The sequence below is a fragment of the Neobacillus paridis genome (assembly GCF_016765675.1).
GTDB classification, from domain to species: domain Bacteria; phylum Bacillota; class Bacilli; order Bacillales; family Cytobacillaceae; genus Neobacillus; species Neobacillus paridis.
On sequence record NZ_JAESWB010000319.1, the window covers coordinates 1 to 50,161 of the forward strand.

The 50,161-nt window shown below is 39.5% G+C and carries 44 protein-coding genes and 1 pseudogene; 13 read left to right on the plus strand and 32 right to left on the minus strand.

Going from position 1 to position 50,161, the window contains the following annotated elements; translation table 11 throughout:
- Positions 1 to 256 precede the first annotated feature (256 nt).
- Positions 257 to 1,984, minus strand: a complete 1,728-nt coding sequence (locus tag JK635_RS19160; RefSeq protein ID WP_202655544.1) for an IS1634 family transposase — start codon at positions 1,982 to 1,984, stop codon at positions 257 to 259.
- A 619-nt stretch (positions 1,985 to 2,603) separates the two neighbouring features.
- Here JK635_RS19160 and JK635_RS19165 point away from each other — a divergent pair.
- The 5 genes from JK635_RS19165 (at position 2,604) to JK635_RS19185 (ending at position 8,672) form a co-directional block, all read left to right on the plus strand.
- On the plus strand, positions 2,604 to 3,911 hold the full coding sequence (locus JK635_RS19165) for a hemolysin family protein (protein ID WP_202655545.1): 1,308 nt from the start codon (positions 2,604 to 2,606) through the stop codon (positions 3,909 to 3,911).
- A 487-nt stretch (positions 3,912 to 4,398) separates the two neighbouring features.
- A complete protein-coding gene (locus JK635_RS19170; RefSeq protein ID WP_202655546.1) occupies positions 4,399 to 5,751 on the plus strand; it encodes a hemolysin family protein in 1,353 nt (450 codons plus the stop codon).
- Between the two features lie 304 nt (positions 5,752 to 6,055).
- Positions 6,056 to 6,751, plus strand: coding sequence for an AtpZ/AtpI family protein (locus tag JK635_RS19175; protein ID WP_202655547.1), 696 nt, complete (start codon positions 6,056 to 6,058; stop codon positions 6,749 to 6,751).
- A gap of 130 nt (positions 6,752 to 6,881) precedes the next feature.
- Positions 6,882 to 8,138 carry a DUF445 domain-containing protein gene (locus JK635_RS19180; protein WP_202655548.1) on the plus strand — a complete coding sequence of 419 codons (1,257 nt, stop codon included), beginning with the start codon at positions 6,882 to 6,884 and terminating at the stop codon, positions 8,136 to 8,138.
- A 168-nt stretch (positions 8,139 to 8,306) separates the two neighbouring features.
- On the plus strand, positions 8,307 to 8,672 hold the full coding sequence (locus JK635_RS19185) for a cytochrome-c oxidase (protein WP_202655549.1): 366 nt from the start codon (positions 8,307 to 8,309) through the stop codon (positions 8,670 to 8,672).
- A gap of 95 nt (positions 8,673 to 8,767) precedes the next feature.
- On the opposite strand, the gene JK635_RS19190 is transcribed toward JK635_RS19185, so the two are convergent.
- Together JK635_RS19190 and JK635_RS19195 are read right to left on the minus strand one after the other, a co-directional pair.
- Positions 8,768 to 9,586 (minus strand): 5'-nucleotidase, lipoprotein e(P4) family, encoded by an 819-nt coding sequence (locus JK635_RS19190; RefSeq protein WP_202655550.1) that lies wholly within the window; start codon positions 9,584 to 9,586, stop codon positions 8,768 to 8,770.
- Positions 9,587 to 9,679: 93 nt separating this feature from the next.
- Entirely contained in the window at positions 9,680 to 11,080 is a 1,401-nt protein-coding gene (locus tag JK635_RS19195) for an amino acid permease (protein WP_202655551.1), read from the minus strand.
- A gap of 199 nt (positions 11,081 to 11,279) precedes the next feature.
- Here JK635_RS19195 and JK635_RS19200 point away from each other — a divergent pair, with 199 nt between their 5' ends.
- Both JK635_RS19200 and ald read left to right on the plus strand, forming a co-directional pair.
- Positions 11,280 to 12,527, plus strand: coding sequence for a PucR family transcriptional regulator (locus JK635_RS19200; RefSeq protein WP_202655552.1), 1,248 nt, complete (start codon positions 11,280 to 11,282; stop codon positions 12,525 to 12,527).
- Between the two features lie 113 nt (positions 12,528 to 12,640).
- Positions 12,641 to 13,777: an alanine dehydrogenase gene (ald, locus tag JK635_RS19205; protein ID WP_202655553.1), complete on the plus strand. Its 1,137-nt coding sequence runs from the start codon at positions 12,641 to 12,643 to the stop codon at positions 13,775 to 13,777.
- Positions 13,778 to 13,822: 45 nt separating this feature from the next.
- Here the strand turns inward: ald and JK635_RS19210 are convergent, their stop codons facing one another.
- Together JK635_RS19210 and JK635_RS19215 are read right to left on the minus strand one after the other, a co-directional pair.
- Positions 13,823 to 15,241: a SpoVR family protein gene (locus tag JK635_RS19210; RefSeq protein WP_202655554.1), complete on the minus strand. Its 1,419-nt coding sequence runs from the start codon at positions 15,239 to 15,241 to the stop codon at positions 13,823 to 13,825.
- Between the two features lie 133 nt (positions 15,242 to 15,374).
- Complete coding sequence (locus JK635_RS19215; RefSeq protein WP_202655555.1) at positions 15,375 to 16,385, minus strand: M14 family zinc carboxypeptidase; 1,011 nt, start codon at positions 16,383 to 16,385, stop codon at positions 15,375 to 15,377.
- Between the two features lie 137 nt (positions 16,386 to 16,522).
- Between JK635_RS19215 and JK635_RS19220 the strand changes: the two genes are divergently transcribed.
- On the plus strand, positions 16,523 to 16,777 hold the full coding sequence (locus tag JK635_RS19220) for a YhdB family protein (RefSeq protein WP_202655556.1): 255 nt from the start codon (positions 16,523 to 16,525) through the stop codon (positions 16,775 to 16,777).
- Positions 16,778 to 16,927: 150 nt separating this feature from the next.
- Here the strand turns inward: JK635_RS19220 and JK635_RS19225 are convergent.
- Positions 16,928 to 18,568 (minus strand): annotated as a pseudogene (locus tag JK635_RS19225) (phospho-sugar mutase); the annotation flags it as partial.
- Positions 18,569 to 18,749: 181 nt separating this feature from the next.
- Positions 18,750 to 19,148 (minus strand): YhcU family protein, encoded by a 399-nt coding sequence (locus JK635_RS19230; protein WP_202655558.1) that lies wholly within the window; start codon positions 19,146 to 19,148, stop codon positions 18,750 to 18,752.
- 111 nt (positions 19,149 to 19,259) lie between these two features.
- On the opposite strand from JK635_RS19230, the gene JK635_RS19235 reads away from it, so the two are divergent.
- Entirely contained in the window at positions 19,260 to 20,180 is a 921-nt protein-coding gene (locus tag JK635_RS19235; RefSeq protein WP_202655559.1) for an RluA family pseudouridine synthase, read from the plus strand.
- A gap of 38 nt (positions 20,181 to 20,218) precedes the next feature.
- Here the strand turns inward: JK635_RS19235 and JK635_RS19240 are convergent, their stop codons facing one another.
- Positions 20,219 to 20,473 carry a GlsB/YeaQ/YmgE family stress response membrane protein gene (locus tag JK635_RS19240; protein ID WP_202655560.1) on the minus strand — a complete coding sequence of 85 codons (255 nt, stop codon included), beginning with the start codon at positions 20,471 to 20,473 and terminating at the stop codon, positions 20,219 to 20,221.
- 313 nt (positions 20,474 to 20,786) lie between these two features.
- On the opposite strand from JK635_RS19240, the gene JK635_RS19245 reads away from it, so the two are divergent.
- Entirely contained in the window at positions 20,787 to 21,404 is a 618-nt protein-coding gene (locus JK635_RS19245) for a DUF47 domain-containing protein (RefSeq protein WP_202655561.1), read from the plus strand.
- An 11-nt stretch (positions 21,405 to 21,415) separates the two neighbouring features.
- A complete protein-coding gene (locus JK635_RS19250; protein ID WP_202655562.1) occupies positions 21,416 to 22,417 on the plus strand; it encodes an inorganic phosphate transporter in 1,002 nt (333 codons plus the stop codon).
- A 51-nt stretch (positions 22,418 to 22,468) separates the two neighbouring features.
- On the opposite strand, the gene deoC is transcribed toward JK635_RS19250, so the two are convergent.
- The 3 genes from deoC to JK635_RS19265 all read right to left on the minus strand — a co-directional run bounded on the left by deoC (position 22,469) and on the right by JK635_RS19265 (position 24,831).
- Positions 22,469 to 23,143 (minus strand): deoxyribose-phosphate aldolase, encoded by a 675-nt coding sequence (deoC, locus tag JK635_RS19255; RefSeq protein ID WP_202655563.1) that lies wholly within the window; start codon positions 23,141 to 23,143, stop codon positions 22,469 to 22,471.
- A gap of 179 nt (positions 23,144 to 23,322) precedes the next feature.
- Complete coding sequence (locus JK635_RS19260; RefSeq protein ID WP_202655564.1) at positions 23,323 to 23,643, minus strand: hypothetical protein; 321 nt, start codon at positions 23,641 to 23,643, stop codon at positions 23,323 to 23,325.
- Positions 23,644 to 23,820: 177 nt separating this feature from the next.
- Complete coding sequence (locus tag JK635_RS19265; protein WP_368857107.1) at positions 23,821 to 24,831, minus strand: DUF1646 family protein; 1,011 nt, start codon at positions 24,829 to 24,831, stop codon at positions 23,821 to 23,823.
- A 204-nt stretch (positions 24,832 to 25,035) separates the two neighbouring features.
- Here JK635_RS19265 and JK635_RS19270 point away from each other — a divergent pair, with 204 nt between their 5' ends.
- The gene (locus JK635_RS19270; protein ID WP_202655565.1) at positions 25,036 to 26,295 is read left to right on the plus strand and encodes an ATP-binding protein; all 1,260 of its coding nucleotides are present in this window, start codon (positions 25,036 to 25,038) and stop codon (positions 26,293 to 26,295) included.
- A 32-nt stretch (positions 26,296 to 26,327) separates the two neighbouring features.
- On the opposite strand, the gene JK635_RS19275 is transcribed toward JK635_RS19270, so the two are convergent.
- From JK635_RS19275 to queG, 7 genes are all read right to left on the minus strand, one after another.
- Positions 26,328 to 27,326 (minus strand): CAP domain-containing protein, encoded by a 999-nt coding sequence (locus tag JK635_RS19275; protein WP_308079008.1) that lies wholly within the window; start codon positions 27,324 to 27,326, stop codon positions 26,328 to 26,330.
- A 132-nt stretch (positions 27,327 to 27,458) separates the two neighbouring features.
- Positions 27,459 to 28,625, minus strand: a complete 1,167-nt coding sequence (yhbH, locus tag JK635_RS19280; protein WP_202655566.1) for a sporulation protein YhbH — start codon at positions 28,623 to 28,625, stop codon at positions 27,459 to 27,461.
- Between the two features lie 243 nt (positions 28,626 to 28,868).
- Positions 28,869 to 30,764: a PrkA family serine protein kinase gene (locus JK635_RS19285; RefSeq protein WP_202655567.1), complete on the minus strand. Its 1,896-nt coding sequence runs from the start codon at positions 30,762 to 30,764 to the stop codon at positions 28,869 to 28,871.
- Between the two features lie 418 nt (positions 30,765 to 31,182).
- On the minus strand, positions 31,183 to 31,932 hold the full coding sequence (gene nfsA / locus JK635_RS19290) for an oxygen-insensitive NADPH nitroreductase (protein WP_202655568.1): 750 nt from the start codon (positions 31,930 to 31,932) through the stop codon (positions 31,183 to 31,185).
- 166 nt (positions 31,933 to 32,098) lie between these two features.
- A complete protein-coding gene (gene trmL / locus JK635_RS19295) occupies positions 32,099 to 32,590 on the minus strand; it encodes a tRNA (uridine(34)/cytosine(34)/5-carboxymethylaminomethyluridine(34)-2'-O)-methyltransferase TrmL (RefSeq protein WP_202655588.1) in 492 nt (163 codons plus the stop codon).
- Between the two features lie 65 nt (positions 32,591 to 32,655).
- On the minus strand, positions 32,656 to 33,537 hold the full coding sequence (locus JK635_RS19300) for an amidase domain-containing protein (protein WP_202655569.1): 882 nt from the start codon (positions 33,535 to 33,537) through the stop codon (positions 32,656 to 32,658).
- Between the two features lie 51 nt (positions 33,538 to 33,588).
- A complete protein-coding gene (gene queG, locus JK635_RS19305) occupies positions 33,589 to 34,725 on the minus strand; it encodes a tRNA epoxyqueuosine(34) reductase QueG (RefSeq protein ID WP_202655570.1) in 1,137 nt (378 codons plus the stop codon).
- A gap of 110 nt (positions 34,726 to 34,835) precedes the next feature.
- Here queG and JK635_RS19310 point away from each other — a divergent pair, with 110 nt between their 5' ends.
- Positions 34,836 to 35,507 carry a B3/B4 domain-containing protein gene (locus tag JK635_RS19310; protein ID WP_202655571.1) on the plus strand — a complete coding sequence of 224 codons (672 nt, stop codon included), beginning with the start codon at positions 34,836 to 34,838 and terminating at the stop codon, positions 35,505 to 35,507.
- 347 nt (positions 35,508 to 35,854) lie between these two features.
- On the opposite strand, the gene JK635_RS19315 is transcribed toward JK635_RS19310, so the two are convergent.
- The 14 genes from JK635_RS19315 to JK635_RS19380 form a co-directional block, all read right to left on the minus strand.
- Positions 35,855 to 36,805: an alpha/beta hydrolase gene (locus JK635_RS19315; protein WP_202655572.1), complete on the minus strand. Its 951-nt coding sequence runs from the start codon at positions 36,803 to 36,805 to the stop codon at positions 35,855 to 35,857.
- A 253-nt stretch (positions 36,806 to 37,058) separates the two neighbouring features.
- On the minus strand, positions 37,059 to 37,808 hold the full coding sequence (locus JK635_RS19320) for a GntR family transcriptional regulator (protein ID WP_202655573.1): 750 nt from the start codon (positions 37,806 to 37,808) through the stop codon (positions 37,059 to 37,061).
- 39 nt (positions 37,809 to 37,847) lie between these two features.
- Positions 37,848 to 38,633 carry a fructoselysine 6-kinase gene (gene frlD, locus JK635_RS19325; protein WP_202655574.1) on the minus strand — a complete coding sequence of 262 codons (786 nt, stop codon included), beginning with the start codon at positions 38,631 to 38,633 and terminating at the stop codon, positions 37,848 to 37,850.
- Positions 38,633 to 39,370, minus strand: coding sequence for a GntR family transcriptional regulator (locus JK635_RS19330; RefSeq protein WP_202655575.1), 738 nt, complete (start codon positions 39,368 to 39,370; stop codon positions 38,633 to 38,635). The genes frlD (JK635_RS19325) and JK635_RS19330 overlap by 1 nt, the downstream gene beginning before the upstream one ends.
- Before the next feature lie 129 nt (positions 39,371 to 39,499).
- A complete protein-coding gene (locus JK635_RS19335; protein ID WP_202655576.1) occupies positions 39,500 to 40,858 on the minus strand; it encodes an amino acid permease in 1,359 nt (452 codons plus the stop codon).
- A 57-nt stretch (positions 40,859 to 40,915) separates the two neighbouring features.
- Positions 40,916 to 41,362 (minus strand): secondary thiamine-phosphate synthase enzyme YjbQ, encoded by a 447-nt coding sequence (locus JK635_RS19340; protein WP_202655577.1) that lies wholly within the window; start codon positions 41,360 to 41,362, stop codon positions 40,916 to 40,918.
- Positions 41,355 to 42,209: an amidohydrolase family protein gene (locus tag JK635_RS19345; RefSeq protein WP_202655578.1), complete on the minus strand. Its 855-nt coding sequence runs from the start codon at positions 42,207 to 42,209 to the stop codon at positions 41,355 to 41,357. Before JK635_RS19345 ends, JK635_RS19340 begins: the two co-directional genes overlap by 8 nt.
- A gap of 10 nt (positions 42,210 to 42,219) precedes the next feature.
- Positions 42,220 to 43,038 carry a fructoselysine 3-epimerase gene (gene frlC, locus JK635_RS19350; RefSeq protein ID WP_202655579.1) on the minus strand — a complete coding sequence of 273 codons (819 nt, stop codon included), beginning with the start codon at positions 43,036 to 43,038 and terminating at the stop codon, positions 42,220 to 42,222.
- A gap of 67 nt (positions 43,039 to 43,105) precedes the next feature.
- Positions 43,106 to 44,134 carry an SIS domain-containing protein gene (locus JK635_RS19355; protein WP_202655580.1) on the minus strand — a complete coding sequence of 343 codons (1,029 nt, stop codon included), beginning with the start codon at positions 44,132 to 44,134 and terminating at the stop codon, positions 43,106 to 43,108.
- A gap of 25 nt (positions 44,135 to 44,159) precedes the next feature.
- Positions 44,160 to 44,972, minus strand: coding sequence for a fructoselysine 6-kinase (gene frlD / locus JK635_RS19360; protein WP_202655581.1), 813 nt, complete (start codon positions 44,970 to 44,972; stop codon positions 44,160 to 44,162).
- Positions 44,969 to 45,823 carry a sugar phosphate isomerase/epimerase family protein gene (locus JK635_RS19365; protein WP_202655582.1) on the minus strand — a complete coding sequence of 285 codons (855 nt, stop codon included), beginning with the start codon at positions 45,821 to 45,823 and terminating at the stop codon, positions 44,969 to 44,971. The genes frlD (JK635_RS19360) and JK635_RS19365 overlap by 4 nt, the downstream gene beginning before the upstream one ends.
- A gap of 458 nt (positions 45,824 to 46,281) precedes the next feature.
- Positions 46,282 to 46,443 carry a hypothetical protein gene (locus JK635_RS19370; protein ID WP_202655583.1) on the minus strand — a complete coding sequence of 54 codons (162 nt, stop codon included), beginning with the start codon at positions 46,441 to 46,443 and terminating at the stop codon, positions 46,282 to 46,284.
- A 435-nt stretch (positions 46,444 to 46,878) separates the two neighbouring features.
- A complete protein-coding gene (gnd, locus tag JK635_RS19375) occupies positions 46,879 to 48,285 on the minus strand; it encodes an NADP-dependent phosphogluconate dehydrogenase (protein ID WP_202655584.1) in 1,407 nt (468 codons plus the stop codon).
- Positions 48,286 to 48,560: 275 nt separating this feature from the next.
- Positions 48,561 to 49,724 carry a nitrate/nitrite transporter gene (locus JK635_RS19380; protein WP_202655585.1) on the minus strand — a complete coding sequence of 388 codons (1,164 nt, stop codon included), beginning with the start codon at positions 49,722 to 49,724 and terminating at the stop codon, positions 48,561 to 48,563.
- Between the last annotated feature and the right edge of the window lie 437 nt (positions 49,725 to 50,161).

The window sequence follows — 50,161 nt, forward strand, 5'->3', positions numbered from 1 at the left end:
AAGCATTAAAAGAGTTGGCCGGTTTTTAAAAAAGACAAATTTTCTATCAAGAGAGCACTCTAAATAAGTGAATCCGCTTTCACTTCTGTGGGGATAAAAAAACTGCCCACAAATACTTGACTCAAACGAGAAAACCAGCGGATTTGCTAAACAGATCATTTTTTGAAATAATCTCAAGTTTGACAGTTAAAACCACAAGAATGCTGTAATGACAGGCTTTCTTGTGGTTTTTTGGTGTCAAAAAATGCGTACTTTTTTAGGCTTTGGTTTGTTTTAAAATTTTTTTTATTCTTTTTTGCTCGATGATCTCCGTATCTGTTCGAAACCCAAACACATCATGCAGTTTATCGGTCAATTCCGTTCGTGTGTAGGTGGGAATATAGCCTTCCCCGGTGTATTCCAGTACGTTCATGTTCCGCAAGGTTTGAATGATCTCTGGACAGGTAAAGGATTCATCCAGTTTTTTCTCTAAAATGCGATAGACCAATAGAGAGAGGAAGCACGTTAGAAAGTGCGCTTTGATTCGTTCACCCTTTCGAACAAAGACAGGCCTGGAGCGCATTTCACTTTTTAAAATCCGGAAGGTTTCTTCGATTTCCCAACGTCGCTGGTTGATCTGGATAATCTCCTCCACCGTGCTTTCCAGATTGGTACACACGCCATAAAACCCATCATACATGGATTCTTTCTTAATTTGATCCTCATTTAGCGTATGGCTTGCTTTTTCCGCGATTTCTCCATCCGGGGTGACATGTGTGGTTTGAATCAATCGCGCGGGGTCATTCGCTCTTTTTTTCTCTAAGTGGGTTGGTTTTTCCATTTTCTTGATGGCCCGCTCAATCTGTTTTTCCCGAATGCTTTGGTGGTATCGTTTATATTTCGGGGAAAACGTGACGACCAAGCGTTGTTCCAACCCGTTTTCATGGATCCAACGTTCTTTATAATACGTTTGGTTGTCCTTCTCCAGATCCAGCTGCTGCAAATGGATCTTTTTCTTTGTCCCTTTTCCTTCCTTGGAACGGTCTGCAAGGATCCACCCTTGTGGATCCAGGGCCCATTCTTTCAAATGTTTCTTTAACTGCTTGATGGATTGAGTAGTCACGAACGCCCGGTTTCCCATGGAATTATACAAGCGATTTTCATGAGAAGATAGGCCGGCGTCGGTACAGACCACAAATCTGGAGAGTTCAAAATCTTTCATGATTCTTTTTTCCAATGGTTTCAGGGTTGGCTGTTCGTTTTGGTTTCCCGGGTTTATCGCGAACGCGAGAGGCAGCCCGGCACCGTCCATAAACAGTCCCATCTGCACAATCGGGTTGGGCCGGTGTTCTTTCGATACGCCATACTGCTTGAGGCCATCAGCCTCTTCGATTTCAAAGTAAAAATTCGTGCAATCATAATACAGAATGGATGTGTTTCGATCGGCAATATTCAAACTATTCTTATAGACGGCTTCTTCGATCCTATCCGATTCTTCCGCGAGAACGTCCAGGGCGCGATAAATGTGTTGAGCTTCCACCGAATGAGGTTCCAGTAACTCATTCGCCCGTTCAAAGGTTCCTTTTTTTGAAGCCGGGTGTAAGACTCTCATGTAGATTAAACGGGAAAGAATCGTATTCAAATCAAACGAAAAAGCCCGTTTTCTCGAAATCTGCTGGCAAATGGCATCGAGTTTCAACTGATGGTAGATGGATTGCAAGAAGAGGTAGCCCACATTAAACGAACGCTGTGCCTCTTTTGGGATTACTTTATTTGGATCATAGGCCACCATGATTTTTGCCTTTTTCTGTTTCTCTTCTTCCGTTAATTTCCTGGCATAGCTCTTGGCCCATTCCAGGGGATCCACGCCGGGATGTTTTCGTTGAATATCCTCCCGGTTCCCCAATGCTTCCACCACTTTGGTGGTTCGTTTCTTGTTTTTATAAACATCTTTAATCACAAAATACGATTCTGAATTCTTGGAACGGCTGACTTTTATCCGCATACTCTAGAACCCCCGAAAATGGCTATTATTATAACTATTATAACATATTACGAAATGTTACGAAATAATAAACTGAAAAATTTGACAAAAAAATAAAGCCCTATCAAGGCTTTTGCGTGTTTTTTTGGATTTTAAGTGTCAAACTCCCGAATCCGCTTTCACTTCTGTGGGGATAAAAAAACTGCCCACAAATACTTGACTCAAACAAGAAAACCAGCGGATTTGCTAAACAGATCATTTTTTGAAATAATAAATAAAGAAAAGCGCAAGTGCCTTGGTCATCGCCGTACAAACTCCTCGAAAAAGCTAACGCTTTTCCTTCGTGCGATGTTGATTCTGACGAAGCGTCCCTTGTGGTGGGGCTTCGACTGAGATAAAGGAAACACGATGCTCCTGCGCCAAGGGAGATTCGAGGAAGCAATGTTCAGCTCGTCGCAAAGCTACATGATGTTTTTTCATTGAAGCTGCTTTGTTGACTTATCGTAGGGAGGAGACCTGAAGTTTGCTAGGCGATAGGCGCTGGAGCTGGACAGTATAAAGAAAAAATAACGGTACACTACTGATTCAATCAGTAATCTTGTAAGTGAGGTGGCATGTCTTACCGATTGTAAGGCGACCGATGGTTTGGATGAATGTTTTAGTTATAGCGATTTTGATTGCCTTTACAGCATTTTTTGTTGCTTCGGAATTTGCGATTGTAAGGGTACGAACAACCAGAATTGATCAATTAATCTCCGAAGGAAATAAAAATGCGGAGGCCGCTAAGAGAGTGATTTCCAATATGGACGGCTACCTGTCAGCTACACAGGTGGGGATTACCGTCACATCATTAATTTTGGGATGGCGGGGTGAATCTACTGTCCGCGAGCTTTTAAATCCAATTTTTGATTGGATTCAGATGCCTTTTTCGATTAAGCAGATCATCTCCACTTTCTTAGCATTTGCAATCATTACCTTTTTCAATGTTGTCATTGGGGAATTGGCTCCAAAAACTTTTGCGATTCAAAAGGCGGAAGAAATTATCTTACGAATTGCCAAGCCGCTTACTTGGTTTTATCGCATTATGTATCCTTTTATTTGGATTCTAAATCACTCTGCCCGATTTGTGACGGGACTATTCGGTATTAGACCAGCATCGGAAAATGACATCGTGATGTCTGAGGAAGAACTGCGGATGATCCTCTCACAAAGTTATGAGAGCGGAGAAATTAATCAATCCGAATATAGCTATATGAATAACATTTTTGAATTTGATGACCGAGTTGCCAAAGAAATTATGGTTCCAAGAACTGAGGTGGTTACCCTTTCCATCGATGCCACTTTAGATGAAATTCTTGACACGATAAAAGAAGAAAAATATACCCGATACCCGGTTATTGATGGTGACAAGGATAATATTTTAGGAATTGCCAATATGAAGGAAGTATTAACAGATTGTATTAAACAAAAAAACTTAGAGAAAGAACCGCTAAAAAATTACATTAAGCCTGTCATTCATGTGATTGAAACAATTCCAATCAAAGAATTATTAATCAAGCTGCAAAAGAACCGCTCTCACATGGCGATTCTTTCTGATGAATATGGCGGTACCGCCGGAATCGTGACGGTTGAAGATATTTTGGAAGAAATTGTTGGTGAAATTCGCGATGAATTTGATGTTGATGAACTTCCGCTGATTCAAAAGGTGGGCGAGAATCACTTTATTTTAGATGGCAAAGTCCTAATCAGTGAAGTAAATGATCTCTTGGGGACTACGCTTGAAGAGGAGGATGTCGACACTATTGGAGGCTGGTTTTTAACACAAAAGTTTGATGTTCATCAGGGAGATTCCCTTGAAAGAGAGGGGTTTATTTTTCAAATCACGGAAATCGAAGGGCATCATATCCTATATATAGATGTAACGAAAACAAATGCGTCTCCTCAATAAGGAGACGTATTTGTTTGTATTTATTTTGCAAAGAGTTAGAGCCATGTATATGTCACTGTTAGATTACCATTCGATTCCTTCTCACCCCAGCAATCATGTGATGATCCTGATCTGCACAGATCGTCTTTCTTTTTCGAATTATTTTCATATCTACAACAAATACTCCATAAAATGTAGAAAATGGCACTTACACACTAACTAGTTTGACTGTAGCGTTTATTTCTTTTATAATAAAAGTTAATTTATATTTTTATATTTTTGTTGAGGTGGTCAGATAGACCAATTAGATTGAAATCAATAAATCACTGGGCAGCTGAACTGTTTTGTGACTGGTAAGACATGTTTAGCTACCTCTGAAACGCAAGGGTTTGTCGCTTTTTGCAATTCTAGTTTTCTTACAATCTCTGACAAAGTATTAAATTAATTTTTTAAATTACCGGGAGGTGAACCCTTCCCCGTCTTTAACAACCGGGCTAAGGGAACTTATTTGGACATATTTAACTTGGTTTTAATAGCCATTTTAATCGCATTAACAGCATTTTTTGTGACTTCTGAATTTGCAATTGTCAAAATTAGAAGTTCAAGAATTGACCAGTTAATCGAGGAAGGAAATTCGAAGGCAATTTCCGTAAAAAAGGTCATTTCAAACCTGGATGAATACTTGTCGGCTTGTCAACTTGGTATTACAATTACCGCTTTAGGTTTAGGGTGGATCGGAGAATCAACCATTGAGCATCTTCTTGATCCTGTTTTTCGTCAATTGAACATTCCCGACAATGCTGTAATTTTATTATCTGTCTCCATTGCTTTTGCGACGATTACCTTTTTACATGTTGTTGTTGGCGAACTTGCACCGAAAACACTAGCCATTCAAAAGGCCGAATGGATCACTCTAAATGTATCAAAACCGCTGATTCTGTTTTACAAAATGATGTATCCATTTATTTGGGTATTGAATGGATCGGCCAGGATTGTATCTCGTCTTTTTGGATTAAAGCCAGTATCGGAAAATGAAATTGCCCATACGGAAGAAGAGCTTCGAATTATCCTGTCGGAAAGTTATAAAAGTGGCGAAATAAACCAATCAGAGTTTAAGTATGTAAATAAAATCTTTGATTTTGATGATCGAATCGCCAAAGAAATTATGGTTCCGCGGACAGAAATCGTCTCATTGTCCAAGGACGACACACTCGAATCTTTTCTTAAGGTGATTCGTGAAGAAAAATTTACACGCTACCCGATTATCGATGGAGATAAAGATCATATTATTGGGGTTATCAATATTAAAGAAATCATGACCGACTTAATTGGCAATGAAAAGTTGACAGCGAAAACTCTGGAAACCTATATTCGACCAATTATTAGAGTGATCGAAACGATCCCGATTCATGATTTACTCGTTAAAATGCAAAAAGAAAGAATGCACATGGCCGTGTTAATGGATGAATATGGCGGTACTTCCGGACTTGTTACCGTTGAAGATATTTTAGAGGAAATTGTCGGTGAAATCCGTGATGAGTTTGATATGGATGAAATTCCTGAAGTCCGCAAAATTAAAGATAATCATTATATTATTGACTCCAAAGTATTAGTCAGTGAAGTTAATGAGTTATTAGGCGTCGAAATTAATGATGAAGATGTTGATACGATTGGCGGTTGGATCTTAACAGAAAATTACGAGGCCAAAGAAGGCGACATCATTTATCATGACTCCTATGCATTTAAAATTATTGAAATGGATGAACATCATTTAAAATATATTGAAGTAACAAAAATAGCCAGCGATGATGACTCAGCAGTACAACAAATAACGCTGCAAAAATCAGAGGCACTCTCGTAAATTGAATTCGTATCTGAATATATAATATATCGAGACCCGGTTCAAGATTGACCTGGTCTCTTTTCATTTCTTGCTTTTGGAGTGCTTACAGAAAGATTTACGATAACTAGGAAACTCTTTTGCCAAAATTAATATCGAGTTCACCCACACTAATAATTAAAATTCATTATTCCCTTAAACATGGTTCAGAAAATTAAAATTAATCGACTGTTTATATTACAATAATGGAAATTTATGTGTATAATATAGTTGAGAGGGAAGATTGGTATTCCTAAGGGAGATGGTGTAAAGGAGGCTGGTTTTTATGAAAGCCCTTTCCTTTAGCGTAGCTTTTGCAATCACTTTTGTTATATGTGTTTATGGCGGCTTTAAACTTGGCAGCAGCTTGGATGATAGGTTTGTTTCCTCCCCCATTTTCACTGTTATCGGAGCGCTTCTGGGAATTGGCACAGCTTCCGTCATTAGCTATTTCGTGATTTACAAACATCTGAAAGCCACAAAGGTTAAAGAGATTGACAATAAACAACTTGCAGTTAGTAAGGAAACGACAGCGAAACAACATTACCCCATTATTGATGTCAGCATTGACGAGGTTCGTCAAGCGATTCGAAAATTTTCCGACCAATTGCCTAATGGCGTTTATCGAACCATCCTGGTTAAAGAGGACCATAGTATCGACTTCAATCAATTAGCGCCCATTCTCGGGGGAATCCCAGCAAAAAAATTCTACATGTCAAAAGAAACCTATGATATTTTTGAAGAAAATGAAAAACATATTCCTCCCGCAATGGACATGGTTCAGAAAGCTGTCGATCAATATGTAAAAGAACATAAAGAATATCCGATATTAGATTTTGATCCAGAGCGCAGGGTAAATTATTATCAGCTTACCCAAGAGAAATTTCTCAAAAAGGCACCGGATATTCAATTTTATATTACTGATATGGATGGACTCATCACCCATATCAAACCGAAGCGGAAAAACACTTCTCGTTATTGAGGAGTGTTTTTTTTACATATACAGCCATTTCTATTTGTGAAATTACGTGTTTTTCGATATATTAGTTCTTGAATTATCTTTTTTCTCAAGAAGAATATCAGTATTATTATAGCAAACGAGGAGTTTTAAGATGGATAAACCGAAAAAAAATTTGCGTCATTTGGCAACGATCTCCCTTGCAATCATGGCAGCCGGTTTTCTAATAACCATTTTTTTAGAGCCATCCATATGGAAAACGATCCTACAGGGGGGTTTTGAAGCAGGACTTGTTGGGGGACTTGCCGACTGGTTTGCGGTAACCGCGCTATTTCGACATCCGCTGGGTGTACCTATCCCGCATACAGCGCTTTTACCAAAGAACCGGGAGAAGATTACTGCAAAAATAATTTCAATGATTGAAAATGACTGGCTGACAAAGGAAAGTATTCGTGAAAAAATAAACACGTTCCGGATTACTGACAAACTTTTTGGCTTATTGGAAAGGGAAATTCCCTCCGATCCTGTGAAAAAAAACATAATGAACGTGATTCAACATTTTATTAAAACCATGAATGTTAAAAAATTCGCACCTGTGATTGAAAAAGAACTTAAGTTGCGGCTAACCAAAATCGAGATTAAACACTATTTACCGATATTAATTGAGCAAATTAAGTTACGCAAATATGATGAAAAAGCACTTGATTTTATCCTCGAAGAAATTGATGAATGGGCAAAAAAAGATAGTACAAAGCTCCGCCTTGGTGGAATGGCCGTTGAAATGATTGAAAATATTAAAGCAGACGGTTTCATGCAATTTGCCTTACGGTCATTTAGCAGCCTGGTCAATGAAGAAAAATTGGGCAGTATCATTCAAAATCTCATTGTCAAAGGGGTCGACAGCTTCCGTGACCCCTATAATCAAAACCGGCTGACATTGCTGATGCATATCAATCAAAAGCTGCAGGACTTAAAGAACGATGAAAAAGTGTATGATGAGCTTGAGCGTTTCAGAACACACATCATCAATAGCTGGCAAGCAGAGGAGAAAATTACCAAGTTGTTGACAGAAATACAGGAAAAGGCGTTGGTTTTAACCTCAGCACCTGATTTTTACGAAAAATATATCCTGCCATTTATCACTAATAATCTGGAGCAGCTTAAAGCAGACGAAGACAAGGTCAATCAAATGGAAGCATGGCTGAAGAAACAAATTGCCAGCTTTGTTGATCAAAACCATTCAAAAATTGGAACCCTTGTAAGGGAAAATTTAGATAAGTTAGATACAAAGACACTCACTGAAATGATTGAAACCAATGTTGGTAATGACCTGCAATGGATCCGAGTAAACGGGGCTGTATGCGGCTTTTTAATCGGCCTCGTTCTGGTAGGAATAAAGGCGCTATTCTAATAACTCGACCGGAAGACCTTCAGAAAAGAAGGTCTTCTTACATTTATTATTCCACAATATTCTTCATAAAAAATCCTTTCTCGTCCTTATAAATCAAAGTTCTACTTTATAAAGAGCCCTCATAATTAGTACTGTAGGCATAATTTTGATCTATAAGGAGGCTGGCAAATGGGCGTTAGGTTCATTAAAATTTCCGTTTGTTACTTTGTCATTGGGGTGTGTTTTGGAATGTACATGTCAATGACAGAAAAATTTACCTTTACCCCTGTACACGTCCACGTAAATTTATTAGGATGGACGGCGATGACCCTTGCCGGATTGATCTATGTGGCATTCCCAAGGGCAGCTGAAACAGCCCTGGCAAAAATTCATTTTTGGATTCACAATATTGCCCTGCCTGTTATGATGATTGGTCTTGCTTTATTAGTTTCCGGTGTGTCAGCTGCCGGCCCTGCCGTAGCCATCGGAGGAACGGCCATGGTCTTGGGTGTGATTATTTTCGCAATTAATATTCTTGTTAATGTAAGAAACTAAAACCACTGTCCTATTAATGATTATTTTTTATCATCCGCTTCTTGCTTCTCGCCAAAAATGCTGCCGTCATACTGCCGCAGCATTTTTGGTATTTTTTACGGCTCATAGGTTTGCAGATGATCTCTCCTGATCTTTTCTATTTCTTGCCAAGGCTTCTTCAAGTTAAAATCATAAATGGCTCCCTCCCAATCCCCATACATTGGGTTCGGAAATACAATCAATTTTTTTCCAAATTCCTCTTTCAATTTATTGACTGTTTCTAATCTTCCCCTATCTGTCAGACCATCAAAACCGCTGAAATCCCCTAAATTATCGCCAAATAATAACAAAATATCATGAGTTTTCGCCACCTGTTGGCGCCGGTTTTCCTTCCCATTTTCGCTTTCCTGCTGCAGCAGCACATGGTTTGCATCCGCTTGCGGTACTCCAACTTTTTGCAGATTTTTAATTGTCGATTCCTTCGCGGCCTCCTGACGGTTTGAAATATAAAAAATTTCAACTCCTTTTGAGTCGGCATAGCGTAAGAAATCAAGTGCGCCTGGCAGCAGTTTGGCATCAGCCCGTTTAATCCATTTGCTCCAATCACGCGGGTCCCCCTTTCCATTGACAACATAAGAAGCCTGATGGGGACTGTTATCAAGGATCGTTTCATCAATATCGAGAACGATCGCTGGCTTTAAAGCACGATTATACTGCTTTTTACGAAGTATTTCATCCAGCCTCATTTTTCCGATGTTATAGCCTTGAAAATACAATGCTTTTGCTTCTCCGGAATTTTGGAACCAAAGAATCGACATTGTATTTTGTTCATAAAGACGTGTCGGCGGTTTCGTAATGGTTTCCGCGTAACCACTACTGGCGGAAAAGAGCAGTATTAATCCGGCAGCAGAAACCGAAATTATTAATTTTTTCATCACTTTTACCTCCTGTTCATTTTTATATTGTTAGTATGTGAAAAACGCATAAAAAAATGAGACCCTTAATGGGTCCCATACTTCAGTCTGTATTTAACTGGCCTTTTGTTTAACTGACGTTTGCCGGTGTTCTTTTTTATGAAATCCCTTGCCGTAATAAAAAGCAACCAGAAGACATAACCATAGCGGTCCAACCAAAAGGGCAACTCTTGTATCAGGGCTGTAAGCCATAACCCCAATTACAAACACAAGAAAGGCTAACGAAAAATACGAGGTATATGGAAAAAACGGCATTTTATAGTTTAAACGTTTTACATCTTCAGGGTTTAATCCCTTTCGATAACGGATCTGCGACAGTAAAATGATCCCCCATGTCCAGATAGCACCAAAGGTCGCGATACTTGTCACCCAAGTAAAAACCTTGGCCGGCACAACGTAATTCAACAGCACACCTAACAATAAAGCGGCAGCAGATGCCAATACGGCAAAGCCGGGAACTCCGGATTTGGTTACTTTAGCAAATCTTTTGGGAGCCTCGCCATGTTCCGCAAGGTCAAATAACATTCGGGCTGTACTGAAGATTCCACTGTTACAGGAAGACAATGCAGCAGTCAGCACAACAAAGTTGATGATGCCGGCAGCACGTTTGATTCCGATTTTTTCAAAGGTCAGAACAAAAGGACTTCCTTTTGTTCCAATTTCCGCCCATGGGTAAATGGACAAAATGACAAATAATGCACCTACATAAAAAATCAAAATCCGCCAAAACACCGTATCAATCGCCCGTGATAATGATTTTTCCGGATTTTTAACCTCTCCAGCCGTTACCCCGATCATTTCGATTCCCAGATAAGCAAACATTACCATTTGTAAGGACAATAAAATACCTTTGGCCCCATTAGGAAACAATCCTCGATGATTCCATAAGTTACTGATACCAGTTGCGGTACCGCCGTTCCCAAAGCCGAAGAAAATCATCGCAGCACCAACAATGATCATGGCCACAATGGTTACAATTTTAATCAGTGCAAACCAAAATTCTAATTCACCATAAGCCTTAACGGCAATTATATTCACCGTTGTCATAATGATTAAAGCGGCTAATGCCCAAATCCATCGTGGCGTGGATGGGAACCAATACTCCATATAAATGCCCACTGCGGTAATTTCCGCCATACAAGTTACAACCCATAAAAACCAATAATTCCAGCCGGTAATATAGCCCGCCAACGGTCCTAAATATTCCCTTGCATAGGTGCTGAACGACCCGGCAACTGGTTTTTGAATGGCCATTTCGCCCAGTGCTCTCATGATAAAAAACATAATCATTCCGCAAAAGGCATAACCTAACAGTATCCCCGGCCCCGCCATTTTAATAGCAGTTGCTGACCCGAGAAATAAGCCCACACCGATTGCTGCCCCCAATGACATTAACGTGATATGCCTTTCTTCCAATCCGCGCTGAAGTTCGTCTTCCTGACTCTGTTGATTCATGTTTACACTCTCCAATGGTCCTGTATTTACTGAAAATTGATAATTAAAAGACCTAAAATTATTTTAACATTGTTTTATGTTATTTTTGAATAATATTTTGTAAAAAAACATGAAATACAACTATTTTTTTTGTAAAATTAAACAAAGAAGGTTTTACCTTTATATTTGTCTTCCTTTTCTTTAGATGGGGGTAATTCATATGAATTATAGTTTAAATGATCCTTTTAAAATGGATTTTGAAAGTTTGGAAGAATTGGCTGAGATGATTAGCCAAGTGTTGGAATGCCCAGTCACCATTGAGGACGCCAATCATCGCCTGCTTGCCTATAGCACCCATGATGAGCGAACGGATCCGGCGCGAATTGCCACAATAATAGGACGCAGGGTCCCCGAAAAGGTAATTAATCAGTTATGGAAGGAAGGGACCATTCCTGCCCTGCTGTCAACGAAAGAACCGATTCGTGTCAAAAATATGGACGAAATCGGTCTTGGTCATCGGGTAGCCGTATCAATTTGGAAGCAAGAGGAAGTATTGGGGTTTATTTGGGTAATTGAAATTGATAAAACCCTAACGGAAGAAGAGTATTCGCTGTTAAAGAAGGCGGCTGAATCTGCCAAAAATAAATTGCTGCAGCTTCAGACACGGAAAAATAAGAAAGAGGAGCGGTCTCAAGAATTCTTTTGGAAGCTGTTAACAGGGCATTTAGCTAATCATGAAGAAATCACAGGTAATTTTCACTCCCTGCAAATAACACCTGCCTCTTCCTATTCCTTGCTTGTTTTTCAATTTAAGCATAATATTTCGGGTAAGATAGAGCAAAATATTTCCTATTTGCTCACGACCAATCAGCGTTTTAAAATTATGCTTTATACCATTGACAGCAATCAATTGATATTACTTGTTTCGGCAGACAATATACGCCATACATTTGAAGAACTAAACTATTTTGTCCGCCAATTTGTCTTTAATATGAGTGAACGCTACGGGGTAAATGAGATCACTCCGGTTTATAGCAGTATTTATTATGACTATGGAAAAATAAAGCATGCCTATCATGAATCATTAGAGGTATTATCGATTAAGGAAAAGTTTCCAGAAGAAACCAAAGACATTCATACATATCAAAAGTTGGGAATTTACCAATTCTTTGATATCCTTCTGCAGAAACGAAAAAGTAACGATTTTGAAAATTATTCATTGAAATTACTTTATCAATACGACCAAAAACATAACAGCAATCTGATTGAGACGCTCGACGTATTTTTAACTAAAGATGCGAACATCAACGATGCCGCAAAAGAACTAAATGTACATGCCAATACTTTAAATTATCGGTTAAAAAGAATTGCGGAAATTGGCGAAGTCGATTTTAAAGATCCGAATCAAAAAATATCCCTTTATATTGACTTGAAGTTAAGGAAGTATCAGAATATGCAGCATTTGTGAAAATTTCCAAAAACACCGAAAATATTTCTTCAATCTTAACAAAGAAATTCCTTGACAAACGTTTTATACTTGACCTATGGGAGAAAAAACTTTATATAAGGGGCGAATTAAAAATGTTGATTGGCGTACCAAAAGAAATTAAAAACAATGAAAACCGTGTTGCTTTAACACCTGCCGGCGTACTTTCATTTGTAAATGCCGGACATACTGTATTAGTGGAAAAAGGGGCAGGTGGTGGAAGCGGTTTTGCCGATGAAGACTATGTTAAGGCTGGGGCCGAAATGATTGATACTGCTGATACCGTGTGGAAAAAAGCAGAAATGATTATGAAGGTTAAAGAACCTCTCGACAGCGAGTATCAATACTTCCGTCCAGGATTAATTCTGTTTACCTATTTACATCTGGCTGCTGAGCCTGAACTTGCCAAAGCACTTAAAGATAAAGGTGTTATTGCTATTGCCTACGAAACTGTTTCAGTAAACAGAACCCTTCCTTTATTAACACCGATGAGTGAGGTAGCCGGACGGATGGCGGCGCAAATTGGTGCGCAATTTTTACAAAAGAATAACGGGGGACAAGGAATTCTGCTTGCCGGCGTTCCTGGTGTTAACCGCGGTAAAGTAACCATTATTGGCGGTGGAATCGTTGGTACAAATGCTGCAAAAATGGCTGTTGGCTTAGGTGCTGATGTTACGATCATCGATTTAAGTGCGGACCGTCTGCGCCAGCTTGATGACATTTTCGGACATCAGGTAAAAACGTTAATGTCTAACCCTTATAACATTGCCGAAGCAGTAAAAGAAGCGGATCTTTTAATTGGTGCCGTTCTTATTCCAGGGGCCAAAGCTCCTAAGCTTGTTACGGAAGAAATGGTTAAAACCATGAAACCTGGTTCCGTAATTGTCGATGTTGCGATAGATCAAGGTGGCATTGTTGAAACAAGCGATCACGTTACAACACATGATAATCCAACTTTTGTAAAGCATGGTGTGATTCACTACTCTGTCGCTAATATGCCTGGGGCTGTTCCACGGACATCGACGATCGCTCTTACGAATGTGACTGTCCCATATGCATTGCAAATTGCCAACAAAGGTGTTTACAAAGCGGTCATCGAAAATCCTTCCTTACAGCTAGGGGTTAACGTTGCCGCCGGAGAAATCACCTATGAAGCGGTTGCACGTGATCTTGGCTATACCTATGTACCTGTAGAGGATGCATTAAGAAAAGTAACTTCTGAAGTAAAATAATGTTATTGAATCAAAGGCAGCTATCCATCTAGCTGCCTTTTCTTATTACAAATATTTCCGATGAACTCCCTTGCCATCGTATGAAAATAGCATCGTTCTATCCTCAATCATTGTTTCCAAATGCACGGGCCTGCCCCACAGCTGATAAATATAGGGCATGACCTTTTCAAGATATTTTACGTCCAATTCTACCCCTTCATACCAATGCTTCAAATATAATTCGCCATTTCTCAGATAGTCGCCGTCATTGACCGTAATGTAGGGAAACCCGCCGTTCACCCGCATGTTTACTAATTGATCACGGACATGCTCCCAATCTTTATCAACAATTTTATAATCCCTTCCCTGCTTTTGGAAAAGATACATATCCTCCCTAAAAACAAGCTCCTTTGTTAAATAATTTCTCAAGAAAGAAATGTCGGATTCAATTTCTCGTACTTCGAAGATTTTTTCCCTGCCGGAATTGGGTTCAACTCCCCGTTTTTTCATTTCTTCTGTTGGATTGTTATACCGTTCCTCAATATCTTCAAAAATCTTCAATCCAAGATAATAAGGATTGATTCCGGTTTTCGAAGGCTGCACGACTCCGGCATTTAATTTTGCAAATTCAATCGCCTCACCACTCGTCAAATTCATTTCTCGTAAAATACGTTGATGCCAGTATGATGCCCAGCCTTCATTCATGATTTTCGTTTCCAGCTGCGGCCAAAAATAAAGCATTTCTTCCCGCATCATCGTGAGAATATCGCGTTGCCAATCCTCCAATTCTCTGCTGTATGTTTCAATAAACAGCAATAAATCCTTTTCCGGTTTTGGCGGAAATTTCTTTTTCTTTACTGGTTTTGTTCTGCTCTTATTCTTTTTGTTTTCATCCAAATTCCATAAATCATCATATGGTGTTGGTAAACGCTTTTCTTCCTCTTCCTCCTCATCATCCTCGATTGACCATGCTAGTTTAGGACGCATAAGCGACGGATCAATATGTTCGTCAATCGCCAGCACGGCATCAAGGAAGGACTCAACTTCTCTTTTTCCATATTGAATTTCATATTGATGAATCCGGTCAGCTGTGGCAGCCATGCTTTCAACCATATCCCGTTTTGTATTCTGAAAGCGGACATTATTTTTGAAGAAATCACAATGAGCCAAGACGTGTGCAACGATCAGTTTGTTCTGGATTAACGAGTTGGAATCCAATAAAAAGGCATAGCATGGATTAGAGTTAATGACCAGTTCATAAATTTTACTTAAGCCGAGATCATAATGAAGCTTCATTTTATGGAATTGTTTACCAAAACTCCAATGCGAAAACCGGGTAGGCATACCATAGGCACCAAATGTGTAAATAATTTCGGCAGGACAAATTTCATAACGCATTGGATAGAAATCCAGGCCAAAACCACTGGCAATTTCCGTTATTTCGCTAATGGCAAATTCAAGTGCCCTGCGTTCTTCCTCATTCATCAGCCAATCCCCCCTTTTCCTCTTACCACAATGTATGAAGAAAAAGCAGGAATGATGAAACAAGATAAAGTGAAACTTCCATCAGTGGGGATTTTCTTCCCCCACTGATGGTTTGTTAAGGCGGAAAAAACAATTAGCGATAATGGATCTTTGTAAAAGAGTCAGTCGGAATCTTCCTTGCCTCTTTGGCAAGCTTTAGGCCAACCAATTTATTTCTGTTCCATTCATTTTTAAAAATGCTTAGCGGCGGGCTTGTTTCCCCGACAAGATAACTAATTTCGATGGTCAGTGCCGGACGGCGATAAGTAGTAATAAACCAGTCGGTAAAACCGCCGCCGGTTGCCTCCTTCTCCGGCTTTGCCAATTTGTAGCCAGTCAGTTTTGCGATTTTTCTGGCGATCCAATAGTCGCGAAATAGATAACGCCCATTTTTGTAGTTCCAAAAGAGCTCCCGGCCAGCTGAATGGTAGGAGACAGCAACCGCTGGATTTATTTCTCCGATAAAGTTTGTTAATGCCTGAACTTCCACCGCTTCCAGCGGCTTTTTTCCTTTATAGGATTTATAATATGGTGTTAATGGGTCCTTCGGAAGCTGATCCCAATCTGCGGGATATTGTCGATTTAAATCAATTCCGTTGCCATTGGCTTTCCAGCGTTTAAAATTTTGACATCCATCATTCATTTCTTGCAGATGGATTTGATGCTTGAGGGGAAATGTTGCCAATTGATGTTGCTGAATGATAACACCATCCGGATTTAACATCGGTACAAACCAAATAGCCGTCTCGTTTAGAATCGCGGTTGACTGTGAGCTGACACTTTCTTTTTTTTCATAGGCGTCTGCATATGTTTCCAGCATTTTCATCAGCAGCATACTTGTCAGCCATTCACGGCCATGATGGGCGCCAACCAGCAAGATTGTTTTTTTTCCTTGTCCAAGCTTGATTCCCCATATTTCCCGGCCAAACTCGGACTTGCCAATCGATGTTACCGTTAAAACGTTGCTATATTTATTTTCTAGTTCAAGTACATCATTGGTTAAATTGTTATATGAATACGGCTTAGTTGTTTCGACTATCGCCGCAGCAGCGTGTTTGTTACATAAGAAACAGCATACCAGTAAAAGAGCAAGATACTTTCCCATAAACCCCTCTTTGTTTTTAAAAATAAACAGGTAAATGTTGATAAGCGCTGTATGATCGGGCGTCCAACATTTTCTGCGTGTGTTCTCGTTAAAACGTCATACAATAATCACAACTCCTAATAAGGAGGAGAATATAAATGAACAAAATGGATTATGACCGGGCGTTATTTTATACGCACCGTTCCGAATGGGACAATTTATTGATTTTAATGGTGCGGACCACTGACCATTTTCTTTCGAAAAAAATAGAACATTTCCTGCATGCCTATAATTTTGAACGTGACTACGCTGTTATTGAGCAAAAATTATATAATCTGCTTCGTTACATCGACCATGCAAACGAGACGCTTGATGAGGAAATAAATGAGATGCCGATGTATAGTCTTTCCTGAAATCACAAGTGGATACATTTTAAGTGAAAAGATTTTTTCCAACCGGACAAAAGAATTCCACCAAAAAAGCACGGGATTTCAATTTTTTGAAATGCCGTGCTTGCTCAGTTTAAACTTATTTCATTTTTTCATCAACCAAGGCCATAAANTCACACCAAAATAAAATTTGACTTTCGGTTCAGTGCCGGAAGGTCTTAGACAAACCCATGAACCGTCCTCAAAAATGTATTTCAACACATTTGAATGTGGCAAATTAATTTTCTCTTGGCGATTCAAGGTTGTTCTAACTCCTGATAAATAATCTTCCGTCGCCACCGTTTTCAGCGAACCTAATTGACTTAACGGTTCAGAACGGAAAGAAGCTAAAATACGTTGGATTTTTTCTGCCCCTTCCTTGCCTTTCAGAGTCAAGGAGCGAAGGCCTTCCAAATAATATCCATACTTTTCAAATAGCTGCATTAAGCCGTCATAAAGGGACATCCCTTGATTTTTATAATAGGCACATACTTCTGCAGCTAAAAGAGCGGCTTGAAGGGCATCTTTATCACGGACAAAATCGCCAATTAGATAACCGTATGATTCCTCATAACCAAATAAGAATTGGTGGTCACCGCTGGCATGATATTCTTTAATTTTTTCCCCAATAAACTTAAAGCCGGTCAGAACATCAACCGTTTCTAACTGGTATGCAGAAGCAATGGTTCTTCCCAGTTCAGAGGTGACAATCGTTTTTAAAACGACCCCATTCTGCGGGAGTGTTCCTTTCTCCTTTTTCTGGGAAAGAAGATAATCGAGCAATAACGCCCCTGTCTGATTCCCGGTTAGAACTACGTATTCACCTTCATGATTTGGTACCGCTATCCCCAAGCGGTCAGCATCAGGATCGGTTGCGATTAAAATATCAGCCTCTGTCTTTTGGCCGTCACGAATGGCTAATTCAAAAGCGGCATGTTCCTCGGGATTAGGGCTTTTTACAGTTGAAAAATTCGGATCCGGAAGTTCCTGTTCTTTGACAACTGTGACATTTTTAAACCCGAAAGCGGTCAGCGCAGCACGCAAAGGCTTATTAGAAGTACCATGTAAGGGAGTAAACACAATGTTAATATTTGTTTCTTTTGCCAAACTTGGGTTTACTGAAATGGTTTTTAATTTTTCTATATAGGCTTGATCAATCTCCTGGCCAATCGTCTTAATTAGGCCATGCGAACGGAGCTTTTCTTCATTTTCAACGTTAATTAATAATTCATTTTCAATTTCGTTGACTTTTTGTATTAATTCATCAGCAGCCCTGGGAGTTAGTTGACCGCCATCTGAACCGTATACCTTATATCCGTTATATTCAGGTGGATTATGGCTGGCAGTAACGACAATTCCAGCAAATGCCTGCAAATACCTTAAAGCAAAAGACAATTCTGGGGTTGGCCTGAGTTCATCAAATAGATAAGTTTGAATTCCAGAAGTCGCCAATGTTTTGGCTGCTTCCAAGGCAAACTCCGGTGATTTATGGCGTGAATCATAGGCGATCACAACCCCCCGCTGTTTTGCCTCTGCCCCAAATTTTTCTATATAGGCAGCCAGGCCAGCAGATGCTTTACGAACTGTATAAATGTTCATTCGGTTTGTCCCTGCACCAATTTCACCGCGCATGCCCCCGGTACCAAATTCTAAATTCTTATAAAAGGCCTCCTCAAGATATTTTTCATCATCCTTAAACGCTTCGAGCTGGTGCCGTAATTCTGGCTCTAATCCCGCGAATTCCATCCAGCTTTTTGCAGCTGTTCTCCAGTCCATGATTAAAATTCCCTCCAATGTTTATGTACTGTGTTATTCATTTTAACTTCTATTCTTATTCTATTACCCCTGCTAGAATTTCGTAAAATTAACCGACAATTTTTGCAGAATAAGAATACTTTCAATCCTATATAATTTTATCAAAATCCATGAATAAAAAAAGAAGCCAAAATCGGCTTTTTTAAATAAGCAGTTCATTATCTGCCTTTGAATATATACTTAAAGTCATTTTGTTGATGTTTTTAACAGTTTCAAACTGTTCAAACTCAAAAGGAAAATACAAGCCGAAATCATTGAGAGTGGCCGCATTTTTGTTGAATAAGGCGGAATAACGCTTATCCAAATAAGGCAGCTCAAGAATCGAAATAACAGTTTGAATACTTGTCATCACTTCAAAAGCATCCTTTAATGTACCAATTTCTTCAAACTTTTTCTGGGAAGTATATAATACTTTAAGTTTTTCGAACCGTTTGATCTCATGGTCGCTAAAATATTGCGGAAAAACATTTGAATAAAGATACCTCACTAGTTCACATATCTCTTGCTCCTGACTTGGTGTCGAAGCCCATACAATTTTCATTTAAAACCCCACCCTTGCCCTCGCTTTTTCTGTCATTATATATATAATTAAGAATAACATAACAAAACCCTCTGCTAGGGTGGTAATTAGTGGGATTCTAAAGGAGAATTTATGCAACAGACAATGCGTTATGGTGATTGGTACCAATTGATCGTTTTAAATAATTGGGAAGGCAAAACAATTGAACAGATTTTTCGCGATGACTGGAAGGTTTCTAAAAAGATGATTCATTCTTTTCGTACAGACAAAAAAGTACAAGTGAATGGAAAGGAATATAATTGGAATGTACCGCTTTCAGCTCGCTCTAAGCTGCAGCTCCGGTTATTTGAAGAAGAAGAGATCCAAATTGCTCCCCATTTCCAAGAAATTAAGGTGCTTTATGAAGATGACCACTTGGTTGTATTGAATAAACCACCTTTCATGAAAACACATCCGAATGACCCTACCGATACCGATACACTTGTAAATGCTGCTCAATTTCATATGCTGGCAAATGGTGAAGTTCGAAATATCCGGCAAATACATCGTCTCGACCGCGATACCTCGGGTGCCATTTTATTTGCCAAGCATGCTTTAGCTGGTGCAATTTTAGATAGAATGCTGGTTGAACGGAAAATTAAAAGAACTTATTTGGCTCTCGCGCAAGGGATCTTTCAAAAGAAAAAAGGAACCATTGATGCCCCAATCGGCCGGGATCGCCACCATCCAAGCAAAAGAAGGATTTCGCATTCAGGACAAGCGGCAGTTACCCATTACCATGTGATAAAAGAGGATAAACATAACCATTTATCATACGTAAAGTGCTCGCTCGAAACGGGGAGAACACATCAAATCAGGGTTCACCTTAAATCAATTGGACATCCATTAGCCGGGGATATTCTTTATGATGGAAACCCCATTTTCAATCGCCAAGCTCTCCATGCGGTGAAGCTTGAATTTATTCATCCATTTACTCAGGAGGAAATGAAATGTTTGGCGCCATTTCTGGACAACCCGGTGATTTTTAAGAATATTGACCTCGATACACTATAAAAGCCCCCCGGTTAGGGAGGCTTTGCTTTTTGATTTGACTAATCTGCTTTTCTGAAGGCTCTCATAATAAAGCTTAACAAGAGTACCAAAACGGCTGAGCCGATAATTGCCGGAATGATCGCGAAATCCGCAACATTCGGCCCCCAATTTCCTAAAATTGCTGTTCCAAGCCATGCGCCAACAAAACCTGCAATAATATTACCGATAATGCCTCCAGGTATATTTCTTCCAACGATTAGCCCAGCAAGCCAGCCAATTACTCCACCTACAATTAACGACCAAATAAAACTCATTAAGAACACTCCTTCTCTCGAATTTGGTATGACTTCCTAAATTTTCAACCCCACAACTAAGGTGATGAGCTGCCTATACCTTATAAATTTCCCCCATTTTCATTTTTATACTTATGATTTTCCTTAAAATCTCAAATAATAAATTTAACACTTGAGAAGGTAATAATGGATTGTGACGTAAGATAAGATTTTGAAAATTCTAATGTTAAGTTTTTGTAAATTTCCTTGGATTTGTTTCATTTTTCGACATTTATTAGATAAAATAGTTAAGTTGATATGGTGTTATTTATTCGAAAAATGGAGGTACCTTATTATGGCATTTAAAAAACAAGATAAATTTTCGAATTTACTTAGTAATATTTCGACAAATTTGAAAGAAAGCACCAATTTTTTTACGGACTACAAACTTAAAAACATCAGTGACTTAAAAATTTTTTCCGAAAAAATGAAAGAGTATGAATCAAGTGGGGACACCTTTGTTCATGAAATCATAAAGGAATTAAATGATGCCTTTATTACGCCAATCGAACGTGAAGACATTCTGCAGCTGGCAATGTGTATGGATGATGTTTTAGATGGACTAGAAGCAACCGCCGCGTTATTTGAAATGTATTCGATTACCCAAGCAGACGAGTTTATGAAAAAATTTGTTGACGCTATCCAAAGCAGTGTGGTTGAAATTGATAAAGCAATTGAACTTTTGTCCAATAAAAAACTGCAGCAGATAAGAGAACATGCGATTAAAATTAAGGATTATGAATCGCAATGTGATAACATTTTGAGACAATCAATCAAAAATATATTTAATGTTGAAAAGGACCCGATTCGGATTATCCAATATAAAGAAATTTATGAAAACCTCGAAGATGTTGCCGATAGCTGTCAAACTGTCGCTAATACTTTAGAAACCATTATTATGAAAAATGCATAAGGAGCAAGACTATGAGCGTTGTACTTATCTTAACCATTTTAATCGTCATCGGTGCTCTCGCATTTGATTTCATTAATGGGTTCCATGACACCGCAAATGCGATTGCAACAGCCGTGTCAACGAAAGCATTAAAGCCGAGACAGGCGATTATGTTAGCAGCATCGATGAATTTCCTTGGCGCATTGACATTCACCGGGGTGGCCAAGACCATTTCAAAGGATATTGTTGATCCATTCCATCTTGAACACGGCTCCGTTGTTATTCTGGCCGCGTTACTTTCAGCGATTGCCTGGAATTTAATTACATGGTATTTCGGTATTCCAAGCAGTTCTTCCCATGCCTTGATCGGGTCGATTGCTGGTGCCGCCATTGCTGCCGAAGGCTTAAATGTCCTGAACTACAGCGGTTTTATCAAAATTATCGAAGCACTTATTCTTTCGCCAATTTTGGCTTTTACCGTAGGTTATATCATTTACAGTATTTTCAAAGTCGTTTTTAAAAATTTCAATCTCACCAAAACGAATCGAAATTTCCGTTTTATCCAAATCGCTACCGCAGCATTGCAGTCATATTCACATGGTACAAATGATGCGCAAAAGTCGATGGGGATTATCACAATGGCGTTAATTGCCAACCAATTTCTTCCTCATAACGCCGATGTACCTTTTTGGGTTCAGTTATCCTGCGCAACAGCAATGGGCTTAGGGACTTCTATCGGCGGCTGGAAAATCATTAAAACAGTTGGTGGAAAAATCATGAAAATCCGCCCCATCAATGGGGTTGCCGCAGATTTAACGGGGGCGGCGATTATTTTTGGTGCTACGTACATTCATTTACCTGTTAGTACCACACATGTAATTTCATCGGGGATCCTTGGCGTAGGAGCCTCCCATCGTCTGAAAGGCGTGAAATGGGATACGGCCCAGCGCATGATTATCACATGGGTTATCACCCTTCCCATCACCGCTTTAATTTCGGCAATTATTTACTTTGTTCTACACTTTTTCTTTTAGTTAACAACAAAAACCAGGGACTTACAGTATCCCTGGTTTTTTGTCATTTTTTTAATACTGGCTGTTGGAAACTTCACCATTACAAATAGCAACACCTGAACTAGCGCCAATTCGGGTTGCCCCAGCCTCTATCATGGCAAGTGCATCTTCACGGCTGCGTACACCACCGGAAGCTTTTACGCCGATATTAGGTCCAACCGTTTGTCGCATCAAACGAATATCCTCTACTGTTGCCCCGCCGGTTGAAAATCCGGTTGAGGTTTTTACATAATCAGCACCAGCTTTTACCGCAAGCTGACATGCCTTTATTTTTTCTGCATCCGTTAGTAGACATGTTTCAATAATAACTTTGACTAACGCTTTCCCTTTTGCTGCTTCAACGACACTGCGAATATCTTTTTCAACTAATTCATCCTGGTTACCCTTTAAAGCACCGATATTGATCACCATATCAATCTCATTTGCGCCATTTTCAATTGCGTTTGTTGTTTCAAACGCCTTTGTTTCCGACGTTGTTGCTCCAAGCGGAAAGCCAATCACCGTACATACCTTCACATTTGGAGTATCAGCAAGCATTTCAGCAGCCGTCTTTACCCATGTAGGATTCACACACACAGATGCAAAGGAATATTCTTTTGCTTCATTTACTAATTTAACAATTTGCTCTTTTGTCGCATCTGCCTTTAATAATGTGTGGTCAATCATGCTGGCAATATTTTGTGTCATCTTTACGACCTCCAAAGTTATCATTCGATAATAATTTCACAAAGTAACTATAACAAACAATGACAAGGTTTCCAAACATTATTTTTGCCATGATCCTTAGAAAGGAAACATCTGGAGGTTTGAATTTTTATCTTTTTGCGTTATTTCTACCTAAAAAAAGAAGCTCCGAAGAACTTCTTTTAGGCCATGAATGAAAGGATCACCTTTTGCGGAATGTCCGTTTTCCCGTCGGCTGTATTCTTAATCCGCTCACAAGAAGGCATCTGATATGAGAATTCTTCAACATTTGGAGGGATGATTCCTTGCTGCTGCAAACGGCGGAATACTGTTTCCATTGCATCATCAGTGGAAAGAGTAGCATCCGAATCCTTTAGTTTTAAGCACTCAACACATGTTTCTATAATATTATCGTCAATCTGCTCTTGCGCAAAAATCAATTTCGCCCCGGTCATTGCTTCAACTTCTTGATTTTCCAATTCAATAATTGTTGTGATGTTCATTTCCCTTACCTCCCCATTTAGATACCTTCATTATAAGAAATTTTCACCATATTCATAGAAGAAAACCGGATATTTCAATATTTATTCATAAGTTATTGACAAATTTCTGTCAAATTTTGCTTTCTTCATTTTTAGTGTTCTTTGAAGGAACTGAAAGGAGTGATCCTCACAGAATTATTAAAAAACAAACAGTACCACAAAATAAACCAACATCGTGATCAGCCCTACCGGTACACCAAAACGAGCCCATTCTTTACTGGTAATATTAAGCTTCCCTGCTGCAATAATATTGGGGATATTTCCAGGGATCAGCATCCCTCCACTAATTAACAACCCAAGTAAAATTGCCCTTATGGTTTCCCCGTCCATTGCCGGACTAATTTCTGCGGCTACTAATGTTGCATTGTCTAGAATGGCGGAAATCATGTTAATCCAATATAATAGCATCGGATGAAGTCCCAGGACGTATTCATTGATTAACGGTTCGAAACCATGTCCTAAGAAGGTTAATCCCATAACAAACAAATAAATTTTTGCCGAGCGAATAACAATTTCTTTATAACTTTCAGTCTTTTGCGCTGACTCTAACCCTTGTGAACCTTCCCGCGGCTTAACAAGGAACATCGCTAAAATGCCAAAGATAACAACAGCCGGAATGACCTCTGCACCAACCAATTTTATTAAGTAAAAGAAATTCTCATTTAATTTACTGACCGTAATCGTTGACAACGGTTCACCAAGCGGTGTCAGTGTAGCCCCCAGACCAATTGAGAAGCATGCGAGTATAGTAAAGCGAATTTCAGATTGGCGGTCCAGCGGAAGGACATTCACGACGATTACCAGAATAATAGCCGCAATAATTGCAGTAATGATGCTTGAAGCCAGTCCTAAAATGATGATCGTCAAAGCGAGAAAAACCCGAGGCGTCAATACTCTGCTGATTGTCAAGATCGATTTTTCCAACGGGACTTGGGCCCATTTCGTAAATAATCCAGCCAACAACACAGCAAGCGTTATTTTAATGGGATCTTGCAGCGCTTTTGTCATTAAATGTTGATCCATTACACCGCTTACAAGCGCAGCCGCTACACCCATAATAAACAGAAAAAGTTCAAGGTTATGTTCGACCGGTTTTACTATAAAGGGTAAAAATAACACTAATGCTAAGATGACGATTAACCCTATCACTGTTATAGCTCCTTTTCGTGCGAATTATGTATATTTTTAAACTATTATAAACCCTTTAGATAGATTTTGCATGTGGCTTTTTCACATGGGATCCTGCAAAAAATAGATGATCTTATTCTTATGACAAAATTGTTGGATTATGTTGTAAGTGGTAGAAAAACAAGGTAATATTTTACTATCATCTCTTATTGGAAGGTGTATTGAGTGGAAATTACTAAACATTTTTTTCAGAATTTTTCCATTATTATTATCTTATTATTTTTCTTTTTAGTTTTTCTTGAAAGACACCCGAATTTGAACCTGCGCAGATTCCCGGTTACTCTAGTTTTCATTGTACTATTATGGAGCTGTATTCAATTCTCCTATCATCCGACTCCTTTTGCCAGATATGATCTAAGGATCATCCCTTTAGTTATTGGTGGTCTTTACTTTGGCATAGCGCCTGTTCTTGTAGGGGCCACAATTGCATTAAGAAGTTTTTATGGAATGGATATCGGTTTTTTTCAAACGGTTATTCTATACGTTCCATTTGCTATAATCGTTTGGCGGGTGCATCCCTGGTTTTTGAAACAAATCCCTTCACGCCGCATAATTATGTCTGTTTCTTTTACCGGTATACTTGGAGCTATAACCGTTTTGGAGATGCGAATAAATGAAACAAAGTCCTACTGGCTTGATGTGGTACTGGCTTACCTTTTTATCCCCGCGATAGGGGTTTTCATTATTGCTTATGCCATCGAGTTTTTCAGAAAAAGTGTCAAAATGCAGCAACAGCTAATTAAGTCAGAAAAGTTAAAGGCCGTTGAACAAATGGGCGCTGCCATTTCTCATGAGATTCGTAACCCGCTTACGGCAGCCAGCGGGTTTGTTCAATTATTACAGGATGATTATCTGCCGCGACAAAAGCGTAAGGAATATTTGTCAATTGTTAAAGATGAACTGCTCTCTGCAGAAAAGGTTATTCAAGATTACTTAACTTTTGCCAAGCCCGATATCGGGAAATTGGAGGAGATAAACGTAAAAAGCGAATTGCGGCAAATAATTAGTATTCTTCAACCATTAGCCAATCAAAATTCGGTTGAAATTTTAACCGATTTTTCAATCATTGGTTATATTAGAGGAGACAAACAAAAATTCCGGCAATGCTTTGTCAATATTATAAAAAATGCAATTGAATCGATGCCAAATGGCGGCCACTTAACGATTTTTACCAAGTTCAGTCAATCTGTGGTAACCATCGTGATTGAAGATACTGGTGAAGGGATGACAAATGAACAACTGGCGCAGCTTGGGGAGCCTTTCTACTCAACAAAGGGTAAAAACGGCACCGGATTAGGATTAATGGTTGTATACGGTATTGTCAGAGCAATGAATGGCACGATTCGGGTTAACAGTGAACTTGGGGCCGGAACATCCTTTCATATTACCTTCCCGACGATTTCCTCTATTCGAAAGAAAAGTTAGAACCGACAGAGTGAACTGTCGGTTCTCATTTATTATTTTTGAATAAACATTTGTGACCAGTGTTTTCCTGCTGACTCGAATCCGACACCAATATGCGTATATTTGGCATTGAGGATATTGGCCCGATGCCCCGGACTATTCATCCAGGCGTTTACTACTTCCTGTGGTGTTCGCTGCCCTTGAGCAATATTTTCCCCTGCGGCTTTATAGGTAACGCCAAAGTCCCTCATCATATCAAATGGTGATCCATATGTCGGACTTGTATGGGAAAAATAGTGGTTTTGCTGCATATCATTAGCTTTTCTCTGAGCTACAGATCCCAATAGCGTGTCAGCTTTCAATTCTGACAGTCCTTGTTTCCTGCGTTCCGCATTTGTTAAGCTAATGACTTGTTGGGCATATTGACTGACCGTTCCAGTTGCAGTCGGATTATTTTGTTGAGTTGACGGCTGTTTTGGTGCTTGCTGGTTCTGATTTGGTGCCGGCTGAACCTGCTTTGGTGCCTGTTGGGTTTGATTCGTTGATCTCGGTTGGGTTTGATTTGGCACTGCATGTTGGACCGGTGGTTTAGCCATTGAATATTGTTGTTGTCCTGCATACGGCTGAAATGGCTGCAAAAGCCCTGTATTATTTGACCAGCTCCCTGGGTTCACTGGTACATACTGATACCTTGCATCTTCAATTAAAATTGCTCTTGTATGTGGATACTGAGCACTATCCAATGTTGTCTGATAAGCTGATATGGTATCACGGTTGTTTCTTTTTCTGTTATTATTAAACAGATTTACATCTACATCATTGTCATTGTTATTTCGATAATTTTCCGTTAACGGTCCATTATTGTCGTCCCAATCGTTACGAACATTTCTGACATCATTTAAATCATTGTTCCGATTGGTTACATTCATTCCAACCTGATCGTTTCGCTGATCATTCAGCTCGTTTAATCCGGTTTTATCATTGTTATTACAAGCTGCCAGCCCTATTGTCAGAATTGCTGTTAAACATAAACCTGCTGATTTTTTTATCACTTGTAATACCCCCCTCTGGCAAAAAGATTATTTCTTCTTGCACTTTTATTTTTTATTTTTTAGGGGCAAAGTATTAATGGTAATAAACGCAAAAAAACAGGTGACTGTCACCTGCATTGTTGCTTTTTTTAATTAAGCATACATTTTTTCTTCTTCTTTTTGGAAAAAGTGCTTCATCGCGTGGAAGACGTCTGACTTTTGCTTAAGGATATAATAGCGAAACTGTTCATTTTTAATGTTTTTATACGCAGTCATGAGAGTGGAATGGCGGTTGTACTGGTTGACCTCGCCATAGCCAAACATGTTTGACACCTTCATGAGTTCTTCAACGAGCTTTACACAGCGAGCATTATCTGAGGTGAGGTTATCACCGTCGGAAAAATGGAATGGATAAATGTTAAACTTTTGTGGATTATATTTCAGATCAACCATTTCCAGGGCTTTGCGATAGGCTGATGAACAAATGGTGCCACCGCTTTCTCCTTTGGAGAAAAAGTCTTCCTCCGGAACGACCTTTGCCTCCGTATGGTGGGCAATAAACTCAATTTCCACCGTTTCATACTTTGTGCGCAGAAAACGGGTCATCCAAAAGAAGAAGCTGCGGGCCATATATTTTTCCCAAATTCCCATACTGCCACTGGTGTCCATCATCGCAATAACAACAGCTTTTGAATCAGGCTTAACCACCTCATTCCAGGTTTTAAATTTCAAATCATCCTTGTAAATTGGATGGAATGCCGGCTTTCCGCTCATCGCATTCCGTTTAAAGGCAGCCATCATTGTCCGTTTCTTATCAATATTTCCCATAAGTCCTATTTTTCGAATATCATTAAACTCAATATTTTCAACCAAATTTTCCTGTTCTTCTTTTTTCTTTAAATTAGGAAGTTCCAATTGCTTGAATAATGCTTCCTCAAGTTCCATCAGGGATACCTCTGCTTCAAAATAATCTTCACCGGGTTGGTCTCCGGCCCCCTGCCCTTTACCGGGAGCATTTTGTCCGCTAGTTCCATCGCGGGCGACTACATCACCAACTTGACTGTCACCGTCCCCTTGGCCAACGTGCTTGTTTTTGTCATAATTATATCGAATTTTGTATTCGTCTAATGAGCGAATCGGAATTTTAACCACATCTCGACCATTAGACATAATGATGCTTTCTTCTGTAATTAAATCGGGAAGATTATTGCGAATAGCCTCTTGGACTTTTTCCTGATGGCGCTGCTGGTCATCGTGGCCTTTACGATGGAGGGACCAATCTTCTTTAGAGATCACAAACTGATGGTTACCCGTAGTCATGCAAACCCCTCCTTATCAAAATTTTTCACTAAACGTGCACACATTTTTTCTCAAGTACATACAATATCGCGAATGTAAAAACTTTAAACAATTGGTAGATTACTTTATCCTATGCAGAAATCGAGAATTATTTACAAGTAATTTAGACAATTGGTCTTTGGCCTAATAAAAGGGACAGGCCCAATAGGTGAAAAACGGACTGGCAGAAACACTCCGCCAGCCCTTCCTTCTTCACCACATACTTTATCGATTTAATAAACTGCCAACATAACGCAATAATTCATTAGCAGATGTGGAGTTATAGCCATACTCATCAATTAATCGGGCAACCACTTCATTAATTTTCTTAAGTTGCTGCTCATCAGGTGTTTTCGTGGAGGTTGTAATTTTGACTACATCCTTCAAATCAGCAAACAGCTTTTTCTGAATGGCCTCCCGCAAGCGGTCATGGGAATTATAATCAAATCGCTTGCCTTTGCGGGCAAAGGCAGAAATTCTGATTAATATTTCTTCCCTGAAAGCCTTTTTCGCATTTTCCGAAATACCAATCTGTTCTTCGATCGAACGCATTAACTTTTCATCCGGGTTAATTTCCTCTCCGGTTAACGGATCGCGCAGCTTGGATTTATTGCAATAGGCTTCAACATTATCCAAGTAATTATCCATCAACGTTTTGGCCGACTCTTCATAAGAGTAGACAAATGCCTTTTGAACCTCTTTTTTGGCAATATTATCATACTCCTTACGTGCCAAAGATATAAAGTTCATATAGCGTTCACGCAGTTCAGTCGTAATCGATGGATGCTGATCAAGCCCATCCTTTAACGACCGCAACACATCGAGCGCATTAATCGAAGGCACTTCTTTACGAATGATCGTCGAAGAGATCCGGTTAATCACATAGCGTGGATCTATTCCGCTCATTCCTTCATCCGGAAATTCCTTCTTCAATTCATCGACATCGGCTCGATTAAATCCTTCCACACTTTCACCATCATACAGGCGCATTTTTTTCACAAGGTCAATGTCACCCTTCTTTGGTTCCTTCAAACGGGTTAATATCGTGAACATCGCAGCAACTTTTAATGTATGTGGTGCAATATGAACATCAGCAACATCACTTTCACGAATCATTTTTTCATAAATTTTTTCTTCTTGAGACACCTTTAAATTGTACGGAATCGGCATGACAATAATTCTGGAATGGAGTGCTTCGTTTTTCTTATTAGAAATAAAGGAGCGATATTCTGTTTCGTTTGTGTGTGCGACGATCAGTTCATCAGCACTTATCAGCGCGAACCTGCCCGCTTTGAAATTTCCTTCCTGGGTCAATGACAGCAAATGCCAGAGGAATTTCTCATCGCATTTCAGCATTTCTTGAAATTCCATCATCCCACGGTTCGCTTTATTTAACTCCCCATCAAACCGGTAAGCACGGGGATCTGATTCTGAGCCATATTCAGCAATCGTGGAAAAATCAATACTCCCGGTTAAATCAGCAATATCTTGTGATTTCGGATCGGAGGGGCTGAATGTACCAATCCCTACACGTTTGTCCTCGGAAAAGAAGATCCTTTCCACGAGCACATCCTCGATTCGGCCCCCATACTCCTGTTCAAGCCTCATCATATTGAGCGGAGACAAGTTTCCTTCGATCCTAATCCCGTATTCTTCAAAGAAATCCTGTCTTAAATGATGGGGAATTAAATGGAGCGGGTCCTCATGCATTGGGCAGCCTTTTATCGCATAAACAGCACCTTGATCGGTAAGGGAATATTTCTCCAACCCTCGTTTTAGCATTGTGACAAGAGTAGATTTTCCTCCACTAACGGGTCCCATGAGGAGAAGGATCCGCTTTCTGACGTCCAGTCGTTTAGCAGAAGGGTGAAAGTATTCCTCCACCAGCCGCTCAAGGGCTTCCTCCAAGCCAAATAATTGATGACTAAAGAAATTGTACTTTTTCGTCCCTTTTTCTTCTTCAATTCCAGCATCTTTAATCATATTATATACTCGAGAATGTGCCGACTGTGCAACCCATGGCTTCTCTTTTAGCAATTCCAAATAGTCCGCAAACGTTCCTTCCCAACGAAGTTTTTCCTCTTCTTCGCGAAACTTCTCGATTTTTTTTAAAATATCCATATTGCCCTCCCCCTGTACTTAATCAGAGACGATTAATATACTCTATGCGCTTTATCAATTGAACATGCGTGACCAAGACGTAATCAGCTTTTACTTTTTGTATTCTTTTACAACTTACTCTTTTCATTTTTTTATGATAGGTTATAATAAAGTTATATGTGTAAAATGGAAAATATGATTCTAAGGGGGATGTACATACTATGAAATTATTTCTAATTCTTTGCGTAATGGTCGCATTCTTATCGGCAATTTTTACTTCAGGCTATAATGATAAACCGGGACAAAATTAATCCAAAAGGGCCGCTTACTCGCAGCGGCCCTTTTTTAGCAAAAGTAGAAAATTTTATCTTTTCTATTTCGTATAAATTCAACTTCGCCTCTGCCTTCGCCTTAAAGGCTCGCCAGTCGGCGAGTTTTTTTATCTAAGGTTTAGTTTATTTTTTTGAACAAAGTCCTTCATGTACATTCTGTTTTGTCTTGTCAGCATATTTGCCATTTGCTCTGTCCAGCGATCTTGCCTTGTGCCATTGGTCCTTTCATGATAGTAACTTGAAATGACATCGTCATACTGGCGGAGCTGCTGTAGGTATTCTTGTTGGTTTTGTTCGTATTCTTCTTCATGATAAATATGTTCAAAAGGTAATCTCGGCTTTTTGCCAGTCACTTTTGTCGGATAGCCTACCGCGAGGCCAAACAGCGGAATGACCCTTTCCGGTGTTTTTAATATCGCTTTGACCTCCTCTAAATGATTCCGCAATCCACCTATGTAACAAATGCCTAAGCCTATTGATTCTGCAGCAATTGCTGCGTTTTGTGCCGCTAAAGCCGTATCAATTAGCGCTACCATAAACTTTTCGGTACTTTCAAGTGAAGGGATGACACTTTTTTGTTCCTGCTGGCCAATCAGTGTATGACGATAGAGGTCGGCGCAGAAAACAAAAAAGTGGCCATTAACGGCGACATATTCCTGATTCCCGGCAAGCTCGGCCAATTGTTTCTTTTTCTTCTTATCTTTTACTCCAATAATCGAATAGGCCTGAATAAAGCTTGATGTCGCTGCAGCTTGAGCACAAGAAACAATTGTCTTAATCTGCTCGTCAGTTAATGGCTTATCCGCAAAATGACGGATTGAGCGATGGTTTAGGATGGTTTCAATTACTTTGTTCATAACGAGAGGCTCCTTTCAATTTGTTTATTTATGAGAACTGAGTGGAGGATTTTTCGATGGGCATGGTCCTCATGAACGCTCTATGAGAACTCAGTACCTGCTTTTCTATGGGGGCAGTCCTCATGAACACCCGAAGTCTTTAAGGAAAGCGGTATGAAAAAAAGGCCTAGCGTTCAGGCCCTTTTCTGATTAAGTTTGGGTAGTCTTGCTGCCTTAACGCCTCATAAACAAGAATGGCGGCGGAGTTTGACAGGTTTAAGGCACGGACATTTTGATTCATTGGAATTCGTAATGCCCGATCATAGTTTTGTTCAATTACTTCTTTTGGCAGCCCGGTTGTTTCACGGCCAAAGATAAAATAATAGTCTTTATCTCTGTTGCTGTAATCAAAAGAGCTATGCGGCTTATTTCCGTATTTCGTTACATAATAAAACTCACCGCCGGCATTTTTTTCAAAAAATTCATCTAATGAATCATAATAAACAATATGGACGAACTCCCAGTAATCTAAACCAGCCCGTTTTAACATTTTATCGTCGGTAGAAAAGCCTAGCGGGCGAATCAAATGTAACGTGGTATCGGTTGCGGCACAAGTACGGGCAATATTTCCGGTATTTGCAGGAATTTCCGGCTGATATAATACAACATGCAATGACACAAATCTCACCTCAGAAAAAAACTCTATCTGCAATTATACCACTCCCCCCCGCCTGTTCAAGGATTTTAGCCATCTACAATAGTGTAGAACCGATACTTAATATTTGGTGTGTAAGCGGATGAATCTTCATAAGCCCAGTATCTCATGCGGCTGTTATAAGTATTAGCATTCACCAATGGCATTCCATATGCGTCCTTCCCGGTTACAATCGTATTGTGATTGAATCTGCCATCGCCTTCGAAATCATAACAAATAATATCTCCGAGAAGCAACTGCTCAGGGCTGCTGATCTGCTTTGCTCGTAAACCGCTTTTGGAAGTATTTAAATAGTTTTTCAGCGAATGGGCTACGGCCCAGCTGTAGCTCCAATTCGTATGTTGGTACCACCAGCCCGTACCTCGGTTTGGCTGTCCTCTCATTGGCGCCTCCCCAGCCCGTAAACACTGGGAAATATAATTAGTGCAATTATTTTCAAATTTTTTATAAGCAGGGTTATACGTATTCCACCAGCGTTCTGCATATTGGACTGCCTTAAGGCGATTATAAGAGTAGCTAATACGGTCACCATTATCCTCTTCAGCAGCGCCAGGCAAAGGGGATGATTCTTTAGAGCCTTCAATAGCCGGCAGCACTATTTCTTCATCCATGATCAGCGCGCCTTTATAGAACTTTGCTGCCCTTTCCTCTACTTCTTCTTCCATATAGAGGTGGTCCTTTTGTTTAATTAAATACTGATAATGTGCCAGATAATTAACATGTTCAAACTCTTCTTCGACGTTTGATTCAAAAATATTTCCGGATACTTTTACCTTCACAATCTCGGCAGACCTTTTTGCCATTGTTTCTAGCTTTCGTTCAGCTTTTGGAAAAATATCCTTAGCATTCCGTTCACTGGTAATAAAATGCTTAGCTCTGAACTCGAATAGTTGTTGAAGTGCCTTGTTCATGGTAGGTGAAATCAACTCCTTTCTCTTCATACATATGAAGGAAAGGAACATTTAACAATTGGAAATTAATCCCAATCCTTTATCTATTTCTCGCAGTACTTCGGGATCAGTTTCGCGTGCTTTTGCCGTCTTCAATGCCGAAAGCGCCAGTTCACCGCCGATTTTTCCAAGAGCCCAGGCGGCAGTGCCTCTTGCGACCGGACTGGTCTCCTCTTTCAAAACCCTAATTAAATCGGGGACAGCAGATTGATCTTTAAAATGAGCAAGGGCAATCATCGCATTTCTTTGAATTGGCTTTTTCCCGCGCCATGCACCTGAAACCTGGCCAAACTTTAGTTTAAATTCCCGATTACTCAAGTTTAAAATAGGTTTCAGAAGTGGTTTCGCCACTTCGGGATCGGGCTCCATTTCTTCATGAAAATGAAAATCCTTACCTTTGTTATAAGGGCAGGCTGTTTGACATGAATCACAGCCATATATGCGATTTCCAATTTTGTCACGAAACTCATCAGGAATCAAACTTTTTGTTTGGGTTAAAAACGAAATGCAGCGTTGAGCGTTGATTTGTCCTCCCTGCACCAAAGCACCTGTAGGACAGGCTTCCAAGCATTTGGTACAGGAACCACATCTGTCCTCAATTGGGGTATCCGGCTCAAACGGAAGGCTGGTGATCATTTCCCCGATATACACATAGGAACCAAATTCCGGGGTGATAACTGCGCAGTTTTTACCGCTCCAGCCAATTCCGGCCCTTACTGCGACCGCCCGGTCAGAGAGTTCTCCGGTGTCAACCATTGATTTTAACCGTACGTCTGGAACTTGTAATACAATAAATGTCTCAAGCTTTTGGAGTCTGTCTTTAATAATATGATGATAGTCCAATCCCCAGGAAGCGCGGCAAAAGATCCCTCTTCTTGCTCCTTTTTTACTTTCTACCCGGATTTTCATTTTAGCTGGATAAGCGAGGGCAATGGAGATAATCGACCTAGGCTCCTCCATTAGGAGCGCCGGGTTCGTCCTTTTTTCGATATCAGGTTCCTCAAACCCGGATTGATAGCCCAATTCTTGCTGACAAATTAAGCGATTTTTCAATTCCGTAAAGGGATCAGCAGTGGTGAACCCAATTTTATCAATCCCAATTGATTTACTATAGGAAATAATTTCTTGTTTTAATTTTGTTAAGTCCATATACAGTAACCTCCCTTCGAGTGAAGTTGTTTATGATAAAAATTAAATAATTTTTAGCTGCACATTTAATTATGATAAACTATTATTAACAAATTTTGGAGGTGGAGTTTTTGGAAATTCAACTAGCAACGGAATTAACGGAGCTAATCCCCCATTTCAAAGTAGGTGTCATTGACTATCGAAATATTACGGTGGGCGATTCACCGCAAATGTTAAAAGGCCGAATTCAGCTATTTCAAGAGTCTATTTATTTTGAACTAGAGAATAAAAATGTAACCGAACTTCCGGGCATCCAAGAATGGCGGTCCATTTTTAAAACAACCGGCAAAGACCCCAACCGGTATCGGCATTCTGCTGAAGCATTGTACAGAAGAGTGAAAAAGAAAAACTACCTTTCTTCTATACAAAGTGCGACAGATTTAAATAATTTTTTCTCATTACAGTATCAAGTGCCGATGGGTATTTATGATCAGGATTTGCTTGTTGGGCCAGTAGAAATCCGTCTTGGCGCGGAAAACGAAGAATATCTCGGTTTAAACGGACGGATCAATTCGCTAAACCGTTTAATTATTTCCTCTGACCAAAATGGGCCTTTCGGCAGCCCATTCGTTGATTCAGAAAGAACCGCTGTCACTACTAATACAAAAAATGCCCTGCAAATCATTTATTTGCGGCCATCTACCGACACCGAGGAGGCTAAAAAACTAACTGAATCAATCATGAACATGTTTACCCAAATAAACGGCGGCGAAGCAAGCTATCAAATCTTAGGTGACCACTAATGGTTCACCAAAACTAAAATGAAAAAACGCAATGCATCGTTCTCTTTTGAAACGATACACTGCGTTGTTAACGATAATATGTGACAACTATCATCAGTCGACTTTTACAATATTACATATTATCTTAAAATTCGTCAAGTATTTTTCGACAAATTCTGTCGAAATATTTCCCGGGAAAAATAGCAAAATAATACCTATGATCCTAATTAATAGATATTATTTGAGTTCATTTTTTCTAGGCAAAAATGGACAGGTATCTGTGGATCGGCCACAGTTTTATACTTGAGAAGCTTTAATTTTTTGTTGTGTTAGTTATTGATCAGACTAAAAGTAAATGTCATCGACACTTAAAGTCCACCTGCTGACTTTAAGTGTTTTTTGATCCAGGAAATTATGTCTTTGTGCACTTCTTCGCGATTTATTTCATTTAGTAGTTCATGTCGGGCATTTTCATAAAACTGATAGGAAACATCGTTAATCCCAGTCTGCCTGTAGGTATTATAAGTTTTTACGACGCCTTTTGTATTATTTCCGACCGGATCCTTGGTTCCGGAAATAAACAAGATTGGCAGTTTTGCAGGTGTCATTTTGATATTTTCTACCTTATTTATTGTTTGCAGTCCCTCTAGTAAATCGAAAAAAAAGCCGCACGAGAAAACTCCGCCGCAGTGAGGGTCGGCAATATACTGATCTACTTCTTTTTCATCCCGCGTTAACCAGTCAAACTCCGTCCGGTTAGGGCGAAAAGCCTTATTATAACTTCCAAATGTTAAATTATTCATTAAGGGGCTCGGCGTTCTTCTTCCTTTTCTTTTCATTTCTCTAGCGGCGACCATTTTTCCGATTTTACCCATTAGGCCTGGGTCACCGCCTGTTCCGCACAGAATTACTCCCGCCAGCTTTTCGCCAAACAATTGAATATACCTTCTTGATAAGAACGACCCCATGCTATGCCCAAATAAAAAGATAGGTATATGAGGATATTCTTGTTCAATAATACTTGTCAGCAGCTGCATATCCCCAACGACTTTTTCAAAACCTTGTTCATCAGCAAAATAGCCGATACTGTTATTGAGTTTTCCCGTTGTTCCATGTCCGCGATGATCATTGCCATATACAAATAACTTATTGGCAACAAGCTTTTGGGCAAATGCATCATAACGTTCAATATGTTCTGCCATTCCATGAGCGAGTTGGACAATGGCAAGCGGCTTTTCATCACCTTGGGCAACCCATTTTTTTGCGTAGATTTCCACGCCATCATTTGCTTGAAATGTAAATGGCAATCCTTGGGTCATCGGCGTCCCCTCCAAACTGAGCGAAAAATTTGGTTTAATTGTTAATAATTATAATCTTAACAACTATAAGAGAACAATAAAATTAGAGGTGATAAAATGCCGCATCCATTTGAAGCACTATTGAAGGTAATCATCTAAATCGCGAAAAACGGCTGCATAATTTAATAGAATAAACTACTAGCTTTTTTCAAATGTTCTGACCTGATTACCACTTACAGGTATGAACCGCTGTTGTGATCTCATTGAGACTATGTTAATGACTGAAAGTAACGGTAAATTCGCATAGGTCAGCACGTACGTAAGTTTTGGCATATTCAATTGGAGTTTTCTCGTCAGCATAGGTTATGCTGGTAAACAGATATACCGCCTGTGAGGTATTAATATTAAGCAGTCTGGATTCATTTTGATCCAGCGTAACAATATCCAAAGTTTGGTAGGCATTGGTGACATTGATTTTATAAAAATGATACAGATCATACATGGAAAAATCAGCTACATTGAGCTCGTTCATGTTCGGCAAAATTGCCTTAGGGACAAAAATCTCTTCAATTGACATTGGTGTGCCATCAACAAAACACACCCGTTTGATGTAGTGGACTTCGTCTTCTTCGTCAATGTGAAAAACCTTGCTAAATTTTACCCCTGCCTTCCGTACTCTCTGATTTAGCACATTTACCTTAGGATTGCTATTTTTTCCACGAATGGTGTTGGAAAAGCCTGACAACGTATCAAGGTCTCTGTTCATCCGCTCTCCCATAACGTAAACACCTTTACCTTGGATGGGTTTCACAATCCCTTCCTTAGTCAGTTCTTCAATGGCCGTTCTCACCGTGAGACGGTTAACACCATACTCTTCACTGAGTTCATTTTCTGAAGGAATGGCAGTTCCAGGCAAATACACACCATTTTCAATCTGTTCTCTTAAAATATCACGCAATTGTACATAAATCGGATATTGCTGCTTAAATTGATACATAATAAGCGCTAAAAAAAGCTCCCTCACTTTCAAAAAACTCCACAAATCACTTTGAACTATATCACATCACCATGCACCATTGTAGCCAATCGTTACCGCACTGGTCTCTGCCCCGAACTTCATTCGCTCGACAATTGGCAACCCCTTTAAAGAGGCCATTAAAAATCCGGCAATATAACTATCACCTGCACCAATGGTATCGACGACTTCACAAGGGATGATGCCAAACTCATGAAAATCCTTCCCATCATAAACGATACTTCCTTTATCTCCTCGAGTAACAATAATCAATTGACCGTCATAATGGTGTAATTTCTTCATAAACTCCTTGATCCAATTAATATCCTCCCCATCATAGGAGAAAAAGGCGTAATCTATATATGGAATGACCTCTCCAACAAGTGGATCATCTAATTTTGTCGCAAAATCAAAGGCTGTCTTTATTCCCTGTTCATGAAAATACTTGAAATCCTGATGGACATGCCCCCAAAAACCACTGGTGACAATATCAAAGTTCTTAATGAATTCATAATCTTCTTCCCGGAGTTTAAAATGCTCCATGACTCCTTCGTTATAATCGCCAAAAACCCGATCACCGTTAACTAGTTCTACTTGCGTGACAGCAGTTGTCCCTTCCTCCACATGGACATGGGACACATCGACTCCTTTTGCCTTTAGACCATTCAATAATACCTGACCAAATTCGTCTGTTCCTACCGCACCAATATAAGCACTCTCGCCTCCATTGCGGTGAAAATAGACGGCGACATTCACAGCATTACCACCCGAAAATGCTTGATTTGTTTGTTCATAAAAATCAATACAATTATCCCCAATTGCAACTAATTTCATCAAAATTCTTCCTTTCTTCTCAAAGTTGAGAAAAACTTAACATTGTCGGAGCGAATAATCGATTTAAAGTATTCAAAAGGGTGTTGTTCCCCTTCACTATAGGTGACACCTCTTAAAAAAAAGATCGGCGTTCCTTCGGGAATTTGTAACAGTTTAGATTCATTATCTGTAGCATAACTGATCGACACTTTTTGCGAGCCGGCAGAAGGTTTTATTTGATAGACTCTCTCTAACGTATCATAGAGAGAGTTTGTATTAAAATCACAATCTTCTATCCCTTTCGTAAATGATTGATTTATATAACTATACTCAAGCAAGGAAGGAGTTCCATTAAGATAACGGAGCCGAATTAATTCCATTACCCTTTCGCCAATCTGAATCTCCAACCTTTTCGCAATGCTTTCATCCGCTTCAACTAAATGACTGCTTAAAACAACCGTCGTTAGTTCCTTCCCTTGTTCCTTGACAATTTCAACTAATGGCCGCAAATCCTGCAGATTACGAATCAGTTTCTTCTCTGCCACAAAATAGCCAATTCCCCGAACAGAATAAACGACCCCTTCTTTGATCAATCTAGCCAAAGCATTTCGGAGAGTAGTCCGATTAATCCCCCATTTTTCACATAGGAATCTCTCTGATGGAAGTTTTTCATTTTCTTTTAATTCGTTTTCTTCTATGTAAGCTTCCACCATCTCGGCGATTTCATCCTTTGGTCTGATAGAATTTTTCTTTGGCAAGACGACTCTCTCCTTTAGATACCGCTAATATATATTTGAATGATTATTATGAAACTATTTTATCATTGGCATCTTAAGTTTCAAAGGGAAGACCAACAGGTGTTGATTCTTCCCTTTGTTTTTTTCGATTTACGCAATGTGATATCTATGTTTAAAGAAGTAGTAAGCCGGTACGCCTGTTACAATTGAAATCACGGCAGCCACCAAACCGGCAACTGGTGCCCAAAGGAACGTAGAAACAATTAAGGTGCCGGTAACAAACATCGCCACACCAGCCATAAAGTAGCCACCAGGCATTCTCCAAAGCGGATTATAGCCGGATTTTTTCCTTCTTAAGAAGAAGATCATACTGAATGTCAAGAAGTTCTTCATCAAGGCAACTAATGTGAAGTAGCCCAATAAGTTCGCCAAGTCAGTAGCGAATATTAAGACAATTGCAAAAGCACATTGGATAATGATCGATACATATGGTGTTTCAAATTTTGGATGAACTTTCGCAAATGATTTAAACCATAGACCGTCTTTGGCCATTGCATACTCAATACGAGGCTGGAACATAATACAGCTGGAAAGAGAACCAATGATAACAATGATCGCCATAATCGCTGTAATGGTTCCGGCAGATCCGCCAATTCCCGGCAGCATAGCAGCAGCATCGGCGATTGGTGAATCACTGCCTGCAAGCTTATCCATCGGCAGCAAACCGGTTACGACAAAGCTTAGTAAGACATAAATGGCTGTAACCGCAAAAACAGTAATAAGCAGAGCACGAGGCATAGTTCTCTTCGGTTCTTTAATTTCACCTGTCATATAACATACTGCACCCATTCCATCAAAGGACCATGTGGTTGCTGAGATACCTGCAAGTAAGGCCAGAATGCCGATATTTGATCCTTTTAATGCTGGAGCACTGTACAAGCTTCCGTTCAAGTTGAAAAGCCCATAGCCGATTAACAGCACAAAAGGTAAAATTTTAAAAAAGGTAATAAAGGTTTGAAACTTACCGCCGCCTTCAACACTTCGTAAATGCACACCCATGAATATTAAGACAAGCGCAACGGCAACGAACTTTAATGCCAAATCACTCCATCCGAGGAAGAAGCCTAAATAGTTGGCAATTGCCAGAGCCATAATAGAGATCGAAGGAGGGTCTGTAGCCCAAAAGCTAATCCAGCCACACCAAAATGCAAGTCCTTTAAAGCCAGCTTCGCGGAAATATACATACTGACCACCATCTTCCGGATAGGCTGTTGCCAGCTCGGCATATACTAAGTTTGCCGGAATGTTGATAATACCACCAACCAAAAATGCTAAGATTGTTATAAGAGCAGTTCCACTTGCAGCAGCAACCTCTTGGATGGAGGAAAAGATCCCGGACCCTACGGTTGTTCCGAGGGATATGGCAACAGCTGCCCATAATCCCAGTTTACGGCCGAGTTCTTTATGCTCTACTGACTCTACCTTTAGGTTATCAACTACTTTTGACACCTTTTTTCACCTTCCTGAAAAAGTTTTAGTATTGCCGGTAATACTAATAGTGTTCACTTACGAAAAGGTCTTGTCAAAATCTTCTAAGATGACGCAATAGGTTCTTTTGGAAGGTCCATCGAATTCATAGAAATAAACTTCCTGTGCAGATCCCTTTTCTAAAACACCATTTTGAATCAACAAATGACAATGATTCCCTACCAGCATTGCTTTTAAATGGCCTGTCGGATTTCCCGCAGTCGAGCCATAATCAGGCAGAAGCCTGGCATGATGATAGGGAGCGCTTTCAGGAACAAGTTTTGTTAAAAATTCATCAATATCCTGCTCCAAGCATTCCAGCCCCTCATTTACTGTAATCCCTGCGGTTGTATGCATCGATAATACTGTGACCATTCCATTTTGCACACCGCTGGACTGCACCACCTCCTCAATTTGCTTTGTAATATTAACCATCTGGGTGTACTGGTCTGTCCAAATAGTCTGATAGACAACTTGTTTAGCCATTTTTGATCCCCATGAATTCCATGGCATTCTCTCCCTTAATCAGGTCTAAAGTTTTCTTCGAGAACCCCAGTTCGTCTAAAGCATGGGCCATTCTGATTTGTTCAAACCGAGGGTTATCGCTGCCAAACATAATTTGATGTCTCAGGCTTCTTTCTACCCAAGTCCATTCATATTCTTTCGTAAAAATATAACGGTAAAACTCTAAGGCATTGTCAAAAAACAGTGCTGCCGTATCGACATATACATTCTGATACTTCAGCATTAACATTGCTGTGTCCTTCACCCACGGCCAGCCAAAATGTTCAAGTCCGATACGAAGCTTAGGATAACTACTTGCCACTTCCTCAAACTCCAGCGGATGCGAATATTTGGCAACCGTATCATGTTCATAGCTGCAGCCACAATGGAAAAGAATCGGCTTGTCCTCTTCCAAACAAATTTCATAGAGTCTTTGTAATCGGTCATCTGTCGGATACAGCTTCAGTTTTGAAAGATTCAGACTCAATCCGTTTAAATGCAGCTCCTGAAAGGCAAAATACAGTTCTTCCTCCCAATGATCTGTTAAAGGGTCAACACTGGCGAAACCAAAGAATAGCTCTGGCGCCTGGTTTACCAACCCAGCAACCTCCTGATTAGAGACGAGGGGCTGTCCATATAGGGAGGATTCATCCTGTGCCAGTAAACAAAGTTTATCGAGACCGGCACATTTCATCTGATTTTTCACATGCTGAATGGTAGCGATGGAATTCTTATGGATATTTAACCCCTTTTGTCTCAGGGCAAACATTTCCTTTCCTTTATCAATTCCTTCATAAAAATTAGGGTGGACATGTATATCGATAAACATTGTCTTCCTCCTAATCTACCATTCTTTTTAAATTTTGCAGGGCCCGCTTGGCATAAAACCTCGGTTCATTTAGGTAAGCAGTAACCAACTCGATCGTGATCGTCTTGTCATAGCCGATACTTTTAAGTTCATACATTAATTCGTTTAGCGGTAAGACACCCTCGCCTGGCAGGACATGTGTTTCACTATGACCGTCACTATCGATAATGTGCATATGAACCATTTTGTCTTGGAGCTTATCAAAATAAGCTAAAATACTTTCCCCTTGAATGTAAGGAACGACAATATCAACCATGCCAACCAAATAAGGGGAATCAATGCGATCGAGAACCGCTTTTAGCTGATTGGCATTTGTCGTTACGTTGGATTCAAATGTTGTTAACGGCTCATAGATAATTTTGTGGTTCATCTTCTCAGCGTGTTCCACTAACTCTAGTAAGCTTTTGTCAAGCCGTTCATCAATTTCCTGTTGCGTTGCCAGATATCCCGCATGTCCGGCAGAGATTAACGTATATTCCGCCCCGATTGCTTTAGCGACATCCATCGCTGCCTTCGTATATTCAACCGAATCCACCCTCATTTCTTCCGTTCCGGACATGATATTAAACGGATAGGCATTCATTTCAGGAGTATAGATTTTCACCGGCATCTCGTACTTATCAATCAAGGCTTTGATTTCATCAACACCATTACGCTTTAAGTCGTAAGGATAGGCATGCGGCCGTCCGCCCCATAATTCTACGTAATCATACCCAAAGCGCTGGGCATCTTCAAAAACATGTTCAATCGGATTTCTTTGATAACCGGATGTAAACATTCCAAACTGCATGATCACTACCTCCTTGTTTAAGGGTCCAGCTCCAGTGCCCCCTTTCAGGAGCGCTGGAGCTTTCCTATTAGTATCCCACTTTCCCACCGTAATAGCGTCGATCGTCAGGGTTGTGATCCTTGGCGATTGACAGATAATAATAGAAGTACTCTAAAGGTACAAATAAGACTAATGGAGTAATCATCGGATGTAGATTGACTCCTAAATCATTCACATCGAAGACAAAGACATCGTTCGTAAATTTCTTAACAAACTTTAGCGTCCGTTCGACTGTATGTCTAGATTCATCATTGCCCAATAAGAATACATATGGTACTCCCGCTTCCACTACTTCTAAAGGCCCATGGCGAAACTCAGCGGCATTTAGCTGACAACCATGAGTCCTCGTGAATTCCAGCATCGTAATAATGCCTTCTTTATAAGCCAGTGGTAATAGATTCCCGGCAGAGATCGTATAAAGAAATGGATATTTACTAGCGGCAATCCCTAATTGCTTGGCACTTTCTTCTTGAGTTTGCACTAATGTTCTTAATACTTCTGGCAGCTGTTGAAGCTGGTTCAGAATCAGTGTAAGTTCCTCATTTTCACCTTCGGCTGCCTGAATATATTTACAAGCAATCACGTATGTCAGGAATAAGTGCATTTGCCAAATCGAATGTCCTTGATAGCCAATTGTAAACTCGGCGCTGTCTCCAAGCGGTACACCTGTACCATCTTTCGAGAGTCCCAGAGTCATCGCGCCTTTTTGCCTTGCCAGGTCAACGCTGCGATAAACCTCTTCTGTTGTTCCCGAATCACTTACACCAATAACAAGAGTATGTTCGTCGATAACATATGGAGTTTGATCGAGAAAATCAAATCCACTATATGCCTTTGCAGAAATACGAGAATAGCGATCAAATAGAATTTGGGCCGTTTGACATGCGCATAGCGGTGAACCGCAGGCTACGAAGTAAACTCGATTAATTTTACGAGCCTTCATTTCCTCAACGATTTTTTCTACCTCAGCTACTTTTTCATTTAGTAAAAACTTCACTTCATCAGCCATATGCTCTGTCACAAGAAATTCAACTGTGCTTTTATCAATGTCCAACATAATTGTCATCCTCCATTCAACATGTTTATTCTATGTTTGTTTGATTCTCCCAAGGTTCGAAAATGGAGATAATCTTTGCGGCGACTTCGGCTCCTTTTTGCAGCGAGCTTTGGATGTTTTCACTGGTTAAGTATTCAGCAAGGAACCCGGCAATAAAGCTGTCTCCGGCTCCCACTGTATTGACTACCTCGACCTTGACGATTCCCGCTTGATATACTTCGTTCTTGCAAACAGCGATCGAGCCGTTTTCACCAAAAGTCGCGATGGCGATTTTCATTCCATCTTTGAGGCGGTCCTGTAAAAAAGCGATGATCTTTTCATCCTTCTCATGATAGGAGAAGAACCCAATATCTACGATATGGCTGAGCTGTTTAACTAAATCGCTCTCAAGCCGGTCGGCAAAATCAAAACTTATTAAGACGCCGGGATTGGCACGTTTAATATCAGCCAATACCCCGTCAGCTTTTCCCCAGAAAGCGGAATGGACTAAATCATGTGCTGCCGCGAAGTTTACATCCTCCTGCTGAAAAACAATATTTTCGAGTACGCCTTCCAGGTAGTCTCCATGAATTCGCTCACCGTCAATCAACTGCATATAGGTGATCGCAGTGTCTCCATGGGCAACCTGAACATGAGACGTATCAAGTCCTTGATCCTTGAAACATTGAAGCATGTCTTTGCCATACTCATCATCAGCAACCGTCGTGATAATGGAAGTAGGTACTCCCAAATGAGCAAGGTTAATTCCGGTATCAACAACATTACCAGTAAGATAATAGCGGTTTAAATTAGAATAGTAATCTACGCAATTATCACCAATCACAGCCACTTTCTTCATTTCACTGCCGGCCCCCTGTTGAAATAATTTTCATTTAAATATTCCATTGATTTTTTCAAAGATGGAAAAGGGTCTTCCCAGTAAATTGAATCATTAATCTCCAAAGATACGTACTGGTCATAACCGATGCTGGCAAGGTAATCCAAATATCCGATAATCGGATAATGGCCATTACCTAAAATTTCATGGTTGTTATCAGCTAAATGAATATGTACGATCTTCTTCCCCAACTGATCAAAGAAGTCTGGAATCGTTTCACCGGCCACTTCCATTGCCACAACATCCAAGCAAACTTTGAGGTTTTCCTGCTGCACATCATGAAGCATCTTTTGAACGTCGTTCAATGATGTAACAAGATTGCTTTCATATGGCTGTAACTGCTCCAGCACTAATTCCACACCGTAGCGATGGGCAATCTCACAAATTCTATGGAAGCTATCAACGGTATAGTTCCAGCTAATATCCCGATCTACATCCCGAAGTCCGCACCCGGTATTAATAAAAATCCGCTTACAACTTAACTCCAGAGCATCTTGACAAGCCAGGTCAAAAAATTCAACAGTTCGATCCCTTACTTTCCCATCCGGATTGGAAAAACTGTAAGGATACGCGAGAGTCTCCGGTGTGTACATAACAACTTTAATTCCGTGTTCTTCCAATTGTTGACGTATTTTTCTGAGCCTCTTACCAGCTTCATATCTTGTAAGATAATTCAGCCTGTAGTAATGCGGTTCCGCTCCCCAGAACTCAATATTGCTAATTCCACTTTTGGCAAATGAGTCGATGGTATAATCCAAAGAATATTGAATAAATTGAACACTCATGGCTGCAACCTGTTCTTTTTTTAACATTTACACCCACCTTCCTAAGGAAAACAACTAATTTAACTTTAATACCACGATAGATATATTAATTTTTTCTAAACCCAAACTAGTCAACTTTAAACTTTTTTATACCACCTAATCAGATTGTAAGGGTTTTCAGATTCTATGTCAATGATAAAACTAGATAATTCTAAAAAATTTTATACCACTATACCGCAAATAATAGAAATATTAGAATTTTTCCTGGAATTTCTAAGAATTGAAGATCTAATAAGGAAGGATTGTTCAGCAGTAAGATAATGAACTTAAAGAGGAAAAATCTATAAACAAATTACTTTTTATTTTATCTGCCACGATCTGATTTCGTCCAAAACATATGTCAATCTGATTAAAAAACAGTAATAAAAATAGACCGTCCTAAAAACCCGGAACTGATAAGGGCTTTGGCGGTCTATTTAAATCACATTTTCCATTTTCGGTTACCTTCATTCCTCATCATAGGTTTCGTTCATTTTATCCCTGCATTCCCAGCAGATTGCCCGATTCCTTTCCATTCTGGCTAATTCTTTGCCACAATAGACGCATACATCTTCCATCATAACCATTTTAGGAGTTTCTTCTGGCAGAGACTGTAGTAACACTTCCATTTCGGATCACCTCCCTTTAATTGGATTCAAATGATCGTAATTTGATAGAGAATTAGGTCCTAAAATCTTTTACTAACTCACTACTGCGAGGCAGTTGCATTGTGAATGAACGAGCATTCAATCAGGTTTTAGGATGTGAAATTTTTTGCACCACTTGAAGGAGTTAAATGATGCAATAACTCTATCTTAAAATATATTTTAGCACAGATTTTGCAAAAAGTATCGAATATGACATAACAGTCACAATATTTTAACATTTTTAAATTTCGCGCAAAGCACGTATTCATGATTCTTTCCATACGATTAAATTAGAACTTACCAGTTTGGAATCCTAATGATTAAAAGCCCAATTTCTCATAATGATGCAGAAATTGGGCTTTTCTTATAAAATTATATTTTCTATGAGACAGCATAAAAGGTTTTCCATTACTCTTATTACTTCATCCATTCTGTGTGAAAAATTCCTTCTTTATCAATGCGTTGATACGTATGTGCTCCAAAATAATCTCGTTGAGCTTGAAGTAAATTCGCTGGCAATGTTTCTGAGCGGTAACTGTCATAGTAAGACAAAGCACTGCAAAACGCAGGAACAGGAATGCCATTTGAAGTTGCCATTCCGACGACTTTTCTCAGGGAATCCTGATAATTTTCCACGATTTCTTTAAAATAAGGATCCAATAATAAATTTTTCAGGTTCGGGTTTTTATCGTAGGCATCCTTGATTTTTTGCAAGAAAGCAGCCCGGATAATACAACCGCCCCTAAATATCATCGCAATTTCTCCGTATTGTAAATTCCAATCATATTCCTCGGATGCAGCTCTCATTTGAGCGAATCCTTGTGCATATGAACAAATTTTACTCATATATAACGCTCTTCGAATGGATTCCACTAATTCTTGTTTGTCTCCATTAAACTGAAGTTTTGGGCCACCCAAGATTTTGCTTGCTTCCACACGTTCTGTTTTCATAGCAGAAAGAAAACGAGCAAAAACTGATTCGGTAATTAAAGGAAGCGGAACCCCTAAATCTAAGGCACTTTGACTGGTCCATTTTCCTGTTCCCTTTTGACCTGCCGTATCTAAAATAACATCAACCAATGGCTTTCCTGTTTCATCATCCATTTTTGTAAAAATGTCGGCTGTGATTTCAATTAGATAACTATCCAATTCTCCTTCATTCCATTCTGCAAAAATTTCATGAAGTTCTTTGGCGGATAGACCCAGTAATTGTTTCATTAGAAAATATGCTTCACAAATTAGCTGCATATCACCATACTCAATTCCGTTGTGAACCATTTTCACATAGTGACCCGCACCATTTGGACCAATATATGTACAGCATGGGTCCCCATTCACTTTAGCAGAAATAGCGGTTAAAATCGGTTCCACTAGTTCATATGCATCCTTTTGTCCACCAGGCATAATGGCTGGTCCTTTTAATGCTCCTTCTTCTCCACCGGACACTCCAGTACCTATGAAACGAATCCCTGCAGCTTCAAGTTCTTTGTTTCTTCTTTGTGTATCTGCAAAGAATGTATTTCCTCCATCAATTAAGATATCACCTTTTGACAGATAAGGCTTTAGTTGTTCAATTGTGGCATCCGTTGGTTTTCCTGCCTTCACCATCAATAATATTTTTCTTGGTGTTTCTAACGAATGGATGAATTCCTCGATACTGTATGTGCCAACAATGTTTTTTCCTTTATGTTCTCTTAACAACTCATCTGTTTTTTCAGATGAACGATTATAAACAGCTACGCTATACCCTCTGCTTTCAATATTTAATGCCAAATTTTTACCCATAACAGCTAAACCAACGACACCAATTTGTTGCTTTGACATATAATCATTCCTTTCTATCTAGAGTGCTTTTATCCTTCCTTATTCTTCCGTAATTCAATCATGCTAGTCATTTAATAACCAAATAAAAAAGACGGCCTTGAATTTACTAAAATCTCTCATGTAATCCGTATAGTATTGGCAATAGCTACAATGACATAAATTGTGATGTTCGGTGTATCATTTTTTTATTTTTTTCGTATCAAAATTTATAAGTCAATCCAAGCGAATCAGGGATTCATGAAATTGATTTAACCCGATTATTTTTTTCTTTTAGTTTAGTTGCTGACCATTCCTAATTTGTCCTGGTAATACATCCAGATCACAATAATTAAGCTGGCCATCGCCACTTGAGATAATGCCATGAAACCAATGGCATAGTGCCCTGTTAGATTAAATAAGATGGAAAGAACTAATGGTGGGAAAAATCCTCCTAAACCACCCATTGCTGATACAATCCCGTTTACAATTCCCGCCTGTTTGGAGAAATACATTGGAACTAATTTGAAAATAGTACCATTCCCAATCCCTGCACCAAAAGCAATAACTAAACAGCCTGCAGAATAGATCATCAGGGATGGATTAAACGCTAGGACTACCCCAGCAATTGTCATTCCTGCAAAGACAAGCATTAAAATTTGGAATGAATTGAATTTATCCCCAAGCCATCCACCGATTGGGCGACAGAAGGTTGCAATCACGATAAATCCAGCTGTGCGCATACCAGCATCTACTTTTTCTAAACCAAAGTTAACTACAAGGAAATTTGGTAAATAGATTGTGAATGCAACAAATGCACCAAATGTTAAGAAATAAAACAGACTAAGAAACCATAATTTTTCATTTTTATACACACCTTTAAATTGTTCGGAAAATGAGGCAACAACCTTTGGTTCATTCTTGTCACCAAACAAGAAGTTTAATACAGCGATCACTAGAACTAAAACTAAGTAAAACTTTACAGTAGTTTGCCAGCCTAATTTCGTCGCGATTACTGGAGCGGAAAATGTTGTAATCGCTGTTCCGATATTACCTGCTCCATAAATTCCATTAACAAAGCCATGTCGTTCTTTCGGATAATACTTAGGAAGTGATGTAACCCCGACTGAAAAAACAGCTCCACTAATTCCTAGGAACAAACCACCAATTAATAGATCGACGAAAGAATTAGAAGTACTAATATAAAAAATAGGGAACAATAACAATAAGAAACTGATGGAAAATAATTTTCTTGCACCAAAGCGGTTTGTCCAGAAACCAATGGGAATTCTGAGAATAGAACCTAACACGACTGGAATAGCTGTTACAAGAGACAATTGAGTTGCTGTCATATGAATGTCTTCTTTAATGAATGGCATTAAGCCGGATAGAATGACCCAAACCATAAATCCAGCAATTAAACTAATTGTTTGTAATGGTAATTGCAAAGACTTTGTTTTCACTAAAAAAACTCCTTTCGGGTGAAAAATTTTTTCTTAAGTTTTTTTGTTCACTTTATTCTTGAAAATATCGTAAAAAAAATTAAAAGGCTCAGGATGTGAACTTCTTCACATTTTTTCCAAGTTCAAAAATTCTTCACAGTTAACGATTTGTTCATTAAATCTACAAATTTGCCAAACTATTTTCTTTCTGTTTTCACCGTAGGAATAGTTATAATATTTATAGTTATGCTTTAATAATAAAGGGGAATAACTTTTCGGTATGATTGCAATCAACTGATCCATGGTAAACAATTTCAACAAATGAACACTATTGTATGAGTAAAATTAATGTGGGCAAAATTTAACCCCTTCATTTGGTGAGGGATTGTCAGATCGCTCACCAAATAAAGGGGCCACCAAGCGAAAGCGCGGTAGTGTTCTAAGCTAAATACATGAAA

Excerpts from the sequence above, each read along its gene's own strand:
- JK635_RS19195 (WP_202655551.1), bottom strand. The coding sequence starts at position 11,080 with ATGAATCAACAGAGTCAGGAAGACGAACTTCAGCGCGGATTGGAAGAA.
- JK635_RS19200 (WP_202655552.1), top strand. The coding sequence starts at position 11,280 with ATGAATTATAGTTTAAATGATCCTTTTAAAATGGATTTTGAAAGTTTG.
- nfsA (WP_202655568.1), bottom strand. The coding sequence starts at position 31,932 with ATGAACAAAGTAATTGAAACCATCCTAAACCATCGCTCAATCCGTCAT.
- JK635_RS19355 (WP_202655580.1), bottom strand. The coding sequence starts at position 44,134 with ATGTTGGACATTGATAAAAGCACAGTTGAATTTCTTGTGACAGAGCAT.
- JK635_RS19340 (WP_202655577.1), bottom strand. The coding sequence starts at position 41,362 with ATGGCTAAACAAGTTGTCTATCAGACTATTTGGACAGACCAGTACACC.
- gnd (WP_202655584.1), bottom strand. The coding sequence starts at position 48,285 with ATGTCAAAGCAACAAATTGGTGTCGTTGGTTTAGCTGTTATGGGTAAA.
- frlD (WP_202655574.1), bottom strand. The coding sequence starts at position 38,633 with ATGAAATTAGTTGCAATTGGGGATAATTGTATTGATTTTTATGAACAA.
- JK635_RS19165 (WP_202655545.1), top strand. The coding sequence starts at position 2,604 with ATGGTTTGGATGAATGTTTTAGTTATAGCGATTTTGATTGCCTTTACA.
- JK635_RS19345 (WP_202655578.1), bottom strand. The coding sequence starts at position 42,209 with ATGTTTATCGATATACATGTCCACCCTAATTTTTATGAAGGAATTGAT.
- JK635_RS19245 (WP_202655561.1), top strand. The coding sequence starts at position 20,787 with ATGGCATTTAAAAAACAAGATAAATTTTCGAATTTACTTAGTAATATT.
- JK635_RS19230 (WP_202655558.1), bottom strand. The coding sequence starts at position 19,148 with ATGAAAATTGTATGGGCTTCGACACCAAGTCAGGAGCAAGAGATATGT.
- JK635_RS19160 (WP_202655544.1), bottom strand. The coding sequence starts at position 1,984 with ATGCGGATAAAAGTCAGCCGTTCCAAGAATTCAGAATCGTATTTTGTG.
- JK635_RS19240 (WP_202655560.1), bottom strand. The coding sequence starts at position 20,473 with ATGAGTTTTATTTGGTCGTTAATTGTAGGTGGAGTAATTGGCTGGCTT.
- JK635_RS19285 (WP_202655567.1), bottom strand. The coding sequence starts at position 30,764 with ATGGATATTTTAAAAAAAATCGAGAAGTTTCGCGAAGAAGAGGAAAAA.
- yhbH (WP_202655566.1), bottom strand. The coding sequence starts at position 28,625 with ATGACTACGGGTAACCATCAGTTTGTGATCTCTAAAGAAGATTGGTCC.
- JK635_RS19315 (WP_202655572.1), bottom strand. The coding sequence starts at position 36,805 with ATGACCCAAGGATTGCCATTTACATTTCAAGCAAATGATGGCGTGGAA.
- queG (WP_202655570.1), bottom strand. The coding sequence starts at position 34,725 with ATGGACTTAACAAAATTAAAACAAGAAATTATTTCCTATAGTAAATCA.
- JK635_RS19180 (WP_202655548.1), top strand. The coding sequence starts at position 6,882 with ATGGATAAACCGAAAAAAAATTTGCGTCATTTGGCAACGATCTCCCTT.
- JK635_RS19210 (WP_202655554.1), bottom strand. The coding sequence starts at position 15,241 with ATGAATGAGGAAGAACGCAGGGCACTTGAATTTGCCATTAGCGAAATA.
- JK635_RS19185 (WP_202655549.1), top strand. The coding sequence starts at position 8,307 with ATGGGCGTTAGGTTCATTAAAATTTCCGTTTGTTACTTTGTCATTGGG.
- frlD (WP_202655581.1), bottom strand. The coding sequence starts at position 44,972 with ATGAAGAAAGTGGCTGTGATTGGTGATAATTGCGTAGATTACTATTCT.
- JK635_RS19250 (WP_202655562.1), top strand. The coding sequence starts at position 21,416 with ATGAGCGTTGTACTTATCTTAACCATTTTAATCGTCATCGGTGCTCTC.
- deoC (WP_202655563.1), bottom strand. The coding sequence starts at position 23,143 with ATGACACAAAATATTGCCAGCATGATTGACCACACATTATTAAAGGCA.
- JK635_RS19235 (WP_202655559.1), top strand. The coding sequence starts at position 19,260 with ATGCAACAGACAATGCGTTATGGTGATTGGTACCAATTGATCGTTTTA.
- JK635_RS19260 (WP_202655564.1), bottom strand. The coding sequence starts at position 23,643 with ATGAACATCACAACAATTATTGAATTGGAAAATCAAGAAGTTGAAGCA.
- JK635_RS19220 (WP_202655556.1), top strand. The coding sequence starts at position 16,523 with ATGAACAAAATGGATTATGACCGGGCGTTATTTTATACGCACCGTTCC.
- JK635_RS19300 (WP_202655569.1), bottom strand. The coding sequence starts at position 33,537 with ATGAACAAGGCACTTCAACAACTATTCGAGTTCAGAGCTAAGCATTTT.
- JK635_RS19365 (WP_202655582.1), bottom strand. The coding sequence starts at position 45,823 with ATGTTAAAAAAAGAACAGGTTGCAGCCATGAGTGTTCAATTTATTCAA.
- frlC (WP_202655579.1), bottom strand. The coding sequence starts at position 43,038 with ATGCAGTTTGGAATGTTTACATCCGGTTATCAAAGAAATCCGATTGAA.
- JK635_RS19175 (WP_202655547.1), top strand. The coding sequence starts at position 6,056 with ATGAAAGCCCTTTCCTTTAGCGTAGCTTTTGCAATCACTTTTGTTATA.
- ald (WP_202655553.1), top strand. The coding sequence starts at position 12,641 with ATGTTGATTGGCGTACCAAAAGAAATTAAAAACAATGAAAACCGTGTT.
- JK635_RS19190 (WP_202655550.1), bottom strand. The coding sequence starts at position 9,586 with ATGAAAAAATTAATAATTTCGGTTTCTGCTGCCGGATTAATACTGCTC.
- JK635_RS19215 (WP_202655555.1), bottom strand. The coding sequence starts at position 16,385 with ATGGGAAAGTATCTTGCTCTTTTACTGGTATGCTGTTTCTTATGTAAC.
- JK635_RS19370 (WP_202655583.1), bottom strand. The coding sequence starts at position 46,443 with ATGGAAGTGTTACTACAGTCTCTGCCAGAAGAAACTCCTAAAATGGTT.